Here is a 57,671-nt window from a genome sequence, read left to right as displayed (position 1 = left end):
GAACTAATTTTATACGTTAACATAATGTCCTGAAGCTTTCGATTCAAATGCTTTTCAAAAATTAAAATGCAGCCTTTTTAAATATGTTACTATTTAAAAAGGCTGCATTTTTTATAGACAATTTATATTAAATATTTTCTATTTTAACCACTTCATAGCCCGCATCCTCAATTGCAGCCTTTATAGCCTCATCTGATGCCTCACCTTCAGCTGTTGCTGTTTTTGTAGCTAACTCAACCTTCACATCTGTAAGTCCTATTTCCTTTAATGCATTTGTTGCGTGCATAACGCAATGTCCACAACTCATTCCTTCGATTAATATTTTTTTTGCCATTTTAAATCTCCTCCAATTAAATATTTTTATTTTTGAAACATGGAAGCTTTAACTAAAGTTTTTCCTCCATATTATCATACTTTTTAAATTAAATAGTTATTATTTTCATTTAGTGATTATCTTAGGAAGGGTATCTTATTCCAGTGAAAATTGATACACCTAGAATTCTAGCTTTAAGAACCTTTGATTTCCCTCCTTTAAAGCTTACTTAATTAAGTGGTTTGAAACCTTTAAGTCTTAATGCATTTAAAAGAACTGAAACTGAGCTAAAGCTCATTGCAGCACCTGCTATCATTGGGTCAAGAAGCTTGCCTCCAAAGATATACCATATTCCCATAGCTATTGGAATACCAAGAGTATTATAACCAAAAGCCCAGAACAAATTCTCCTTAATATTTTTTATTGTCTTTTTACTTAGATCAATTGCTGTTGGAACATCCATAAGGTCACTTCTCATTAAAACTATATCAGCTGATTCTATAGCTACATCTGTACCAGAACCTATAGCAATTCCAACATCTGCTTGTGCAAGGGCTGGTGCATCATTAATACCATCTCCAACCATTGCAACTTTCTTGCCCATTCCTTGAAGTTTTTTTACTTCACTTGCCTTATCTTGGGGTAATACTTCTGCAAGTATCACATCTATTCCAACCTGCTTAGCTATTGCTTCTGCAGTTCTCTTATTGTCTCCTGTAATCATGGCTACTTCTATACCCATTTTATGAAGTTTTTCTATAGCCTTTTTACTGCTTGCCTTTACAGTATCAGCAACTGCAACTATTCCATTAATCTTACCATTTACTGAAGCATACATTGGTGTCTTTCCTTCATTTGCTAGTCTATTTGAGGTTTCTTCTAGATTATCTAAGGATATATTACTCTCCTCCATAAGTTTTCTATTTCCGAGTAATATTTGCTTTCCATCAATTACAACCTGTATTCCCTGTCCAGGGATTGCCTTAAATCCTTCTACTTTTTTTATTTCTAAATTCTTTTCTTCTGCCGCTTTAACTATAGCTTCCCCAAGAGGGTGTTCAGATCCTTTTTCTGAACTTGCAGCAAGTTGTAAAAGATAGTTCTCATCTATACCTTGTACTGTAACAATATCAGTTACCTTTGGTTTACCTTCAGTAATTGTACCAGTTTTATCAAATACTATAGTTTTAATTTTATGTGCTGTTTCAAGAGCCTCACCACTTTTTATTAAAACTCCATATTCCGCACCCTTGCCAGTACCCACCATTATAGCAGTAGGGGTTGCAAGTCCTAGAGAACATGGACACGCAATTACAAGAACTGATATAAATATTGTTAGTGCAAAAGTTCCTGTTTGCCCTGAAAAATACCAAGCAAGGGCCGAAATAATTGCAAGTACAATTACTACTGGTACGAAATACCCAGAAATAACATCCGCCATTTTTGCAATAGGTGCCTTTGACCCTTGAGCTTCCTCAACCAACTTTACTATTTGAGCTAAAGCCGTATCTTTGCCAACTTTTGTAGCTTTATACTTAATGAAACCAGCCTTATTTATACTTGCACCTATAACCTTGGACCCAACATTCTTTTCTACAGGTATACTTTCTCCTGTAAGCATAGATTCATCAATAGATGTACTTCCTTCAACAACTTCTCCATCAACAGGTAGCTTTTCTCCTGGCTTTACAATAATTACATCGCCAACTTCCACGTCATCTATAGGAACTATTTCCTCTATATGATTTTTTATTATAGTAGCAGTTTTAGGTGCCAATCCCATGAGCTTTTTTATAGCCTCAGAAGTCTTTCCTTTTGTAACTGATTCAAGATATTTTCCAAGAGTAATTAATGTTAGTATAACCCCTGCCGATTCAAAGTATAGATTGTGAGTGTAGTGATGATTTCCAATTAAAATCTTATATACTCCAAATACGCTATACAAATAGGATGCTGAGGTTCCTATGGCAATTAATGAATCCATATTAGGGCTACCCTTGACTAAGGTTTTAAACCCTACTTTAAAAAACTTATTTCCAACCATAACAACTGGTGTAGCAAGAATAATCTGTAAAATAGCAAAGTTTACAGCATTAGTTTTAGGATCTATTATTTCTGGTAGCTTCAACCCAATCATAGGTCCCATTGCTACAATTAATAAGGGGATAGTAAACACTGCTGAAATCACAAATCTTTTCCATAGCGCTCTCATCTCTTCTTCTTTTTTTACTTTGTCTGTATCCACGGTAACTTCTTCATCTATAATTTTATAGCCCGCTCTTTCTACACTTTTCTTTATATCTGATATTCTAACCTTTGAAGAATCAAAAGCTACATTCAATTTTTCAGTTGCAAAGTTAACACTAGCCTCATTAACTCCATCAATCTTTTCTACTGCTCGCTCCACTGCCTTTGCACAAGATGCACAAGTCATACCCTCTATTTTAAAGTATTTACTGCTTTCTTCATTAACTGCGTTATAACCAGCTTTTTCAATAGCATTTTCTAACTCTATCAAAGATATCTTTGATCCATCAAACTTTACAGTAAGCTTTTCTGTTGCGAAATTTACTGATGCTTCACTTACACCATCTAACTTCTTAGCTGCTCTTTCAACAGCTTTAGCGCAAGAAGCGCAAGTCATACCTTCAATCTTTATAGTTTTTTCAATCATTTTGCCCCTCCCTCTTAATTCAAAATCTCTTAGTTATTAAATAGCTAACTTCTTATCTATTTGTTAGCTTAGCAATAATACTCATTATTTCTTCTACTTTCTCACTGCCATCGTTATTTATAATGGCATCTTTTACACAGTGATTTATATGTTGCTCTAGAATTAACAAGTTTGCTTTCTTTAAAAGTCCTTGAGCAGCAATTATTTGATTTGATATATCAACGCAATATCTTTCATCTTCTAACATCTTTATAATTCCTTCAATTTGTCCTCTAGATGTTTTCAATGCTTGAAGTGCTTTCTTTTTTTCGTTGTTCATTTTATCACCTTCATTCATTATCACTACCCCCTTGGGGGGTGTCTATAAATTAATAATACTCTCCATGTTCTAATAAGTCAATATATGAAAATTCTTATAGAAAGAAGTTTTCCCCTAATTATCTTTGTTTTTTCCATTATATCTACGAATTCCACTCATTTACACCCCCTAGGGGTGTATTTCAGCAACCGTATAACTTATTCATTCAACTAAAAAGGGCAAGGAAGTAGTACTTTCTCGCCTCTTTCAATGTTTTTAATTATCACTTATAAGTTAGCTAAACTACATTATTTTATTCTAAACTTCTTAAGATATTCCCCTGCTGATCTATTCATTTCTAAGGAAAAATCAGACATATATTTACGATTACAAAGAGCTTTGATCCCCTCGCTAACATTTTTATTTGCTACCCCTGCCTTTTCATTTCTTCCTTCATGCATCTGTATGTGTTCTTCTCTTGATAGTCTACGATACTTATTTTCATAGACTATATACTGTTTTTCAAAACGCACAGGTTTTTTTCTGTTTTTTTGTCCTTCAGTTGGATATCCATAAACCAACATAGCCGCAGGTAAAACGTACTCTGGAAGGTTTAGCAACTCTCTAATAGTTTCACAATTCTCGATAATATCTCCAATATAGCATGAACCAATTCCTAAAGATTCAGCAGCGACCACAGTATTTTGAGCCGCAATTATAGCATCAGCACATGCAAGAAGGATATCTCCCTCCCCCGGTGTTCTTGGATTACAATTTTCTAATTCAAAAGCATCGTACCATCTTTGGTAGTCTGCAAGAAATATAAGCACTAACGGAGAGTCAGCAATAAAAGGTTGATTGTCGCATTCTATGGATAATTTTTTCTTTAATGTTTCATCGGTAATGTCTAGTATACTATAGAGCATCATTGCACCAGCCGTTGGAGCTTCAAAGGCAGCATTTAGAATTTCTTTTTTTAACATAGCTTCAATAGGCCTATCTTCAAATACTCTCATAGATTTTCTGCTTTTTATTTGTTGTAAAACTTCATTCATAACATAATCCCCCATATAATAATTTAATTTCTGGTAGTTAGCCCCTGTTTAAAAAACATATTCATACCATCTTTAATTATAATTATATACCATAATATCCAAATAAAAAATTAAAATTGCATTAGTGTTATAACTTATTAGATCCTAAATATATCTTTATTAGTGTAACCCACCAATAATAACACAAATAAAAAGTCTAACATATAAAATTAACTTTAAATGTTAGACTTCTGAATTATTTTACTTTAATTTAACTATAAATTTTTTCACACATACGCCTACTTCACAATTCAAAATTGTCATAGAAAAAACTCTTGTAAGATTATATAGTTTACTATCTTAACTAGTTCACTTCAAAGCCTCTAATTATCTTGACGCTTTCCTATAAAGGTCACTGCTAACATTCCAGCACCAGTATGAGTTCCAATAATCGGTCCAATATTACTTATTAAAACTTCCTTCGCTAAGCCTTCGTTTAAAATCAAACCCTTTAAACAAATAGCATCTTCCTCACAATCAGCATGTCCCACTATAATATTTTGGCAATTTGTATCTATACCATCATCCTTTAATTTTTGTATTAAGTATTGATAACTTTTCTTTTTACCCCTAACCTTGGCTATAGTAACCAATTTTCCTTCTCTATTTACACTTAATATAGGTTTTAAGTTTAAAATACTTCCAACAGAAGCTTGTACAGCATTAATTCTTCCTCCACGTTTTAAGTGCTCTAGGTCATCAACCGCAAACCAATGACACACTTGGAAACGCATATCTTCTACCCACTGAATCAATTCTTCTAGAGTAGATTCCTGCTGTTTTTTTAATGCAGCTAGATAAACTAGAAGACCCTCCCCTATGGAAGCACTTAAAGAATCTACGCTTAGGATTTTCCTATCCGGGAACTCCTCTTCTAATTCATTTATCACTAATCTAGAGGCATTATAGGTTCCACTCAACCCAGATGAAAATGAAATATATAGAATATCTTTTCCCTGATTTAAAATACCACTAAAAACAGATCTATAGGTATTATAGTTAATCTGTGAAGTGGTAGACATCTTACCAACTCTTAAGTAATTATAAAAATCATGAAAACTCATATTTCTTTCATCAGGATGATGACTATAGCTCTTATCATCTATAATAAACTCCATAGGTAAAACAATGACACCTAAGCTTTTTATAATATCTACTGGTAAATCACATGTTGCATCTGTAACAATTATATAATCCTGCACTATAATTCCCTCCTAAATATAAGGAAATTATATCATCTATTTGCTTTAATCGTATATACACAAATTATTGATTTTGTGAAAATCTCTCTAATGCGCCTCTCATTGTTCCTTGAATAGTAAGACTTGTCATATTTGTTATTTCTGTAGGTCTTGGTGTGAAATCTGCTTGAATCCAATGTGTCATCACACCTAACAAAGACACCGTATAATAATGTGCTATAAAATCCTTTTCTTTCTCCTTAACTTCTAAATCTATTGCCATTCCATAAACTATGTTTTTAACTACACGAAAAACACTTTTATACATAAAATCTTCAAGATATTGTCGCCCTAAAGACTTGAACACGCACAAAGTCATCTTTTTATTTGATTCAATATAGTGAAATAAATATAATAACTCATTAGTCCATGTTTCATATGTACTATTTATTTCTAACTGCTTCATGGTTTCTTCATGATAAAACCAATCCAACAATTCAAAAATATCCTTAAAATGATAATAAAATGTGCGTCTATTCATTTGACATAAATCTGCAATTTCTTGAATTTTAATCTTCTCAAAGGGCTTTTCGCTCATAAGTTGTTTTAACGCTTCTGCCAACTTCTTTTTTGTACTATTGTTCTCCTTATTCATTCACTCACCTTTTGGATATAATCTTTATCCCCTTACTTTCTAAATAAATTAATATTCTAATTATTATTCAACATAATGAAATTCATATAACTTATATATTATCATTAGACTTTAAAAATTTGAATACTATTTAATTGCCCTTATTAAATAATTAAATACCTTTTCGTCATATCCTTAAGGCAAGAAAATTTTGTAAAACATAAATAAAAAAATATAATCATATTCCACTAAGTTACATCTAAAATAAAAAAATTGAGGATACCTATGTAATAGGTATCCTCAATTTTATCTTCAAGCATTATGTTCTATTTTATTAATTCTACTACTGCTCCATTTTTAAGTCCTGCAGCATTACCTTCTTCTATGTCCACGTGCATTTCAAGAGCATAATCCTTATTAACTCTTACTAATACATTCTCAAATATTAATCCTCTTTTACCTTCAACTCTAACACTAACCTCTTCTTTATCTACAACTCCGAAGTTTTCAGCGTCAGAAGTATGCATGTGTATATGTCTTGCAGCTGCAATAATACCTTTTTCTATTACAACTTCACCCTTTGGTCCAACAATTTTTGCTCCTGGACTATCTATTAGATCACCGGAATCTCTAACTGGTGGAATTACTCCTAATACAAAACCATCTGCTAAAGAAACCTCAACTTGTGTCTCTTTTCTAACTGGTCCTAGTATTCTTACGCCTTTTAAAGTTCCTTTTACACCCACAACATCTACTTTTTCTTCTGCAGCATATTGACCTGGTTGAGATAAGTCTTTGAATTTCTTTAATTCATAACCCTCTCCAAATAAAATATCTAAATGCTCTTGACTTAAGTGAATGTGTTTGTTTGATAACCCTACTGGTACCATTTTCTTTTCCATTATAGATTTCCTCCCTTGGTTTAATTTCACATATATTATAATCCCTTTATCAAAGTAAATCAAATCCCTAAGTTTATTATTATAAATATTTTATATATTATGTGCAAAAAAACAATGAATTCTAATCAAAAATAGATATCTGAAAACTCTACTGCAGTAACATCTGTCACCCGATTATCTAATAATTCACTTCTTTCTATTTCCTCTTTCTCTTCTAATTTTTTTTCATGGGGAATTGTTATAGTAAAGGTAGTACCTTTCCCTATACTGCTCTTAACCTTTATAGTTCCATCTAGTGCTATTACAAAGTTTTTCACTAGAGATAACCCTATCCCAATACCTTCTGCCTTACGTGATAGTGAGCTATCAACTTGACCGAATCTCTCAAAAATTAGATCTATTTTATCTTTTGGTATACCAATTCCAGTGTCCTTAACTTCAATTTTTATATTTTTTTTAACAAATTTAAGACAAACATCTATAGTTTTTCCTTTTGGAGTAAACTTAATGGCATTTGAAAGTAAATTTAATAATATTCTCTCATATTTTTCAGCATCTAATGCTGTTACCTTGCTTGCCAAGGAATAATTAAAGAATAATTTAATTTCCTTTTGTTTAGCATACAACTGTACAGACTCCACTATAGATCCAGTAAGAGCAACTATATCTAAATTTCTTTTATAAACCTTTATAGTTCCAGCGTTAACACGAGTAATATCTAAAAGGTTGTTTACTAGTCTTAGCTGCCTTAAATTATTCTGTTTTATAATATCTACGTATCTAGTCGCCTTCTCTGAAAGCTCATTTGAGCAAATATAAGTCATAGCTTGTATTGCTGCACTTATCACATTTAAAGGTGTCCTAAATTCGTGAGAAATTATTGAAAGAAACTCATCTTTCATTTCTAAAGCCTTTTCTAAAGCTCTCTTTTGCTCTTCTATAACCCTTGACTGTTCTTCTATCTTCTTCCTATGCAAAACTTGCTCAGTTATATCTGTAGTCATTTCAATACAGTATTTTAGCTTACCGTCTTCATGTATTGGTGTTAGGGTGCTTTTCCAATAGGTTACACCCCTATTAAATCTATCATACATATATTCATCAATATTATAAGTTTCCCCAGTATCAATAATTTTTTGCCATATCTTTTCTGATGCACTTCCTGTAAACCCAGTAACAAACTCACTAACAGGTTTTCCAAGGCAGTTTTCTCTTTTATTATAAGGTTCATCAAAAAAGTTTAAAAACTTCTCATTAGCCTTAAGCAAAATTACATCTGGTAAAGTAAAAATACCAATACCAAAATGATTATCCTCAGCCAATTTATCAGCAAAGATAAACTTATCATCTAGACTAGAATTACATTTTTCTCTTATAATATAAGTCTTTTTATCCCTAACTTCTAATAGTTGTATCTTAATAAACTTAACTTCAGAAGATTTATTGAAAAAAAAATAATTCACATTTTTCTCTAATTGTTCTAAATTACTCTTTGGACCAACTCTTAATTTTCTAATTAGTTCTTCAAAACTATTTCCTAAAAACTCTTTAATTGAATATTGTGTAGCTTCTATAAAACTTTCACTTATCTCCACAACTTTTCCGTTATACACTTCAATATACCATTGTGATTTTAGATCACCTAAAAAGGCTACTTCATTCATAAGGATATCCCCCACCCGCAGTATAATTCGAATTTACATTTTACCCCATACCATTTTATCACATTTTTCTACATTTTTCCTATACAGTAACTATAATAATTTAACATAACCACTGAAAATACATAAAAACTGTTCACATAATTAAAATAGTTTATTTATTAAACATAATATGAAAGCAAGTTATTTATAATAAAAGCTAATTAAACTACACTTTTTTAACTTTAATTTAAATAAATAACCTTAAGCCCTAATTATATTTGGTAAATAGAACTTTAAACACTCTCTATTGATTTATGATAGTTCTATAAAATATATGTAAGTTTAATTAACTTTTTACTATTTCTAAAAGTTACGTGATTAAAACTTATTATTTCAGTTATTATTTATATTAGAACTGTTATATAATTTTATATATAAAATATCTTCCGGGTGGTGTCGATAAATGAATGTAGAAACATTAAAAAAATATTGTGATTCAAAAAAATCCTCAACCAATGATTTTCCTTTTGATAATGAAACTCTTGTTTATAGAATTGGTTCTAAAATCTTTGCCTTAATTAGATTAAACAGTAACCCCTTACAAGTAAACTTAAAGTGTGACCCCTATATGGCTCAATGTTTAAGGTTTGATTATCCTTCAATTACTCCTGGCTATCATATGAATAAAAAGTATTGGAATACACTAAACATTGATGGCTCTTTATCAGATGAATTCATTGAACACCTTATAGATATCTCCTATGATGTTGTATTTAATAGCTTAGCAAAAAGGCTACAAAAGGAAATACTTGAGACATAAAATTTAGATTTCTCTTATCCCTGAAGAAACTGCACTCTTGTTTAATTTATTCTAAAAACTTTATTTAAAATTATTTTACTCCTCCTAAATATACTCTAAAATTACTAATATCCAGGTATGTTAGTCTACTAAGCAAAAAAAATCAAGTAGGCACAAATTTAATATTTATGCCTTCTTGATCCTATGATTCTTGTATTTCATTAAGTCTTTGCTCTCTTCTAAGTTTAAGACTATCTCCAAGTATAACCAAACTAGTACGCAAAAACACTACAATAAACTATAGCTTTTCAGTTTCCTTTAAGAGCCACTTTTTGCATGTTTCATCCAAATATGGAGAAAGGGTTTTAAATACTTTTTCATGATAATTATTTAACCATTCTTTCTCAAACTCGGTAAGCATTTCAGGAAGTATTGCACTTCTATCGATTGGTACATAACATAACTCTTCAAAGCGCATGAATTGGCCAAACTCCGTTTTTTCATCCTCTACAACTACCACAGTATTCTCTGTTCTGACACCGTGTCTTCCTTCCTTATAAACCCCTGGTTCTATGGTTATCATCATCCCTTTTTCCAACTTAATGTTGTTGGGAACCTGGCTAAAACGTTGAGGTTGTTCATGGACATTAGAAAAAAATCCTATGCCATGACCTGTGCCACATTTATAATCAATACCATATTCCCACAGTGGTCTTCTAGCTAGTATATCTAAATTTGATCCTGTAGCACCATATAGGAACTTTATTGTGGAAAGGGCTATAACTGATTTCAGTACTAATGTAAAGTCTCTTCTTTCTTCATCAGTTAGCTTTCCTAAGGATACGGTTCTCGTAATATCAGTAGTTCCATTAAAGTATTGTCCACCAGAATCTAAGAGGAAGAACCCTTCTTCTTTTAAATATCTAGGTATTTCTTCATTGTAAGGATTATAGTGCATCATTGCTGCATTTTCTTTATAGGCTGCTATACTATCAAAGCTTGGTCCCATAGATAGTGGCTGATTTCTTCTAAACTCTTCAGCTTTTTTTACTACATCAATTTCGGTTATATTTTCGACATTATCTCTAATCCACCTGAAAAGTTGAACTAATGCAACTCCATCCTTTATATATGCATCTTTAATATTTTGCACTTCCACATCATTCTTTATAGCTTTCATCATAGTTGTTAAGTTAGGGTGATGAATCTTTTTAACGTTTTTGTTTATACTCTCAACCAAGCTATAATTAACCATATCATAATCTAGTATAACTACTGAAGTATCCTCTAATTCCTTGAGAGAACTATAAATCTCATCATAATCTTTAACAAAAACATTACTCTGCATTAATTCTCTTTCCACACTGCTGTTTACTTTGTTTTTATTGATAAATAGAAAAGTTTCTCTTTCCCCAACAAGACAGTATGCTGTTGCAAAAGGATTGTTTGGCACATCATTCCCTCTAATATTTAAAAGCCAACAAATGTCATCTAATGAAGAAACCAAATAATAATTTGCTCCACTTTTACTCATTTTTTCTCTTACTTGAGAAACCTTTTCATTTCTACTTTTACCGCAATATTTTGTGTGGTGAAGGAATATTTCATCAGCTGGGATCTCTGGTCTATCTGTCCATATTGGACTTATTAAATCTAAATCACTATTTATTCTTATTCCTTTACTCCATAAATCCTTCTCCATCTTCTCAGCAAAAGATGTTGAAAATACCATTCCATCAAATCCTACAATATTATTTTCTTTTAGCTCACTTTGTAACCACTGTGTATAGCTAGGAACTCCAATTTCTGCTGCTCTAAACAACTCTATGCCAGTACCTTTAAGTTGCTTTTCTGCTTGAATATAATATCTTCCATCTGTCCATAATCCTGCTTTTTCTTTTGTAAATACTGCAGTCCCAGCTGACCCAGTAAACCCACTTATCCATGCTCTGCATTTAAAATGTTCACCAACGTATTCACTTAAATGAGGGTCTTGACTTGGTACAATATAAGCATCCACATTATTCTGCACCATTAATTCTCTTAGCTTTGATATCCTTTCCTTAATCTCCATATCCCATGTCCTCCTTAAAACTAATTGATTTTATTTTAGTTGTGTAGTTATACTTTCTAAGCTAAAACAGTAACTTCTATTACCTTACGTTTTGCTTTTCATAACTATATTGTATTTTTTCTTCTTCATGAATATCATATCACAAATTACCTTATAATTCATATGCGAAAAATATTTTTCACCAAAACCACATTTGATTTATAATGATTGTTACTACATAGAATGAAATAAAGAAACTACACAAACAATAAGTCTGCTTTTTCATTCTCTCTCATATAAGCTGCTTTTAATTTATTGATTATTGTAGAAATACTGTTGCAACTTATATATTTTAAAATTATTTATTTTCCTCTAAGGTGTATTTATTTTCATTAGATAGTTTCTTTAAACTTTTAGAAATGTAAGCTTAAACTGTAATAAATATAATTTCCGAATCATATCATTACATAAACAAATCCTTTTTACCAAATGTAATGATAGTTTAAATTATTTTCACTTTTAGGGGTGTATGAGATATGGTGGATAAATTAGCTACACAACTGACCTCCTTTATTTGTACCGAAACCTACAATAATGCAAAAGACCGTGGAAGAATACAATATGGCCTAAGTATACTTCTAGGCGAGGGATTTAAAATTATTTTTTTAGTGCTATTTTTTAATATAATCCATAGGGAAAAGTTATTCTTTTTTTCCTTGCTAGTATTAATGTCTACAAGAGTATTTGCTGGAGGAATCCATCTAAAAGGTGCCTTAAATTGTTTACTTTTAACTACTGCAATGTTTATTTTCACCAGCATGATAGCTCCTTTAATACCACAACTCCCAAGGACATACTACCTTTTTGCTGGTATAGCTAGCTTTTTAATAGTTTCATTGAAAGCTCCAATGTGTAGTGTACGAAGACCAATAAAAGATAAGAAAAAAAAGCTGCAATATAAGATTATAGCAGCTTCATCTATAGCTATATGGACCATTATCCTATTGTCTTTAAAAAACACTGCTTATGTTAACTGCGGCTTCAGTACTATATTGCTGCAAAGCGTTCAACTTGTACTGATAAAAAAGCCGAAGCTATAACCAAATAATTAATTTATTCTATAAGGAGGGTATTATGAAAAATTTATTTAACAGTTTTAAAGGGAAAAATATGTTGTGTACACTTTGTCTTACAGTAACTGCCTTGGTGTTTCCTTGGTATGGATCTTTTCTTTTCCTTGGAGAGCCTGAAATTCCAGAATGTTTAAAGGATGAATTTTAGGTAGCCTCTGATAACTTTATGCTGAAAATTGTATAGTTATTTTCAAAGGATAGTTGAACTCTACCACCATAGGACTCAACTATTCTTTTCACATTATAAAGACCATATCCTCGATTTTCTCCTATTTTTGTAGTATATCCTGCATCAAAAATTTTTGAAATATCATTAAACTCTATCCTTTCCCCAGTATTACCCATTTCTATAATGCAGTTTTCCTCAAGATATCCAATATTTAAAAATATTTTTCTTTTATCACTTTTCGAATTTGTAACAGCATCAAAAGCATTATCTAAAAGATTATTAAGAATCTCTGAAAGCTCATAATCTCTATAAGGAAACTTTAAATTCTTTTGAATACTATATCTAAACTCAATATTATTCTTCGAAGCTTCATTTATTTTATTATAGATTACAGCTGTTACTACTGTATTATCTATCTGCAACACCTTTTCAATATTTTCTAAGGAAATATTGAGACAATCTATATACTGGGTAATAGTACTCTTTAAATTCTTTTCATCTGAAACTAAAACAAGGCTATAAACTGTATTTAAATGATTCTTAAAATCATGTTGTCTTACTCTTACATCTTCTAAAAGCTTAGCTATTACAGGAGAATATTTTTCATAATCTTCTAATGACTTTTTTAATTCATTATTTTTCATTTGATATTCAAGAAAGAATAAATTTGCCAGAATAAATACTATAGGAATTACAAGGTATATTGAAATATCATCTAAAAACTCATACCTTTTAAAATTCCATATCCACTTTGCAGTAATTATATACATAAGTAGATTTATAGAGAAAAAGTATATTTTAAAACTTCCCTGTCTAAATAATATAATTAGCTTTCCGTAAGTCATATACCTGGAAATAAAAAAGCTTAAAATCATACATATTATGTTTGCTACAAGTAAATATATAAAATCATCCTTCACCATAAATGCTGGAATACATATCCTAAGAAGTATTATTACAGTAAGTTGCATTATTCCAAAAATCGCTAAAACCAATCCAAACTCAAGCAATAAGTACTTCATTATTTTTTTAAACACCAAATTAATCGCTAGAAATAAGAATAAGTAATTAACTAAAAATTGCATAGGAGGATAAATATAATTTGTAATTAAAACTACTAATGAAGTGCAAAAAACAATGGCGATACTCTTTAACACCGTCTTTTCATAGTCTCTATTAAACATATTCCAAAGTAACATAAAACTACCTACTTCTAAAAGTACTACAATGAATATCTTATAATTGCTCATTTATCTCCCCACCTACAGGATCACTAAATCTATCCAATATATTTTTTTTAAAGCTGTACCCCAATAATGCAGTCTTATCAGTGTTATTAAAGTAAATTATATAAGAAGTTTTATCATTAGTCTTTTCAATTTTGCTGATATATCTTATATTAACTAAATAAGATCTGTGACTCTGAAGTATATCCTCACAGTCTATCATAGCGTTTAATTTTTTAAGAGATAAATAATCTATGGTAAATGAACCATTAATAGTGTGAATTATGGAAGTTCTAATAAAAACCTCCACAAAAATAACTTCATTAACAAATATTTTCACTTGTATGTTTTTTATAGGTACAATAATAAATTTTTTCTTAATTTCTGTAACAGCAATTTGCTGCCTATTGTCTGACAACAGTCGCTTTGTTAAGTTTTGAATATTTTCCTTATTGTAAGGCTTTAAAATATAATCATAGCAGTGAACTTTCTTAAAGGCCGAAAGCATATATTCTTTATAAATTGTTACAAAAACTATCCAAGTTAGCCCATAGCTATCCATTCTTCTTATTTCATAGGCAAAATTAAGACCAGATTCATTTTTTAAGTTAATATCTATAAAAAAAAGATTAATCTTTACTTGCTTGGATATTTTAATTGCCTCAGCAATATCATTGGCTTCATATACTTGGTAACTTCTATCACATTGTTTTATAATACCTGATAGGGTTTTCAACTGAATACAATCGTCTTCTAAAATTAATATATTGTACATAAAGTTATCATGCCCCTTTACCAAAATTTGTATTTAATTACTTATTCTATATTTATTTCAAAACACCTCCTTTAAATTAAATAATTTGATTAATCAAATTAAATAATTGCATAAAATTAATGACATATTTTAGGTGTTTTATGCTCCATTAAATATATTTTCAAAATTATATGCTACAATTAAACTATAGACCTATATAATTTTTAAGTTTTTATAAAAGTGGGCAGATTGCACCTATAAATATAAAAAGGAGTGTGGTCTTGTGAATTTGAATTTTATTATTGTTATTCTATGTATTACAATGTTAGGAATTGTTGCTATGCTACTGGGCTTTTGCTATAAGCAGGAACTAATGAAAGGCTTGTTTCAATCAAAAACAACTTTAAAAGGTGATGAGGTTTCTTCTGAAATTACATTAAACCTTGATAAAAAAAAATACAATAGATAACTCTGCCAAGTTATCCATTGCATTAAAACACAATATTTCTAATATCATAAGCAAATTACTCAATCTGCAATCTGCCCACTTCTTTATTATAACACAAAATATGGAAATGAATCAATAGATTTTTAATTATTTTTACAATATATAACAAGTAACCAAATTTAAAGAACTACCTAAGAAATTACTTAAGTAGTTCTTTTTAATATTCACTTCCTTAGTAAAAGGTTATTTTATTCATCTTCAAAACTTATACAGGAAACCTATATTGGTTTCCTGTATAAGTTTAATCCTTAATTTGACTCCCTATAGAGAAATCTTAGTGCTATTCCCATGCCTTCCAAAGCTCTGGCTCATAGCCCACAGTAGCTTGTTTTCCATTTCTCACTACTGGGGTGTTTAAAAGAAGTGGATTATTAAGTAATATTTCTCCTTTGATCTCTAAACTTCTAATATAGCTTAAGTTTAATTTTTCATATAACTTTGATTTGCTATTAATTAATTTTTCTAGTCCAACTGAAGTTATAACGCTTTGCAGTTCTCCCTTACTTAATCCCTTTATATTCAAATCAATCAATTGATATTTTATTTTTCTTTCTTTAAAATATCGCTCTGCTTTTTTTGTGTCAAAACACTTTTTTGTTCCGAAAATTTGAATATTCACTAATTGCACCTCCTTTCACCTGAAATGTTTATTTTTTATTATATTTTTATATTATACCTGAGTATTCATAATTGAAAAAGTCTATACAACCCTTCTACATATCTTTCTTTAATTGAATCTCCATTTAAACCTCATTTTATATAACTAAAACCTATGGGAAGTTATAAACTAATTATCCTATTAATTAAATATTTTTAGGATTACTTTATACAAATTGACAATGATAATTAAATAATTTTAACAATAAAAAAGGGCCTAAGCCCTTTTTATCACTGTGATTTAAAATTGTTCATTAACTTTTTTTCTTTTATATTTTGTTTTTATTAATTAAGTACCGCAAAAGGTTCTATAAGGGCGCTTTGAAATCTCAGGCAATGTGCAATACTCTATTTGTTTTGTTGAATGATCATAAGGCTTAGAAATAACCTTTAGGAGTCTTTCCATCACAGTATAATCTCCCTTTATCACTGCTGCCTCCAGAGCTTCTTCTACCCTATGATTACGGGGAATCACTGCTGGATTGCTATTTCTCATTAACTCATAGAAAGATTCTTCTGAGTGTTCTTGTCTTGTAAGTCTTGCCTTCCACAATTCATGCCACTTAGAAAACTCCGAAGTACCAAACAATGTAACATCTTGAAAATTGCCTAATGTTAATCCCCTGAAAGTATTTGTATAATCTGCACCATACTTTTTCATTATGTTTAGTAGGTCCTCAATTAAAGCTTTATCTTGCAATTCCTCATTAAAGATTCCCAGTTTTGCTCTCATTCCAGTAATCCAGTGTGAATGGTATAATTCAGCAAATTCTGAAACTGCATCTTGAGCTATTTTCAGTGCTTCTTCTTGATTATGATGTAATAGTGGTAATAAGGTTTCAGCAAACCTAGCAAGATTCCATCCCGCCATTGCTGGTTGATTTCCATATGCATAACGTCCTTGAGCATCGATGGAACTAAAAACAGTTGCTGGATCATAGGTATCCATAAAAGCACAAGGTCCATAGTCAATAGTCTCACCACTTATTGCCATATTGTCAGTATTCATTACCCCATGAATAAATCCTACTAGTTGCCATTTTGCAATAAGCTTAGCTTGCCCTTTGACAACCTTCTTCAATAAAGAAACATATGGATTTTCACTAGATTTAGCCTCAGGAAAATGTCTATCCAAAGTGTAATCAGCAAGCGCTTTAAGTTCTTCAACAGTACACCACCTTGAAGCATACTGGAAAGTACCAACTCTAAGATGACTAGCAGCTACCCTTGTCATTATTGCACCAGGTAGCTCTGTTTCACGTATTATAGTTTCTCCTGTTGTCACCACTGCCAAACTACGAGTAGTTGGAATTCCAAGAGCATCCATAGCTTCACTGATTATATACTCTCTTAGCATAGGCCCAAGAGCAGCCTTACCATCACCACCCCTGGAGTAAGGAGTTCTACCTGATCCCTTCAACTGAATATCAAACCTTTGATTTTCGGGTGTAATTTGCTCTCCAAGTAGCATTGCTCTTCCATCACCCAACATAGTAAAATACCCAAATTGATGACCAGCATAAGCTTGTGCTAGTGGTAGCGCCCCTTCTGGCATCTGGTTTCCAGAAAGCATAGCTATACCGTCACTACTTCGCAGCATATCTACACTTAATCCTAAAGATGCCGCTAAGGAGTCATTAATTATTACCATTTTTGGTGATGGAACGGGGTTTGGATCAACAATAGTAAAAAATTTCTCAGGTAATCGAGCATAACTATTATCTAGGTTCCACCCTATTTCTTTTATACCTTTTCCTTCTACCATAATATCTCCCTTCTTGACCTTATATTTTTTATTTACTCACTTTTTTCTCTTACATGTAAATTAAAGTTCTGCCTTAATAAATAATTTTTATTAATACATATTATCTATTTGTTTAATTACAGTTATTTAACTATTTAAAACCTAAACTTATCCAGTTAATTGTAATACTTTTTTCTAACGAAATATATCTATTTTAGTGTCTGCTGAGATATTTTTATTATACCTTTCTAAAAAGTTATTGTTACTTTAATATTTCATTTTAATTGGCGTAAACCTCTACTTCTTGAAAATAGATTATAATATTTAACCATTATTTTATAATTACTTAACCCAATCAAAACTTGTATCAGTAAATCAAAGTGATTTATGAATATAATGTAAACTTTCATTTTTTTATATTTTCTACTTGATATTAATAATCATTACTGTATAATAATAAATATAGACCCCTTGATGATAAAGTCTTTAACAACATTACCCCCTTTTGATTTTTAGAGTAGATACTTTTTAGTTTCTACTCTTTTTTCATTGAAAAATCCTCCCCGACAATGTCAAGGAGGACTAAGTATCTAAGTTATTCATCATATAGGGAATCAGAGTTAAAACTTAACTTATACATTATTCATCCCCTGGTTTCCTTAAGAGTCTCAGGATATGAATAAGTAAAAATTCCATCAAGGAACCTTATAACAGTAAAGTTTATTTTCTATAAGTATCTATAATTCTGCCATCTTTAAGTTCTATTATAGGCTTGTTTGGATAATTAATAAAGTTTGTAAATCCTAATATTTCTCCCCTTGTATTAATTGATATTCTTATAGGTTTTCCTATTTTATACAAATTTGATCTATACATAAATACCTTTAAAATATTATTATCAAAAAAACCTTCCTTATTATCTAAAAGCATACTAATAGTTTCATAGGATATTTTCCCACTATTAGCAAAGTATCCCCCAACAGAGTCATCATACTCAACAGCAATTTTAAGTATTTTACCAAATAAACTTATCTGGTCACCCTGCTTTCCATTGGGAACTCCTCCACCACAATAATGTTCATGGTGATCATAAATACCATAAAAAATTGATTTTTGTTTACAATAATCTGATTCTCCTAAAATATCTAAAGAAGCCTTGATATGTTCAATTTGCAGTTGTGCTTCTTCACCATTATTTATATAATTTTGAAATACTTTATTATCATACTTTAAAAATCCTATATTGCAAAACAAAGCAGCAATGCCTAGTTGAACAAGTTCCTCTTCTGTTAGTTCTAAGGTGGCCCCTATTAGAAAAGAAATACCTAAGGTATTTATACTGTGCATCAAAAGTAAATCATCATACTCTTTAATTCTATTTATAAATGAAAGTAAAACCTTATCACTGTGTATCTTTTCTAATAATTTTTCCTTAGCACTTTCTACCCTAATCTTAAGTGTATTTCCCTCTAAGTAAGATTCCATGTTATTCCACAAAGGCATAGATATTAATAATGTAGTTAAAATTGACTCTTTATTATCAAATTTAATATCTTTACTCATATATTCTTCTAGACTTATAGATGAATAAAAAGATTTATTTGACTCAATAACAATTTCCTTCAATTTATTCAGAAAGTCTTTACTTATGAATGTTTTACTATTAATAAAATCAGTAAATTTTTCTCTTGTATCTGTTGTTAATACCCTTAAGTTATTATTCATATGTAATCTCATCTTACTAATCAATAAAGGTGTTAACATAGTATATCTATTTACTAAAAGCAATCCATCTTCTCTGTAAATAGGATGTAAAACAATATCTCCACTAACTAATTCATTAACGTGCTTAATCTCATAATTAGCTATATTTTCTTGCATCTCTTTATATTCCTCCATAACTACACCCCACTTTTTCATTATAAATTTCCTTTAGATAGCTTGTCATAACTAACTTATCCCATATTATGTTTGACCTTAATATGATGGACCTATTACTAACACTGTTAGTTTTAAGCTTCTTACATAAATTATCGTTAATGTAGCTTACTACTTAAATTTCTTTTATGTTTTAAAACACAGCATATTTTGAAGCATACGCTATTTCTACTTAGACCTCTTCAAAAATAAGTAAACCAGTATGCTTGTCTATTTTGTATTCTACTGCGCTAACTGGCCCCTTAGATATCTCTGGTATCTAAGGAACCTGTTCCTTTGTCAGCACAAGCTTGCTTGTGAACTCAAAATATTATTCACATCTTTGACTTATTATTTATTTTCAGATGCCTTATATAGGTATTTTATTAGGCTTAGTTGTATTTAAATAATAAACCTTTTATCTTCATCCAAATCCATGTTTTATTTCCTTTTACTAACTAAGATAATCTCAGATGCCCATGGTGATTTAATCTTTTTTCTATAGTAAAACAGAAAATTCTTGTTTTTTGCTTAAATACAGTAACTCTTTCAAATAAAACTTAATATTATAAATTGTAAATATTATGAAAGGATACTTAAAATGTATAATAACCCAATAGAAAAACAACATTATCAATATTACCGTTCTGATAATATGAATAACAATAACACTATTAATGGCATGAATAATAATAACAATAATAACAACGGTACTTCCATCGAAGGTACTATGTCCTATGTAAAAATCTTACACGCTTCACCTGATGCTCCTGCAGTTGATATCTATGTCGATGATAACCTAGTAGCTGAAAATCTTACTTTTACAGAGGCAACTGGTTATTTGCCTCTTCAAGCTGGAACTTATAATGTGAAGATCTATGGTACTGGCACTACTGCTTCTCCAGTTATAGACACTGATGTTGAAGTCCCCAGTGGAACAAGACTTACTATTGCAGCAATTGGCAGCATGGATGATCTCAGATTACTACCTATACCAGAAGATATAACTCCTTCAACAGGTCAAGGTGCCTTTGTAAGAGTAGTTCACTTATCTCCAGACGCACCCGCTGTAGATGTAACACTCCAAAATGGTGCTGTGCTCTTCCAAGACGTAGAATTTGGTGAAGTTACGAATTACGCTAATATCCCAAGAGGAGTTTATACATTACAAATAAGACCTACAGGAAGTACCTCTGTGGTAATGACTATCTCCAATGTTGAAATTATGCCTAACTTTTACTATACAGTTTATGTCCTTGGCAATTTAGAAGGTGATCCTTCTTTACAAGTTTATGCAACAGTAAACAGAACTCCTGGAATTCTAACTACTAACTTTGATGAAGAGTATTATCCACTAGAATATGAAATCACCACTCCTACCACTACTGCAATGTATAGATCTCCTAAGAATATAGATGAAGTTATGGATGATTTTCGCGACAAACATGAAGCGATTTATTCCGACCTTGAAAAATTTGGTCTTCATAGAAGAGTAGCTGAATATCTAGTTCGAGTAATTCTTGATTATGTGCAAAAAAATCATAATAGGTACAAAGGTACTCTTAGAAAACGTGCTAATATGGCTGGAAGAGATCTTAGTCTTCTTTATCCTTGGATATTTGAAATTATGTCTTCCTTACAAATTCCAAACAAAAAAATTGTTGATACAACTATTGTAATAGTATCCTTTGGTTTTAATAATGAATAAATAAAAAAAGGAGTTACGCCTAACGCACAAGTACGCATTGGGAGTAATTCCTTTTTTGTTGTTATGGTATTTTATAAACACTGAGATAAACTAATTTAAACCACAAAGTCTTTTCCCTTACTCAGTAATATACTTTGAAATATCTAAACCATATTCCTCTGATAAATTAAGAAGTTTATCCTCATCCGCATTTTCAATTATTATAACTAGAAGTGTAATTCCTGATGCTTTTGCCTTATTTAACAAGTCTTTTCTTAGTTTCTTATAATCCACCCTTCTCATTATACCCCTCCTATTAACTATTTTCACAAAATCCTAACATACTTATCCCTAGGTTGAACATAAGTTATCTCATAAAATAATATTGTGGAAAAATATTATTAACTATTTAAAAAGATATTTCTATCTCCTTCGTAAGCAAATAGGTGTTATATAAGTATGAGGCTAAAAGTGAAATTATACTAATTAACTTACAATGCAATTTAAAGTAATTTCGGCAAAATTCTTATTGCTGATTATGAGCTATATTTTAGTCCTTCTTATGGTATGCTTACTGATAGATTATGAGTCACTTCTTAAATTTATATAGATAGAAAATAATTAATATGAGTTTTTAGATTTTAGTTAGGGTCTCATAAAGAAACTAAAAGCTTCTTTAGTAAAACCATTTGCTTCACCTACATTCTTGATATTACTAATATGATAAATTTTGTTATCATAGTCCTTTGCTTGGTTGTCAACTATATAAGCGAAGTCATAATTTCCTTTTTCCACCCATCCCATAAAAATATAAGTATGAGTTGGAATACCCTCTTTATTTCCATCGGCATCTGTAGTAAAACCAATATCACCTGGTTGTAAATTCTTATAATCAGTATCTTTCTTCCAGCCCATTTGATTTAGCTTTTTTAAAATTTGGGATGTATTAGCTGTATCCTTGGATATTTGGACATCATTTCTTCTTAAAACCTCTGATAAAAAATATACACAGGTATTTGCTGACTTACCTCCATTTAGGTCAATAGCTGCCTCATATACCTCTATTCGATTTTGCTTATCCATCATATAGGAATAAATTTTCCCCCTTAGATCCCCTTGTTGTGACTTATTATTTAACATTGTCTCATAGATAGTTACAATGGCAACTAACATAATCAACACAGTAATTATTGCAAGATTTACCTTCTTCATTAAAACCCACCCTTGTTAAATTATTTTATATATATAATTATAAAAGAGTGGTTTTAAGAATTAGTTATCATATTTCTTAAATATTTCTTAAGAAATCAAAATAAGATTTTTAAAAACCTAATTTCATATTCCTGCTATTTTTGAAAACACATAATATATTCAGGTCTCTTAGTTTCTTCATTTATGGTTTCACTTTCAACTATGAATCCAGCCTTTTTATAAAACTCTACAGATTTATAGTTTTCCTTATAAACTGCCAAATTAATCTTTGAATAAATGGATTTTACATAATCAATTAACTTAGTTCCTATCCCTTTACCTTGACAATTTACATGAACAAACACCGCTCCAATAAAATCTCCGCCTATGACACTTATGAAACCCTGTATTTGTCCCTGCTCTAAATAAACATAGGTTTCAGCCATGGGAATGTATTTTTCTTTTACAACATTATAACTATTTAACCAATAATCCTCTGAAATAAAATTATGAGCCTTAATGGTAGCCTCTTTCCAAATATCCATTATCTTATTGATTTCATCGTCATTTATAGCTAATTTTTTAATCATAATAATATTCCTCTCAACTAACTTTTTATATCAACTGCTCCAAACAGCTTATTACCAATACAAAACCTTTAAATTATTGTACTAAGCATTTCTACTTCTTTAAGATTAACCTCATCTATACTTTACGTTTTACTCCATTGAATATTCAATGAAATATAAATCTCCCTTAGTAGACAAATAAACTTAATTTTTAAGATTTTCTATTGTTTCTCATTTCCTTTTGAATAAGCTTAAGAGCTTTCTTAGAACCTCTTTCTATATCCCTTTCAAGCTTTCTTTCTTTATAACTTACAAACAAGGTATTCAGATCGTATCCCTCTGGATATAGTTCTTCGGCCTTTAAGTCTAGCTTAAGTCTCTTTATATTAACTTCAACAAAGCTATCTTTGTATAACACCTTAATATTATTAAATCTATCCACTGATTCATAAACAATGCCATAATCGCTATGATCTATAAGAAAAACTTTATCTCCAGTTTTAAACTCATAGCCTTCCTTGTTACTTATTACTTCCTCTTCCTTTTTCTTTTTAACTTTGCTGTCCTTTATTAAATCTAAGTTGTAACTTTTATTTTCAATATATTGCCTTGCTCTTTCAAGAATAGACTCTTTTATACCCATTTTCTTAGATATCCAAAGAGCATTACTTTCTCCTGATTTTCCTATAATTAATTTATATAAGGGTTCTAAGGTATCACTTTTAAACTGCATAGCAGCATTTTCAAAATCATTATGACTCTCAGAGAAATTTTTAATCTCACCATAATGGGTAGTTGCCATGATTATACACCCTTTATGATAAAATTCTTCCAAAATAGCAATAGCTAGACCTGCCCCTTCATTTGGTTCAGTTCCACTTCCTATTTCATCACAAAGGATTAAAGTAGACCTATTACTGCAATTAATAATATCTGCCAAGTTCTTAATATGAGAAGAAAAGGTACTAAGGGAGTTCTCTATACTTTGATCATCTCCAATATCCACAAAAACCTTCTCAAAAACAGACATCTCTGTTCCATCTTTAGCTGAAATATGAAACCCTGACTGCACAGCTAAAGTTAAAAGTCCAACGGTTTTTAAGGCAACAGTTTTTCCCCCAGCATTAGGTCCTGTTATTATTAAAGCCCTGTAATCTACTCCAATTCTAAAATCTAAAGGCACTATATCTCCTTTTAATAGAGGATGCTTTCCTTTAACAAGATCTATATATCCGTAGTCATTAAGCTTAGGCTTTATTCCCTGAATCTCTCTACTATATTTAGCTTTAGCAAAAATCATATCATATTCTGCCATTACCTCAATATTAATTTTTATTGCCCTTATATTATCAAAAATCAAGCCTGTTAAATAAGATAATATCTTATACTCTTCTAGCGCTTCCTCGGATTTTAGTTCTACTAATTCCAAAGTATTTTTTGATATAATACTTGGCTCAATAAACACTGTAGACCCCTTAGAGGAGGTTTCTACAATTGTTCCTGTTACATAATTTTTATAAGCGGACTTTATAGGAATTGTATATCTGTCTTTTCTCTTGCTAATGAAAAAATCTTGTATATAAGTTTTATTGTTGCTACTTTTCAAAAAGTTCTCTAGCTTTTCTTGTATCTTCCCTTCAGTTACTTCTATATGCCTACGAATTTTTTTCAGTTCTTTACTGGCATTAGAATCTACTACACTACCTCTTATTGCAAACTCAATTTCTTCTTCTACAGACTTAAATTCCGTAATAGAATCTCCATATGCACTTAAGGTAGGAGCATAAAATTCTTTTCCCTTCATAAATTCCTTAATTTTTCTACAGCCTCTTAGGAAATTACAAAGAGTGGTCAATGCTTCAGGCTCTAAAATTGCTCCTTTTTCCATACTATCTATAATATTTGTTATATTAAATACTCCCTCTAATGGAATATGACTAACAGTATCTAGAATCACCCGCCCTTCAGTTGTTTCATTAAGTCTTTGATCCACAACCTTCAAACTTGTGCTTGGTTCAAGCTTATCTATTAAGTCTTTTCCTAACCCACTTACACAATAGGACTTTACTACTTCCTTCAATTCCATATATTGTAACTTATTAAATGTATTTGTATTCATTTTCTTATCTCCTCATGTAAAATTTTCTTTTCTTTTTACTTCATGAAGATACTATCCCTATAGATAGATTTCATCTATTAATATTCCCAAAAAACAAAAAAGCTGTGGATACCACCACAGCTAAAAATACGTAACTTCATAAAAGGTAGAATAAACTACCCTTTCTTAATATACAGCACTTCGTGGATTGTATCTTCATAGATTTTACTAAATAACCCCATGACAAACAAAGGTATAAAATACCCCTTTTTGAAAGACTTATTTAGTTATAAAATTTTATCTATTTAGATACTAACACGCTCATAAAGCACCTCATTTATTTTTAATGAAACCTATCATTATCATCTTATTACATAGGACTATAAATTGTCAACTACTCTATAGAATTTAACAGCTAGGAGTGTATCTGGAAATTAATGCAACTTTCTTCTTATCAAATTCTTCTTGAGTTATTGCTCTCATGTCTAAAAGCTGCTTAAACTTTAATATTTCATCAGCCACACTGAATGTAATTTTACTCAAAGTAAATTTTGGTAAATATTATAATCCATTGAAGTTAATTTTATGTAATGCTACTATAATTACAGGTGTAGATGCTACCCATAATCTTGTTTATGCTTTATCTTTAATTTTATTATTTTGTTAAAATTCTATGTATATAGAAAGGATATTTTTATGACGCTAAAGGAAAAGGTTAAAAATCTTCCCAGTTGCCCTGGAGTATATCTAATGAAGGATTCCTTGGGCACTATAATTTATGTGGGAAAATCTAAAAATTTAAAAAACAGAGTTAGATCATACTTTTACAAATCAAAGCATTCCTCTTCAAAACTAGAAAAACTTGTGCAAAATCTAAAAGACCTTGATTATATAGTTACAGATACAGAATTTGAAGCCTTTATGTTGGAATGCCAATTAATCAAAAAGTTGAAACCTGCCTATAATAAGCTGATGAAAAATCCTTTAGCTTATACATATATAAAAATAACTATGGACGAGAGTTATCCAAAGATAGAAGTAACGAATAATAATGATGAAAATCCTAGAAATCTTTACTTTGGACCCTATGCAACAAAAGGTATTATAGAAAACGCTTTAGAATGTATAAAGGAGTTTTATAAAATAAATTGTAGTAATCCTACTAAAAAAAATTCTACCTGCCTTAATCACTCCCTAGGACTTTGCCTTGGTATGTGTACGGGTAGTAGAGCTAAAGCTCAGTATAACAACATAATTAAAAAAATCATTGGATTCCTAAATGGCCTTGATAATACTTTGATCTTAGAACTTGATGAAGCAATGAATAAAGCATCAGAGGAGTTCAACTTCGAAGCTGCTGCAAAATACAGGGATTGTATAGAAGCAATAAAATCTCTCATGAACAAAGAAAAGGTTATAGATTTTACAAAGGCAAATAATAATATCCTGATGCTTGAGTCACTTAAAGAAAACTGTATTAAGGCTTTCTATATTAAAGGAAATAAAGTTATCTTCAGTAAGAAATATACTTTTTATAGCCTTAGCAAAGAATTAATTCAAGTATTAAAAAATGATATTCTTATTAACTTTAATACTGATGTTCTTAGTTCTTCTATTAAAGTAACTAGAGATGATATTGATGAGGCTCAAATTATTTATAGCTATTTAAGGACTAGCAATTGCAAGTATATAATAATTCCTGATGAACATCTTAAATCCATCAATAGTACAAAAATAGATGAAGCTATTGAATTACATCTACAAAAATCCATGTCATAAATATGTAAATAAATATTGTTCTATTGTTATAAATATATATTTATAACAATAGAACAATATATAGTATTTATGCGGGTTTCAGCCCTTAACCTTACTATTATTCTTCTAAAAACTTATTGAATCTACTTCTAACTTTAGCTTCACCCATTATTTGCATCACTGTGTAAAGATCTGGAGCATTAACTCTGTGGGTTAATGCTGTTCTTATAGTTGCTGCCACCTCTGCTATCATACCCTTAAAGTTTTCAGGATTAGCTTTAAATTCTTTTCTATTGGCAGTATAACCAAGGGTTCTACCTATGGCCTTCAACTCCTCAAACCATTCCTCTTTATTTGAATTGAAATTATAAATCTTTGAATAAGTCGCTACAATTCTCTTGGCTTCTTCAAAACTCATCTTGGTTGGAATTTCTATAGCTTCTTTCTCTTCTCTATTAAACAATTCATCAAAGAAATAAAATATCTTTTCTCTAACCTCAGACCACTTCGCATAGTCCTTCCTTGGATTTAATCCCTCTTTGTCAATGTTAAATATAGCTTTACTTAGAGCCTCATTGGAAGTAACAAGACTATACATCTCATTATCATAGTCTTTAGCCCAACATATATATTTATTATATACAACCTCTGCCTTCATTCTAGCTATAACCTCTTTAGAAACATCATTAAGCTTAATTAAATCAAATAAGGCTCCACTTTTACTCATCTTCTCCAGTTCCACCTTAAACCTAGAGCTATCCTCATGAGGATTATCAACTCTCCATTGTTCAAAATCAGAATTAATTATGTTTAACAAGTATTCAGTAACTGACTCCACTGGATATCCCATTTCGTGATAATATGAAACAGCAGCCTCTAAATCCTTCCTCTTAGACAACTTCCTTTTAGAATCTCCGTCTATTTTCATAATAGTTGGAGTGTGGGCATACTTTGGAATCTGAAACCCTAAAACCTTAAAAAGTTGAACATGAATTGGGGCTGAGGATAGCCATTCTTCTCCTCTAATAACATGAGTAGTGCCCATTAAGTGATCATCCACAGCATGTGCTAAATGATAAGTTGGTAGTCCATCTCCTTTTATTAGAACTATATCTTGAATATTTTCTGGAAAGGTAACAATCCCTTTTATCAAATCATGAATTTCTACTTTTCCTTCTGGATGTCCTGGTGATTTTAATCTAATTATGTACTCCTCACCACTTTCAATTCTTTTAATTGCTTCTTCAGTTGATATGTTTCTACACTTTGCATACTGTCCATAGTATCCTGGAGTTATCTTTTCTTTAATCTGTCTTTCCCTAAGTTCTCCTAGCTCTTCAGCAGTACAAAAGCAAGGATATGCTAAACCCTTGTTGATTAAATCATATACAAAAGTCTTATATATTTCTTCTCTCTCACTTTGTCTATAAGGTCCATAAGCACCTTTTGATTCATGCCTTGACACCATTCCCTCATGAAAGTTTAGTCCAAACTTATGCATGGTTTCTATAGTATCCTCAACAGCCCCTTCTATTTCTCTTTTCTGGTCTGTATCCTCAACTCTAATGTAAAAAACCCCATCACTTTGACTCGCTAATCTTTCATCAATTATTGCAGAAAACACACTGCCAATGTGCTGAAACCCTGTTGGACTTGGTGCATATCGAGTAACCCTAGCCCCTTCTGGCAAATTCCTCTTAGGGTACTTCTCAAAATAATACTCTGGATTCTTATCCATGTTTGGGTATATTAGCTTTGCTAATTTATCATAACTCATAACTTTCCTTCCCTTCTTTTTTATGATTTAAAACTAAAGTTCTAGCTTACACTATTTTTTCTCTTCATTATCTTAAGGTAATTAATAGAATAGCTAAAAAAACTGTTCCAAAATTACCTGCAAAGAAAATAGCCCTTCATCCAAATATCTTAGGACGAAAGGCTATTTTCCGCGTTACCACCTAAATTGGTTAAGTTTCCTTAACCCAACTTAATTATCTTTAAGGGAATTACCCCATAAATATACTACATCAAATTTGACTTTCTATTTATTGCTCCAAAGCTTCCTTCCACAGAGTTAAATTCTAAGTTCTCACCCTCCTTAGATCTCTATACCGTATCTTTTACTTGTTATTTATTTTCAGATACCTAAATTAACTTTCCATGTACTCTTCTTCTTCAACGCATATACAGTATTGTCTCAGTTTTAGAAATATGTGTAATATTATATATCTAATATCTATTATTGTAAAGGTGTTTTTATCAATATTCCTCATTAAGAGGCTCTGTTGCTTGAGAGTCTTTAATTACCACTACATACTGATAATAGTCTGTTGTAACTCCATCTGTGGGATTACCATCAGGAGTTAACTATATTAACTCCTCTTCTTTATAAATTTATACTATTCTTACTTATCTCTGGTATAAATTACATACTGGTAATTATCTGTTGTGTTTCCATTCATACCGCCAATTATATTTTTGGTAACTATGGTATCTTGAGACTTTCTATAAGGCGACCCTTTGCTATTTAGTTTAAATATTGAGAAATTACCATTTGCTAAATTATCAGCTTCGCTCATTAAGTCTGCACTATCAGAATAAATTATAGGTATGGATAATACTTTTAAATTACCTTTGTTTTCCATTATTTTTGCAAATGTAAAGAATGTTTTACCACTATCTAAGAAATCTTGTCTATAGATATGAAGTCTTCCAAACTGGCCATAGTATTTTCCCTTGGGATTTTCTTTATATATTCTCATAAAATTATCATAAATTAACTCATCTCTATTAACATCTTGAGTTTTTGCGTACTCAGCAGTATTAACCATGCTACTTATATTATTTTTAAACTCATTAAAATTTTCTCCAAAGAAAACTTTATAGAACTTATCATTATTGTTAAGATCTTCTTGCAAAGCTAACATGATATTAGGTACTTCATCCTCACTTGAAACTTCACCACTAAATAATGATTTAAGCTTTCTTAAATTCTCTTCTATTTCAGCTGGTGGTTCCTTAGTTGGAATTAAACTATTTAATACCTTTAAAGTGTAATCTGGTAAAAAATCCATATCAATACCAAAGGCTTGTATCTTTTTTTCCTCTGGTAAGGTCTTGTTATACTCATAAATTCCTTGCCAGAATTTATAATAATTCTCACCAGCATAGTCTGAATTCTTCTTCCTGACTACATTCACAGCTTCATTTAGAAGTTTTTCATCACCAGTTTCAAGGTATTTATTAAATTTAAAAACCACACTATATTGCAATTCACAAATTAAGTAGTTTACCCCTGAGGTTTTATTCAAATACTTTAACATCTCAAGACTTATTTTTTCATTTCCTAACTCGCCATGATATTCTCCTGTAAAAAATACATCATATTTTTTGCTGTCATCTATTAAGCTAAGTGTTGATGCTATTCCTTCTTCATTAAATTCTGCAGTTTTATAATTATCACTTAAATAATCTCCTGCAGTTTTGGTATTATTAGGATAAAGAAATATAAAATAACTCCCCCCCAAAATAAGCACTATACTTATGACAACAATTAACCACTTGTTTCTAGTATTAGTCTTATTAATAAGACTTACTTTTTGTTCCCCCATAAAAATCACTAATCCCTTCTTTAAATGTGAAATTATTCCACCATATTATTAATATTATATGGTAGTTTTTGAATAATATCAATCAATTTTGAGAATATTTAGTTTCTTGCGTTGAATTCATAATTAGTACATAATGATGAAACTATAATGTTTCAATTTAAATACTTTCACTCTTACCAGCTAATCTTTTTATTTTCTTTAATTGATATAAAAAGAGTGGCTAAATATTCTCTATTCTGCCACTCTTTTTACATTTATATGATTATACCCGTCTTAGCACGCTATGATTTCCTTTATCATAAATTCTTTGCCGCCTAACAGTTCAAAGCTACTACTTTGACACTTTGGGCATTCACTGTTGTTTTCAATAAGATTAAAAACTTTACTACACTCCTTGCAAATCCCATTGCCTGGTAGTATTTCAATTTTAAGTTTAGTATCTTGTAATAAGGTGCCATCAACCGCTGCAGGATAACAGGCTTCAACATATCTAGGAATCATGGATGATAATTCCCCAATTTGAAGAACTATAGTATCTATTTTACTTAACTCATTATTTCTTGCAAAATTTTCAACGGTTTTGATAACCTCAATAACCACTCCCAATTCATGCATGAAAACCATCCTCTCTTACTAAGTATTCTAATCCTTATTAAACATAGATTTTAAGAGTTTTACTGGTTTTTTTACTGCAATTCTAACCTTACGTTTTAAGGCATGCTTTACTACATTAGCCTTCATATCACTAAACTCAGGATTTTCTTTGTCATATCTTCTCACTAGTCTAATTGCATCATACTTACATCTGGTAGTACAAGCACCACAACCTACACAAAGGAATTCATCTACAATTGTTGCTCCACAACCAAGACAGCGTTCTGTTTCCTTCTTTACTTGCTCCTCTGTAAAGGTCTCTCTCAAATCATTGAAGGTTTCTTTAGATTTATCACCCTCAACATGGCTTACTTTTTCTCTTGAAATTCTATCATATCCTCCAAGATCAAGATTTTCTTTATCAAAGGCTCTATAATCTCTTTTGATACGTCCAATGGTTAAGCTTTGTCCTGGATGAACATAACGATGTATTGAAATCGCACCCTCTTTACCTAAAGCAATGGCGTCAATTGCAAATTTAGGTCCTGTCAATACATCTCCACCAGCAAACACATCTGGTTCTTCTGTTTGAAGAGTTAGAAGGTCTGCTTTAATTGTTTTATTTGGATTTAACTGTACTTTTGAGTTCTCAAGTAATCTGCCCCATTCAATACCTTGACCAACTGAAATAAGCACATGCTTTGCCTTAACTACCTTAGTGATTTTTTCATCATACTTAGGATTAAATCTTCTGTTTTCATCAAACACAGAAATACATTTTTGGAATTCTACTCCAACCACATGTCCATTTTCTATAATAATTCCTTTTGGTCCCCAAGAATTATTTATTATAATATCCTCAGCTAAAGCTTCATGAACTTCTTCTCCAAGAGCTGGCATTTCTTCTCTATTTTCTAAACAGTACATTTCCACCTTAGAAGATCCAATTCTAACTGCTGTTCTAGCAACGTCAATGGCAACATTGCCTCCTCCAATTACTATAGTTTCTCCTTCTACGTTTACTTCTTCTCCTAAATTTACCTTGCGTAAAAACTCTACACCGGTTATTACACCTTCTGCCTCTTCACCTTCAATACCAAGGTTTCTCCCCCCTTGAGCACCTATTGCTATATAAAAAGCCTCATAACCTTCTCTTCTCAAGTCACCTAGGCTTATATCTTTTCCAACTTCAATGCCTGTTTTAAATTCAACACCTAATTCTCTCAGAATCTGAATTTCCGCATTAACTACATCTTTTTCTAATCTAAAAGAAGGAATTCCTAGGGTAAGCATTCCACCAAGTGCCTTTTGTTTTTCAAAAACAGTTACCTTATAGCCGTCAATTGCAAGATAGAAAGCACATGAAAGTCCGGAAGGTCCAGCACCAACCACTGCAATTTTATTTCCATACTGATGTTTAAGTTTAGGTATATATCTTGTTTCTTTATTCAAATCCTGCTGTGCAATGAATTTCTTAATCTCATCGATAGCAATTGGATCATCAATATCTCCTCTAGTGCAAGCTGATTCGCATTTTCTTGGGCAAATACGTCCACAAACTGCTGGGAATGGATTTTCATGCTTAATTAATTCAAGAGCTTCAGTATACCTTCCTTGAGCTGCTAACTTAATGTACCCTTGGATACCAATGTGTGCAGGACACTCCGCTTTACATGGACTTGAACCAGTATCTACAACCACTTTTCTATTAGTACGATAATTTGGATTCCATTTGTCTTCACCCCACTCTGTATCATAAGGAAGTTCTCTTTTCCTTTCTATAATAGGTGTTTTAGTGCAAACCTTTTGTCCAAGCTTTAAGGCACCAGTTGGGCAATTTTCAACACATTCTCCGCAAGCAACACATTTCTCTTTATCTACTTGCGAAATATAATTTGAACGTACCATATCAGGATTAACAAACATGTTAGCAATTCTTAAAGCAAAACATGAACATCCACAGCAGTTACAAATAGCGTGAGTTTTTCCCGGACCATCTGTATTTGGAATACTATGCATTAGCCCATTTTCTTCTGCCTTTTTAATGATTTCAAAAGCCTCTTCACGAGTAATCTCTCTTCCTCTTCCCGTACGGATATAGTATTCAGCCGCATGACCTAACTGAATACACATGTCTTCCTTTAAATGCCCACAGCCTTCACCCATAACTTCTCTTGAGGTACGACAAGAACAATCAGAAACTGAGAAAATAGTATTTTCATTCAGGTATTTAGAAACTTCCTCATAGGAGGCTCTTCTAGTTTCTCCTGAAATAGATTGTTCTATAGGAATAACCCTCATAGGCCCTCCACCTACTGGAACATTCCCACTTGCCTTGGGACCTCTTAACTTTCCATAATCATCAAAAGCTTTACCTATTTGAGGATATTTCTTAACATTTTCTTTATTATTAACCATCATTTCCATATGACCTGGCACCCAAATCTCATGCCAATATTTATCAACACCATCTATTTTATTAACAAAAGCTGCTCCTGCCATAGCTAGTTCCCACAGTAACTTTTCAGTTTTATCTACTGGTTTACCACAAAGATCTGAAATCTCCTTTGCACTTAGTGGTTTACGTAACTCAAGATAAAGTGCTACATCTGCCATCTCTTCTGTTACAACGGGTTCTAAAATTTTATACTCTGGATCCTCTGGTTTTATTTCCGATTTTGACCCCATTTTTGTCCTGCTAATTTTATTAGCAAATTCTAATACTTTTTGATTTACCATTTATGATTTCCCCCCAAATAATATCTATTATAGCCTTAGTTTTCATTCCATTTCTTAACTTCCGTTCTTATCCATTCTATCCATTCTTCAAGGCCTTCACCTTTTTTCGCTGTAATTGGAATAACCTTAATATTAGGATTTAGTTTTTTCACTCTTTCCTTTACAGCTTCTAAATCAAAGTCAAAAACACTTAAGGTATCCATTTTATTAATTAATAAAACATCAACAATGGAAAACATTAAAGGATATTTTAGAGGTTTATCATCACCCTCTGGAACACTTAGGATCATGGCATTTTTTGATGCACCAGTGTCAAATTCTGCTGGACACACTAAATTACCTACATTTTCCAAAATTACAAAATCAACCTCATCTGTTCCTAGACCTTCTAATCCTTGTTTAGTCATATCTGCGTCTAGGTGACACATTCCCCCTGTATGTAATTGAATTACCTTAGCTCCAGTCTTAGATACTGTCTTAGCATCTACTTCAGAATCAATGTCCGCTTCTAAAACCCCAATATTCATTTCTCCCTTCAGTGCTTCAATTGTTCTTAAAACTGTTGTAGTTTTTCCTGATCCTGGTGAGGACATTAAGTTTAATAAAAAGGTTTTCTCCTTCTTAAGCTCTCCCCTAAGTAAGTCAGCTTGTTTATTATTATCTTCAAAAACACTTTGCTTAATTTCCAAAACCTTGTAATTGTCCATGTTATTTATACCCCATTCCATTTTAAATTCTTAATTCTATGTTTAGTTTCAAGTCTCCTTACACCTTAAAGCTTCTTAAGAAAACATTTCTGGCTTCCTTAAGAAACTTGAAGCTAATAAACCTTCCTCTTAGATTCATGATGCCAATAAAAAAGCACAATTGCTTTAGCGGATTGTTATTTTTTTATCATTCCTCATTATATATTTAGGGAACCAAAGTCAAGGTTTACTTATATATGAGTCAACTTTAGTTCCCTTAAAGGTTGTTATAATTATAGTGAATTATTTACTTGCATCTCTATTGAGTTGCTCTTTTCTGCAAGTGCTTTTACTTCTTTATATTTGTTTAAATCCGTATACAATTCCCCCATATATGGATTTCTCTTTGTCTTAACTGCTTTGTAAATCATATAAGCAACCACGGCTATATTAGATATTAAAGATAAAAGACTAAAAATAAAAAGTGCTGTAGTATTATAAGTTGATGCTACTACAAAAGCTCCTTTGTCAATAAAGGCTGGGAATGTCTGCGCAAACATACACCAAATCGCTAAAGTTTGCGCACGATGCTGTAGCCATGCTCCTTTTCCCACAGTAAAAGCACAAAGAGTTGGTGCTAAAAGTAGTGCAAAGCCACAGTACCAAGCATGTCCAGGAAGACAATTATAAGTATAAGCAAAATTCCAAAGGTCATAAGCTATAATCCAGAACCAGAGCATATCAGGCCAAATCATGTCTCTGCTGCCATCTTTAGCTGTTTTCTTACGTATACATATTCCAAGCCATCCAGTAATAGCAATTATATTTAAAATTCCAGCAATACCATTCATGAAGTTCCATGAGCCACCAAGTACATACATAGCATCGTCAGCTAATATTCCTCCACCAGCATATTGCAAGCCAACCTGAAAATCACGAGCAACAGCTTCTAATATGTTAATAGCAAGAATTAATGGTGGAAAGCATAATGCCCACTTCATTTCAGACACTCTCCACTCCTTACCAGTTAATTTATTTCTTCCCTTAACATGTCTAATACACCAAAATCCTATACATCCAGCTGTAGAAGAATAAACTTTTGCTAAATGAAACCAATCAGTATAAGTAGTGTCTTTTAATGCTGTAAACCATATCACTGAAAGTATTATTGGTAAAATAACAAAACAGAAAAACCCCACTTTCTTAGACCTTCTAGTTACTTCATTTAACCCAAAGAGTAATGCAAAAACCAGTATCCAGACACCCCAAACGCTTAATACTGTTGCTCCCTCTGCATAATTAAAAACAAACATATTTTTACCTCCCTAAATGAAATCTAAATTTGTTTTTAATTTAATTATACAGTTATTGTAAAAACCCCTTCAATAGACACATAACCTAAAGTGTCTGATTTGAAGGGGTTTAAATCAACCTTTGAATTCATATTTTATAAAAGCATCTACAGAACGTGAAATGCTTCCAGTTATCATTAAAAGAAGCTTGTCTAAAATAACTTTTGGCTCTTCTTTCATACCATCACATACCCAATCCATCATAAGTCCATTAAATACATGTCTATAGAAATTAACAATGAAATCTCTATCTTTCTCTTGTAATTTTACGCCCATATTACTCTCACATTCTTTGACTACGTAATGAAGTAATTCATTTGAGAAGTCTATAAAATAAACCTTTACTTCTGACCAGTAGGAAGACTTACATATATGAAAAATCATTGTTGAGTTTTTCTTCAAATAATTCATTGTTGCCAGAAAGCCACCCTCCCAAGTTTCAAAGGTTCTATTTTGCGCAATCTCTGCATATAACTCTTCCACTATTGTGAAATTAAGTATGTCTATAATATCCTTAAAATAATAATAAAAAGTCTGCCTATTTACTCCACAATGAATACAAACATCTTTTACGGTAACCTTATCTATGGATTTCTTGTTTAATAAGTCCTTGAATGAATTAATCATTGCAGGTTTAGCACACTGCTTCATGAACATCTCCCCCAAAATGTAATTACTCTACAATTTCTTGTGTTTTGCTTTATTCCAAATTTTACATTTATACGGCTATTATACCATTTATAAAATATATTATCATTCTATATTCTTGCAGATTTTAGCAATACTTAGTATTATAAAAAATGAGCTGTAAACTCTAATTCAAAGTTATAGCTCATTTCTGCCCTTTATATATTTAAATTACAATTACCCTTAATAATACTCCAAAATTTACATTTATATATTCTTCTTAAGGTAATATCTCATATGGCTAGCTGGACAGTTCTCCAATACCCCAAAAATTTCATACCCATGTTTAAGATAAAAATCCTTTGCTTGAAAATCAAAAGTATCTAAGTGAATTAATGAACAGCCCTTTTCCTTTGCGATTTTTTCCACATCCCTTAAAAGTATTGAGCCGTACCCCTTTTCCCTAAAACCTTCCTTTACCCATAGTACGTCTATGTACATACAATTCCAACAGTATAATAGAGCATTTACTCCAGCTACAATCTCTTCATTATCTTCTTTAATAATTCTGCTTATTGGTATAAAGGTTGGTTCTTGAGTAAAGGGTACTTTTGAATTATTATATTCAACTATTCCATCGTCAACTATCCTGAGACTTTCCCTAGTTCCTTCTTCTATTACGTAAGTTTTCATATTTAAAATCTCCCCCATTTTACATGTACTCACTAAAAAAAGTTTATACTATTAATATTATTTACTTCATTATAGATATAGCTTGAAATTTACATATAAAGCTTAAGGCCCTGTATAGAAAATACAGAGCCTAAACTAGTAATTACTATTTATTTCTATATGCAATCATCTCAATTTCAACTCTAGCCCCTAAAGGAAGTTCCCTAACCCCTATAGTTGTGCGAGCTGGTGGCGGTGAATTAAATTGCTTTGAGTAAACTTCATTCATCTCTTCAAAGTCTTTCATATCAATTAAATACACATTTAACTTCATAACATCATCAGACGTCAATCCTGCAGATTCTAAGATTGAAAATAAGTTTTTAAAACACTGCTGAGTTTGTACCCTAATATCTCCATCTACTAAAATTCCTGTAGCTGGGTCAATTGGTGTTTGCCCAGAAAAATAAACTAAGTTCCCCATTTCTACAGCTCTTGAATATGGCCCAATTGGCGCTGGACCTTCTGAATTAAAAGCTTTTCTCCCCATAACATAGCCTCCTAAAATTCATTTAAATTTGTTAATCCTATTTTAAATCATTCTCTAATTATTTGGCATATATTTGTATTATAACCCAAATAATTACATTTTTCCAGAAAAATAAGCATCTTTTAGAAAATATATTATTATCTTCTAAAAGATGCTTATTATTATTTATAAATCTAAATATGTTAGCACATGTAACTTTAAGTATTTGAATCTATATAATACTTGTTATTATCTTATTAATCTCCTACACCAAAATCCGTATTGTTATACAAAACTTCTATATTAGGATAATTATTTAAATAACTATATTTCTCTTTAAACCAAGTGATTAATTTCTCATCCCTCTGAAGTTTAGAGGTGTTCGGAGTAAATATATTAATAGTTCCATGAGAAAAATGCTTTAAAGTTATTTCTATGTCTTTTTCTATCATATCTTTTGTTTGTCCTTTTATTCCTACCATTAAGCAAGGAGAATCAAAGAACTCTTTTACTTCTTCTGGAGAATTAAATTTAGCATTTTTATTTAGAACTTCATTTCTAAAATGGTAATCAAAGGTCTCTACTCCTATTTTAAAGGTTATAGGTATTTTAAAGAAATCCCTCATTTCCTGTAATCTATTTCGGTAGCACCAATGGCTTTCAAGAAATAATTTCTCAATGCTCTTTTCCTGAATAACTTCTTTAATTTTAAGTAAGGTTTCTTCAGGAATCTCAAAGCAGCTACCTGAATTTATTACCTCTAAGGTTTTATACTTTCCAGAAACATTTTTTAAAACCTGAAAATTAAGTTCATTTATCTCCTGTCTTGATTTAGAGTTATCAGAAATGTAATCACAAAAGGAACACTTCCCCCAACCACAAGGAAACGCTTTTAAAAGTACTATTTCTCTTTTATTTTTATTCTCAATCACACTATATCTATCCATTTTTAGCTCCTTACTAATCTTTGTTTCAAGCCTCCTGGAATTCCTACCAACACTGTGGTTGCTAAGGAAACTGCTACAAACTTGTCTGCATAATCAGTTATGAATTGCACTATAAATACACTTACAACCTTATTAACTCCAAAGCCAGATAACAATTGAACAATATAGGTAGAACCTGAAGAAGTAATTCCTCCAAATAAGTAAGCGGCTATGACAGCTCCTATAAAGGAAGAAAATATTGATACAGTTAACACTCCTAAAGGCATCTTAAACTTATTCATAAAACCCTTTTTATACATAATACCACCAATAAGACCAGTAAATATTTGCACCGGTGCAAAGTATAATGAATATATATCAAAGGTTATTCCACTGACAATACTACCCAAAAGTCCAGTAACAACTCCATATATTGGCCCTAATATAAAGGAAACCATAATTGTTCCGATGGAGTCTAAGTATATGGGTAATTTAAGATTTAGAGCTATAAACGCTCCTACAATATTTAAGGCTATACCAAAGCCTACTATAGTTAACTTTAATGTTGAATTTCTGTTCATTTATATAACCCCCTTAACATTAGCTATTACTTCTGCACTCTCTGGAAACAACCTTTGAAGAAACATATACATAAATTTAGAAGCATCCACTTCCTGTAAAACTACTGAATTATGCTGTTTTTTCCAAAAGTCCTCCACATCCACTATAGTCTGTCCCATTGCAATTCCATCCTTAACCACTTCTGTGTATGAACTGAAACCACTACATAAGGACCTGTCTATAAAATAAGCTACAGCTAAAGGGTCATTAATTACACAACCAATTATACCTTCCTGCTTCCAGTGAAAGTCCACATAAAACTTTGTTATATCAATTATATATTTTGCCACTTCCCCACCTAATCTATTAATTAAATCAAGAATGTTAGGTGTTAAAACTATTCTTCTTGTCACATCTAAGCCTATCATGTGAACTTTCTTTTTTAGATTCTTATAAACATAATCAGCACCATGAGGATCTACCCAATAATTAAACTCTGCTACAGGCGAACAATTACCATGGCTTCTAAAGCTCCCTCCCATGGATACAAGTTCATCTAAGTTATTAAAAACTTCTTTATCTCTCAATAATGCCTTTGCAAGGTTAGTTAGTGGTCCTAAGGCTATAATTGATAGTTTATCTTCAGTTCTAAGACTTTCAATAATAAAATCAACAGCCTCATTTCTTACTATGCCACCTTCCACCTTGGGAAAGAAACACTGTCCTACACCATCTTCTCCATGGGTATCCTGAGCAGTTACTAGTTCCCTTACCAGTGGATTTTCTTCTCCAAAATATACAGGTATGTGAAGAGACTTAGTTATTTCTAATACCTTTAAAGTGTTTTCCACCCCTTGCTTTGTTGGAACATTACCGCATACCACAGTGATCCCTTTAACCTCTAACTCAGGGGATTTAAGAGCTAAAAGCAGTGCCAAAGAATCATCAATTCCCGGGTCACAATCAATAATTACCTTTCTCTTTCCTTCCATTTTCCTTCTCCTTTTCTCATTTAAATTTTAGGCATTTTCAGATGCCTTACCTGAGAACGGAACATACAACTTTTTTAGCTTTAAATTACTATAGCATCTTTATAAAAGAAACCTTTAATTTCATTTCATCCTTATATTGATGTGTTACTTTTTAACATATAACCACTACTTATAATTCCAAAATCTTCATATTTATTATAGTTTTATAAAGAAGGTCTATAATTTTTCAAAAAACAAAAAAAGCTATACCTAAGGATACAGCTATACCGTATTAAATCCTTAGTTTTTTATACTGGGAGTTCTCGAACCAGTCCCACTAAAATTAGCGGATTTATGGATTTATATTTAATTTCCATTAGGTATTATATCATAGATTTAACCGCAATTATATAGGGTTTTTTATACATAATTGGAACTGTACTTAAAGAAACTCTTACAAACTAAAATAATCTATAAACAAATCCTTTTATAGATTTGCTTATAGATTATTATTTTACTTCTAGCTAAGTTTTGAAATAACTTTTTCAATAAAAACTTCTTGCTAACTTGAAATCTTGATCTCTAATCTTAGTAGCTTTAATGCTTTGTGTAGTTTGTTTTTCACTTGTGATGTGCTAATATCAAGTAATTCCCCAACTTCCTCTATGGTATATCCTTGAAAATACTTAAGTATAATTATTGACCTAAGTTCAGGAGAAAGCATGTCTACCGCCTCATAAAGGTCTTCATAGTTTCTATCCCTATGGATACCTCCTGTAATTTCAACATCATCAATATAAATTACCTTAGAATTTCTTTTTATATAATCAATAGAACAATTTACAATAATCCTTTTCAACCATCTATCCAATAATGAGTCATCCTTCACTGTATTTAGTTTTTTATATGCTTTCAAAGTACTTTCTTGTAAAATATCCATTGCGTCATTACTATTTTTAACATGCATATATGCTAATTTATATAAACTATTTTTTTCCTTTATAATTAATTCTTCAAAAATTTCTTCTAACTTTTTTTGTTCCTTGTTTTTAAAAAACAAATAAAATCTCCCCCCTTTCAAAATTGCAGAAGTAACTTAACGTGTACTTATTCCACTAACTTCATCTTAAACCCTTCTGTTATACAACCTTCTACCTTTTCTACCTTAAGAATAACTTTGTCACCTTTCAATTTTACAAACTCTAATTCCTGATTTTTGCTAACTTCATTTATATGCATCTCTTTAATCTCAATCTTCTCTCCTTTTTCATTTTGAAACTGAAGACTGAATTCCACTTTCTTTTCCGAATTATTTAATATTATTTTGTTCCCCTTAATGTTCACAAGCTCAATACCTAAGCTATTTTTTTCTACTTTTCTATTCTTTAAGTCTATTGTTATATATCTATCTTTCTTATCCACATATTCAATTCCGTCACATTTGAAAGTTAATCCATTAGTATTGTTTATACCACCTACAAAATCCATAACAAGTTTATTTTCAACTGATAAATTTTCATAACCAATTGGGTATGAATACTCCTTACCACTTTCATCAATAAGTTTTGGATTGACAACCTTTATCATATCGAAATCCTCACTTATAAGACTTGAGAATACTCTGCTTCTTGTTTCCGATAGTTGAAGTTTTTCTATTCTTTTTGTTCCAATTTTAGTTTTAACTTCCTTGCCCTTTAACACTAAAGTATTTAAATCATTATTGAATATTTTCTCATCTAGTATTATTGGAATAGTTAATGTTGCTACTTTACTCTTTTCAAACCTTTCTTTTATATCTTGTTGTGCTTTCTCATCTAACTCATAAAAACTTGCCGATGTTATATCAAATGCAGGGTCATGTTTATAAACTTGGAACTCAATATTAAACTCTTTAACTAACTTATCAGTTGAAACTTCTATTAATTTTTCATCCTCCCTTAGTATCTGACAATCCCAAGGTAGCTCAGTATCTTTACCACTGGCTTTAAACTTTATTTCTCCAATCATCAGGTTATCTCCTTTAAGGTCGTAATCTATCCATAACTTTAAGTTATCGCCAGCAATAGAATTAACAATTACTTTTGCTCCATTATCTTCTGCTGTAACATTAATCTTCTGAATTTCACCCTTGCTTACAACATTTTTAAGGCCTTTATCTAAGGTTACAAACTTCACTAGTTTATTTATTACAGGAACTCCTTCTAATGCATAGGCAATATTAGGAGATAGATTAATAATCATAATAAAAGCAATTATAGCTACTGCTATTCCACCAACACCTTTATTAAGCTGCATAATCTTTTTGACTTTATGATTTCTTCTTAAAGTGTTTCTTAAGTTTTTTTCAAGTTCTTCTGGAACTTTGATATCTTCATATTTGTTTATGCCATTTTTTAAAAACTCATTATCCACAAAATAACCTCCAAAAATATTATTTTAAATTTGCTTCTTACTAGTATAGACTTTTCATATTAGGTTTTTGTTTAAGTAGTTACAAAAATTTGTATATTAACTTGGTTATTTATGTATATTACAAATAGTTTTATACTGTTCTATTCAAATTTAGTATAAGTATTAACATAGCTCTGTAACATATGTTAGCATTTATATGAAAATAGCCTGAAGTGTAAGGTGGTGATAAATTGTATAATTTTAATGAGATTATCAACAGAAAGAATACTTATTCTTTAAAATATGATGGTATCCAGGATAGATTTGGATTTTCCTATGATGACTTGCTTCCTCTTTGGGTTGCAGATATGGACTTCAAAACGCCACAACCTATAAGAGATGCTTTAAAGGAAAAACTAGATCAGGGAATTTTAGGTTACAGTGGTGGCTATGAAGATGTCTATGAATCTGTTATTAACTGGTACAAAAAAAGACATGATTTTAACTTAGATAGATCTTGGTTAAATTTTAGTGGTACTTTAGTTAATGTTCTTAACAGATTAGTGAAAACATTTACAAATGAGGGTGATAGTATTATTGTCCAACCTCCAGTTTTTCCTGCTTTTTTTGATGCTATTACAAACCACAATAGGGTAGTAGTTGAAAATCCTCTTGTTTTTAAAAACGGAAGATATGAAATGGACTTGGAGGATCTTAAAAGAAAGATTAATCCACAGGTTAAAATGATTATACTATGTAGTCCTCATAATCCTGTTGGAAGGGTTTGGTCAAAAGATGAATTAAAAGCTGTTACTGACATCTTATTAGAAAACAATATTCTTATTGTATCAGATGAAGCTCATAGTGAATTAGTTCTTAATGGGTACAAGCATCATTTCATTAGTACCATAAGTCCCAAAGTAGCTGATAATAGCATCCTATGCGTTACTACTCATAAAACCTTTAATATGGCAGGACTTGAAATATCTAATTTGATAATTCCTAATAAGGAATTAAAAAAAGCCTATGAAGGGTCATTACTTAAAGATGGTATAAACAAACCCAACCTATTGGGCTTAACTGCAGTAAAGGCAGGATTTGATCATTGTGAACAGTGGCTTGATGAACTTTTATTGTATATTGAAAATAATTTAGACTTTGTTCATGAGTACTTAAAAAAGTATTTACCTAATATTAAGCTTATTAAATCTGAAGGAACCTTTCTAGCTTGGCTTGACTTAACCGCCTTAGGACTGCCTCCAAAGACAATGGAAAAGCTACTGCTAGAGAAAGGGAAACTTTTAGTTAATCAAGGATATACCTTTGGTACTGGGGGAGAGGGTTTTATTAGAATTAATGTTGCCTGTCCCAGAAGTACTTTAGAAGAGGCAATGAAAAGATTATATTTCGCATTTAAGGAGGAACTATAAATGAGATTAAATAGTAAAAGATTAATAACCCTTGTTAGTGCTCTTATGATTGGAGCATCATTGTTTAGTGGATGTAGCGCTAAGGAAACTGCTGATACCAATGCAAAGGTAACAGAAAAATCTTTAAAAGTTGGAGTATCTGTGGAATACTATCCCTGGTGTTTTAAACAGGATGACAAGCTCCAAGGCTTTGAAGTTGATGTATGGAATGAGATAGGAAAAAGAGCTGGTTACAAAGTAGAGTTTCAAGCTTCTAAATTCAGTGGCCTATTTGGAATGTTAGACGCCGGTCAAATTGATACGGTGGCTCACCAAATCTCAACTAATGAAGAAAGGCGAAAAAAGTATGATTTTACTGAAACTTATGCATATAGCAATTATCAATTCGTTTTGCCTAAGGATAGTAATTTAACTAAAATCGAAGATCTTAAAGGAAAAAAAGTGGGTTGCGTTTTAGGTGGAAATGGTGAAAAAACTATTAGACAATTAAACGAAGAGAAAAGTTTAGGTTTAGATATAGTAACCTATGACGGAACACCTATGGAAAAAGACATAGAAATTGGAAGATTAGATGCTGGTTGGCTTAGTGAGGTAAAAGCTAAAACAACTATAGAAAAAGGCAATTTACAGCTTAAACTTGCAAACACCACAACTGGTGTTTACGAAATAAATCAGTATCCATTTAGAAAAGAAGAACAAAGCAAACCAAAAATTGAAGATGTAAATAGAGCAATAAAATCAATGCATGAAGATGGTACTTTTACAAAACTATCACAACAATGGTTTGGATTAGATACCACTAAAGAAAAAAAGTAATTGGTACTTGAAATGGCAACTTTTGATTATAGCTTCTTATTAAAACTACTTCAAATTATGCTTAAGTACGTAAAGATTACCATTGCTCTTTCCCTTATTTCATTGCTTTTTGGATTACTTTTAGCCTTTGTAATTACACTGATTATAAATGCTAAAGTTCCAGTTCTTAGCTCCATGGCTAAAGTTTATGTATCCTTTTTTAGAGGTACTCCTCTAGTTGCACAGTTATTTTTCCTATACTTTGGATTAATACAAGTTATTCCAGCTCTTAAGGGCTTGAATGGTTTTACTGCGGTGATTATTGGATTAAGCTTGAACTCAGCCGCCTACTGCTCCGAAACTTTAAGAGGTGCAATATCTTCTGTAGATAAAGGCCAAATGGAGGCAGCTCTTTCCTTTGGAATGACATATTTTCAAGCTATGAAAAGAATTGTTTTACCTCAAGCAGCAAGAGTTGCGATTCCTGCACTAACAAGCAACTTTGCAGATATTGTTAAAGGTTCTGCTTTGGCTTTTACCTTAGGAGTTACAGAAATAATGGCAGCGGCTCAATCAGAAGCAGCTTCTAATTATAAGTTTTTAGAAGCCTATACCTGTGTCATTTTAGTTTATTGGGCATTGATTTCAACTATAGGATTTATTCAAAAAAAATTAGAAGTCATTCTAAATAGAGCTTATTAAGGTGATATATATGTTAAAAATAGATAACTTAAAAAAAAGTTTCGGTACTAATAAGATTCTAGATGGTATAAACTTAACTGTAGTAAAGGGTGAAGTTATTGCCATAATAGGTTCCTCGGGAACTGGGAAATCCACATTGTTAAGATGTATTAATTTCTTAGAACATGGAGATGAAGGTATTATTACCCTAGGAAATACCATAATAGATGTTAAAACTAAAAATAAAAATAATATCCTCACTATTAGAAAGAAAACTGCTATGGTTTTTCAAAACTATAACTTATTTAAAAATAAGACAGCTTTGAATAATATTATTGAACCATTGAGAACAGTAAAAAAAATATCTAAAAATGAAGCTGAATCAATAGCACTTAAATATCTAAAGCAAGTTGGATTAGAAGAAAAAAAAGATGTTTTTCCTTCTAAGTTATCTGGTGGTCAACAACAAAGAATAGCCATTGCTCGAGCATTAGCTATGGAACCAGAAATAATTCTAATGGATGAGCCCACGTCAGCTTTAGACCCAGAGCTAGTTGGTGAAGTTCTTGAAGTTATTAGGTCTCTCGCAAAAGAACATATGACCATGCTTATTGTAACCCATGAAATGAACTTTGCAAAAGAAGTCGCGGATCGTATAATTTTAATGGAACATGGGAAAATTGTGGAGGATGGTAAACCCTCAGAGCTATTTGATCCTTCAAAAAATACAAGAACTATCAAATTTGCAAGCAGAGTTAAGAGTTTATAATATAACTAGCTTAGAGTAAAACCGTGAAAATACTAGTTTAAATAAAAAAATCTCTCAAAATTACCCATTGAGAGACTTTTTTATTTTTACATTGTATTAATAATGCAAAATATCTATATCATTGTATTGTAAAACAAAATCTACTACTTAATTATTCTAATATTTATCTATATATTAGTTAATTAATTAGAGGCTAATTTTCAACTCTTAAAGTAATAAATTTACTACTTACTCATTCCAACTATTGCACCTGAAATAAATGGGATTAGCCAAATTAACCAAACAATTATACTAAATTTATGGAAGCTCATTTTAGCCTTATCGTCATTTTTCTTTAAAACAACTGTGGCCCATCCGGCATGGAATAACATTAAAACTATGGCAAAGAAACCCGTAATACTATGAAAGTTTATACCAAACCCTACCCCAGCAATTTTACTCATAATGGTTGTACCTAATGTATCAAAAACTAGTCCACACCAAAATACAACTAAATGCCACTTTTTTAAGCTACCTTGTTTTTTTTCACTCCATACTCCAATAGTATAAAATAGAAATGCTAAATTAATAGATATTACTGCGTAAATTAACATAAATATTCCTCCTTTTTTAATGTTGTTTACTTAATATGAAAATAAAATTTATCCTTCAAATAACCAAAGATACTTCATTTCCCATCAGTGAACAATGTTCATTTATATTTATATTAAAAATCATACCTATAGATATGATTTTTATTAGCATAATAGTAAATTTATAGTTTTTACCTACTTTAGGGTTCCATGATGAATTTTTAACTTATTCATATTCATAATCTCCTAAGAGAACAATGGCAGGATTACTGTATAAGTTAAGTTTTAACTCTAGTTCCCTGTAACTTGATTCTACAAATTTATTTAAGCAAGACTTTTAAAATATTTTCAAAATTTTTATATTTGTATGTAGGTGTTTGAATTATTGATATAAAGTTCATTAAAATAAACTTAGCTAGATCATAAGTACTTAAATTTATTAATATACTTTTCCCTTTAACTTCTTCAAGTAAGATTTTTTCTATATCAAGAATTAATCTATGAATAAAAATGTTTTGTCTTTGCAATCCACCTTCTACATAATCCTTGTTATCATACAAATCTGGCTTTAGCCAAACTTGCTTGAAACTAGTAATAAACTCTTTAAGTATTTCATGAATTTTAAATAGTTTAATGTAGAAATCTTCTTGAGACTCCATAATTATGTTAAGTCTTTCAAAACATTGATTCCAATGTTGTTCCATCATTTCAATAATAAGGTCTTTTTTTGTAGGATAATAATTGTAAAAAGTACCTATTGCTATATCACAAGACTTAGCTAAAGCTCTCATACTTAGCTTAGAGTATCCTTCTGTAAATAAAATTTCTTTAGCTTTTTTCATAATAAGTTCTTTTGGATTTTCAATTGTCCTAGCCAACTTTTACACCTCTATTCTTCTTCTGAACACTGTTCATTATATTGGCTTTTATTCATGTTGTCAAGTGTTATTCTTTTAATAATAACTATTTTATTTTTATAGTTTTAAAATTACGCTATTAATATTTTAAAGCTTATAAGATAATTAGGCTATATTAAAATTAATGCTACAATATAAAAAAAAAGATGCAGCTTATTGAATAACCTACATCTTTCTACTAAGGATATACTCATATTAATAAAGTAGTTCCAAAAGATACTTTCTATATTAAGTACTTTTCCCTTTAAGTTTCTTATATAAATAGGTTACATATCCTATTTATATAAACACAAATATGCAGTTTCTTCACTAACCTTTACCTGAAACTTCTCATTTGCTTCTACTATAAAAGTTTCATTTTCCTTGAACTCTTCCCAGCAATGGCAATTTGGTAGCTTTACTAACATCTTTCCACTAGTTATTGTCATAAACTCCTTACTAGAGGTTCCAAATTCATATTCTCCTACAGCCATCACTCCAATTGTAGCTGCTCCATTATCCTTTGTAAAACTTATAGATTTTACTTTTCCATCAAAATATTCATTTGTTTTAAACATTTTTTTCCTCCCATATATTCCTACTTTAAATTAGAAATTTCTATAGACTTTTTAGTGCAATTTCTCATTGCTGATATTACTGCTGTTCTTAACCCCTTCTCTTCAAGAGTTGCTACTGCTTCTATAGTTGTGCCACCTGGAGAACAAACCATATCCTTAAGAGCTCCTGGATGGATTCCTGTTTCTAACACCATTTTTGAAGCTCCAAGGACAGCTTGTGCTGCAAATTTATATGCCTGATTTCTTGGCATGCCGTCAAGTACAGCAGCATCTGCCATAGCTTCTATAAACATGTATACATAAGCTGGTGAAGAACCACTTACTGCTGTTACTACATCCATAAGCTTTTCACTTACTATTTCTGCCTTACCAAAACTTTCAAAAATGTTTACTATTTCCACTAGTTCTTCCTTTGTTATTACTTCATTTCCACATATTGCTGACATTCCTTCTCCAACAAGTGCAGGTGTGTTTGGCATTACTCTAACCACCTTTACTTTTCTTCCAAACATGTCTTCAGTACCCTTTATATCCTTACCAGCAGCAATAGTTACTATTATTGCATTTTCTTTAATATGATCTTTTATCTCATTAATTACTATTGGATATAAATTTGGTTTTACTGATAAAATCAAAATATCTGCATTTTTAGCTACTTCCCTATTTGCAGTAGTTATGTTTATTCCATATTTTAACTTTGTTTCCTTAAGACTCTTCTCATTTAGATCTGCAACAGTAATTTTATCTGAAGTCACTATATTAGCTTTTATAATTCCTCCTATCATTGCAGTACCCATGTTTCCACAGCCAATAAATCCTATTGTTTTGTTCATTACATACCTCCATAATGTTACTAACAAGCATTACTTCCTTCAAAAGCTTGTTCAGTTCTATCTATAATTTCATTTTGTAATACTCTATCCAAGTTATTAAAGTAATCACTATATCCAGCAACACGAACAATAAGATCTTTATATTCCTCTGGATTTTTTTGTGCTTCTATAAGCAATTCCTTGCTAACAACATTGAACTGAATATGATGACCATCTAGTTTGAAATAAGTCCTTACTAAATTAGCCATATTATTTAACCCTTCTTCACCTTCAACTACTGATGGAGTAAACTTTTGATTTAATAAGGTTCCGCCAGTTTTTAAATGGTCCATTTTTGCTGCAGATTTAACTACTGCTGTAGGCCCATTTGTATCTGCACCCTTTTCTGGTGAAATACCTTCTGAAAGAGGCACATGAGCCTTTCTTCCATTTGGAGTTGCACCAATTACTGAACCAAAATAAACATGACAGGTTGTGGGTAGCATATTTATTTTAAACTCTCCACCCTTACCATTCTTTCTTCCATCAACCTCTTCGTAAAAGGCTTGGAATATTTCTTGCATTATACTATCTGAATAATCATCGTCATTACCATACTTTGGTGTTCTACTTTTTACTAATTTTAAAATGTCCTCATGACCTTCAAAATTACTTCTTAATGCCTCCATGATTTCACCCATAGTTATATTTTTTTTATCAAAAACTTGATATTTCAAAGCAGTAAAAGCATCAGTAATAGTTCCAATTCCAACACCTTGAACATAGCTTATGTTATACCTAGCTCCCCCAGCATTGTAATCTTTTCCTTTGGAAATACAATCATTTGTCACAACAGAAAGAAATGGTACTGGCATTCTAGTAGCATATATTTTCTCGATTATTCTATTTCCTTTGATTTTTATATCTATAAAGTGGTTCAGTTGTTTTTTATAGGCCTTAAATAGTTCTTCATAAGTTTCAAAGTTAGTAACCTGACCAGTTTCAATACCTATTTTCTTGCCCGTAAGTGGATCTACACCGTTGTTTAAGGTGATTTCTAACACCTTTGGTAAATTAAAATATCCTGTAAGAATATAGGCTTCTTTTCCAAAAGCCCCAGTTTCAACACATCCACTATTACCTCCACAGCGAGCATCTTCTAAAGATTTTCCTGCATTAATCATCTCTTGAATTACAGCATCTGTATTAAACATGGATGGTTGTCCCCATCCTTTTCTTGAAATTTCACAGGCTCTTTTAACAAACTTCTGTGGACTCTTCTTGCTTATTTGAACATTTGAGCTAGGTTGTAATAATCTCATCTCATCTATTACGTCGAGTATTATATAACTTACCTCATTAACTCCATCAGAACCATCTAATCGCAATCCTCCAACGTTGATATTTGAGAAATCTGTATAGGTGGCACTTTCCTTTAGTGTTATTCCAACCTTTGGTGGCGCTGGCTGATTGTTAAACTTAACCCAGAAACACTGCAGTAGTTCTTCAGCCTCTTCAGCTGTTAAAGTTCCGGCTTCAACTTCTTTTTCATAGAATGGATATAGGTGTTGGTCCAATCTTCCAGGACAGTATGCATCCCATGGGTTTAATTCTGAAATAACGCATAAATGTACGAACCAATACATTTGAAGAGCTTCTCTGAAGTTTCTGGGTGCCTTTGCAGGTACATGACTGCATACTTCGGCAATATAAAGAAGTTCTCCTTTCTTAGTTAAATCTTCTTCTTTTTCAGCAAGTTCTTTTGCGTACTGAGAATAACGAGCACCTAATATCATTATTGCATCACAAGCAATACTCATTGCTTCAAGTTGATCTTTCTTAGCTAAAGCTTCATCATCTTTAAAAAAATCTAGATTTCTAATAGCACCCTGGATATCTTTCTTAAAATCTAAGAAACCTTTTTTATAAATTTTATCATCACAAACTGTATGTCCTGGACCTCTTTGTTCCATAAATTCTGTAAACATTCCTGCTGCATAGCATTCTTTCCATTCCTCATCCATACTTTCTAGAATTTTATTTCTAATTGATCTTTGTTCCCAGTAAGGAATTATAACTTCTTTTTGCATTTTTATATCTTCTTTTGTTGATTTAAAAGAAATATTTTCACGTTTATTCATAATTTCCATATCTTCAATTGTATGACAACATAATTCCGGATAAGTAGGAGTTGCTGCAGGCTCTTCACCTCTCTCACCAACTATTAATTCACCATCATTAATACAAAGTTTCTTTTTTGTCATTAATTCCTTTAAAACTAAAGCTCTTAATACTGGTGTAGAAACCTTCCCCTCATATTTTTTATAAACTTCATCCACAATTTGAGCTCTCTCCATTGAAATACGAGGAATTGCATTTAAGCTTTGCTCTCTTAACTTTTTTACTCTCTCATTAATCATACTTAACTACCCCCCTATTTTTACTTTCATTCCTGCTTTTCTAAACTTCTCTGCTATTTCAGTCATTCTATCCTCTGATGGTTTTTCTATGCCCAATAACTTATATTCCATGTTTAATCTTTTATATTTGTCCATACCCATCTTATGATATGGTAATAAATTAACCTGTATTATATTTAAGTTTGACAGGTAACAAATAGCTTCAGTTATATGGGCATCATCATCATTAATACCAGCAATTATAGGCATTCTAATAAAAATATTGCAGCTCCTGGCTGAAAGCCTTTTTAAATTTTCTAATATAAGTTTATTTTCTACTCCTACATATTTTTTATGTTTTTCATTATTCATGATTTTAAGATCATATAAAAATAAATCTACTTTGCCTAATATCTTTTCAAAGCTTTCCCAAGCAGCATATCCACAAGTATCTACAACTGTATGAATTCCTCTAATTTTACACCCTTCTAATACCTTTTTTAGAAAATCTACATGAATTAGTGGTTCCCCCCCTGAAAAGGTTACTCCACCATTAGATTCCTCATAAAAAGCCTCATCTTTTATAATTTCCTTCATCAACTCTTTTACTGTAAAATTCCTTCCTACGTATTCCCTTGCATTATTAGGACAAAAATCAGCGCACTTTTCACAAAGATTACACTTGCCTTTATTCATTGTTAAATAATTATCCTTAAATTCCAAGGCTTTTCCTTCACACCTCTTTATGCATTTACCACACTTTGTGCATCTTTCTTCAAAATAAAAAATTTCAGGATTTAGGTTTTGACTTTCAGGATTATGGCACCACCAACATTCTAAAGGGCAACCCTTTAAGAATACCGTAGTACGTATCCCTGGCCCATCATGAACTGAAAACTTTTGAATATTTACCGTAGTCGCAGAAATCAAGTAAGTCCCCCCCTTATTATTGTTATTTTTTTAACAATTACATATATGTTTGATTTTTATTTTCAGTAAAAACCCCAAAATAAAAATCTATTAACTACAAAGTGTTCCTAAATAATTTAAAAGAAGTTTATAATTTCATAGGGAACCAAATTTAACAGCATAATTTTTATATTATGTTCACTTGATTCCCCTAAAAGCTCTTTTCACTGACTAAACTTAATTACAGCTAAATAGTGTACTAACCCTATATTTATCAAGTATTATTAAGTTAAAGAGTTTATCTATTTAACACATCTATTTTTGCAAGAAATTCGGCGTGTGTACAGTAATCATTTTTACTGTCATACTAGTTCTATTGTACCAATTATGTATTATACTTGAATCATAATGCGCACTATCTCCTGGATATAATTCATAGGTTTCGTTGTTAAAAACTAATGTGAGTATCCCTTCCATAACATATACAAATTCTTGACCTTCATGTTGATATTGAGTAACTGGTTCATCACTATTTCTTGGAAGAATCTCAATATATCTAGGTAAAAACACCTTATCCTCGCTGGAGTTTGTTAGATTATAATATATAAATTGATTGCTATTTATTTGGATTAACTCCTTTTCATAACTTCGAAGCACAATTTTTTTATTTTCTTTTGGACTTACTAAGAAATAAGACAGGTCTACCCCTAATGATTTAGCCAAGTTATAAAGGGTATCCACTGCTATAGTTGTTAATCCTCTTTCTAACTGAGATAAAAAACCTATGGACAGGTTAGTTTTTTCGCTTAATTCTTTTAGAGTTAAGTTCTGACTATTTCTCAATTCTTTAATTTTGCGTCCTATATCTTCTATCATGTTATATTCCCTCTTTTCTCTTTTATAGTTAATTATATCATAACTATAAAAATTTCCGTAAGAAGGCATTTATATTCACTTTTCACATTCTTGAAATAAATTTTCACATTTACCTTAATACTACAGTATATTATTGGATCCTCAGTTTATAAATTTATATAAACTGCCCACTTATTTTCATGTTTCAGACTGCTTTATCATTAAATAATTGTTTTTACTATACTTATATATTAGTATAGTATTTCCAATTTGTCTATATCTTTTTTATTTATAATGAAATTATATTTCATATATATGAAATATAACTCTAATAACACTTAGATTTTGTAACAGCAATCCTTTCAACAGTTATGAAAACAAAAAAGATGTAGGGTACATTTTTCAATACCTACATCTTTTTTATTAATTATTAAATATTATTTTTTTTAGGAAAACTTATATTTAGCGGTTAATTATTCGTTATAATACAAGCTATCTGAAGCGTATTCTGGGTCTGAAGTCACATCTATCCCAAGTTTTCTAAAGGTTTGCTCATCAGTTGTACTTAGTATAGTTGTTGAGTGAGCCTGACAACTTTTAAGCACCGATAATTTTTCTATAGCTAATTGAGCCATAGGATTAGTTGCAGCACTGATACTTAGTGCAATTAAGATTTCTTCACAATCTAAGGCAGTAACCTTGCTACCAAAGTTTTTTGATTTAAGATTAATTATTGGCTCAAGAATTACTGGTGAAATTAAATGAATCTCGTCTGGTATATTAGCAACATGCTTAATAGCATTCAGCACTACTGCAGCAGTAGCATCCATAGTCTCTGAGTTCTTTCCAGTTATTATTGTACCATCTTCAAGTTCAAGAGCTACAGCAAGACAAGGTTCATTTTTACAAGTAATTTCCTTAAGCTTTGCAGCCTTTTCTCTTGCTGGTACAACTACTTTTCTGTCTTCTCCCTTAAGATTAAGTTCTTCCATAATAAGTTTTGCTCTATGGTAAGTATCTAAATCTACATATCCCTTTTTATACTCACAACCAGTTTTAAAATATCTTCTAATTATTTCCTGTTTCGAAGCTTCTTTTATTACTTCATCATCAATAATCCCAAAACCAACACGGTTAACTCCCATGTCTGTTGGCGATTTATAAACAGATTCTTCTTTTGTAATTTTTTCTATAATTCTTCTTAATACTGGGAAAGTTTCCACATCACGATTATAATTTACTGCCACTTCATTATAAGCATCAAAGTGGAATGGATCGATCATATTGGCATCCTTTAAATCAACTGTGGCTGATTCATAAGCAATATTTAGTGGATGTTTTAAAGGCACGTTCCACACTGGGAAGGTTTCAAATTTCGAATACCCTGCAACTTTGCCACGTCTATGCTCATGATATAACTGACTTAGGCAAGTGGCAAGTTTTCCACTTCCAGGGCCAGGAGCAGTTACTACAACTATTGGTTTTGTAGTTTCTATGTATGGATTTTTACCATAGCCTTCATCACTAACAATTATATCTACATCTGTAGGGTATCCCTTTGTAGCGCTATGAGTATAAACCTTGATTCCTCTACGTTCTAGTTTATTCATAAATTGTGTAGCTGCAGGTTGGTTATCATACCTAGTTACTACTACACTATTTACATCTAGCTCGTAGGATCTAAGATCGTCAATCAATCTTAACACATCCATGTCATAAGTTATGCCGAAGTCTCCACGAATTTTATTTCTTTCGATATCACCAGCATAAACACAGATAATAACTTCAACTTTTTCTTTTAACTTGTGTAGCAATTTAATTTTTGCATTCTCATCAAAGCCTGGAAGTACTCTTTTAGCATGTAAATCGAATAAAAGTTTTCCTCCGAACTCTAAATAAAGTTTGTCATAATCATTAACTCTTTCAAGAATAAACTTTGATTGTTCTTCTAAATATTTTTTGGAATCAAATCCTTTTTTCATAATCTACCTCACTCATATAAAATGTCCTTTGATTATTTTATCATAAATCTACATAAAATTAAGAGTTTATAATAATATTTTTTGTAAAATATTATTTTGGTTAAGAAATCGCTAAAAACATTGAATTTTTCTTGTTACTAAAATTGAATTTTCCCACTTTTATGAAAATGTCTTTTCTAAGCTTTAGTAAGTATTTGTACATAGGTGTAAGTATCTCTTCTCTATATTATAAAATTGTAATGCTACTCATTGAAAGAAATTTGCTTTCTAAGTTTACCTTCACCAATGCTTTTAAGTGACCTTTTGAATTTAGTTCCTATAGATATTATCTTGTATTAAAAAAAAATTTTAATACTCTAATTTAGTTTTAAAAAGCTTGTAATTCAGTACTACCTTTTTAATTTATAAATACAGCTACAACCTCTAGTTATATCGTAACAATATAATTTTTCTATATACCTACATATTTCAATTGCAGTTGATGAAAAGAGGCTAACCAAATTTTTCATAAATTAATCAAATTACTCACATACTACTACTATATTTTCATAAAGGAGTTGTGTATATGAGTTTAGTTCAGGTTGGAGCTGTAGCTCCAGAATTTTCAGTTAAAGACAATAATGATACGCCCTTACATTTATCAGATTTCAAAGGAAAAAGAGTCCTACTTTCTTGGCATCCAGTTGCTTGGACACCAGTTTGTACAGACCAAATGCGAGCCTTAGAAAATAATTGGGAAAAGTTTCAGGAATTAAATACAATTCCTCTTGGTTTCAGTGTTGACCCTACCCCTTGTAAAAAGGTATGGGCTGTTGCACTTGGACTTAAAAATCTAAGAATTCCTTCTGATTTTTGGCCCCACGGAAAAGTAGCAAGAGATTACGGTATTTTCATGGAAGATGAAGGTATGTCTGAAAGAGTTAATATTATAATAGATGAGAATGGTGTAGTTCAATGGGTTAAAGTATACCCCCTAAATGAACTTCCCAATATTAATGAGGTTATTGAAGTATTATCTAATATGTAGCAAAAAAAACTGCTAATTTTCTAATATAGTTATTAGGTTTAGCAGTTTTAAATTTGTATTTTTCCATCTAATGAAGCACATTATACTTTAGTTAACTAGCATCATGTATAGAAATTCAACTAATAAATCCACATATAAAACCTTTATGATTTTAAACAATAAATTTTAAAGTGGATAATTTTACCCTTATTATGAAAACCTTGGACAGGGGTTGTTTTAGTTTTTATCCCATGTTAAGATATGTTCATCAGCAAGGCACCTAAGAAATAAAAGCTACTGATTGCACGATGGAGTTACACATACCCCCAAGAAAGCAAGGAGCAAAATAAAAAATAAGGAGTTGTTGATATATGATAACAAATAAATTATTAGCTTTAGTTTTATCTCTATTTACTGCAGGAGGTTCTGCTTCAGGAGTAGCTGCTGGAACAGCTACAAATAAAGTTGAAATGCCAAAGTTTCCTACGCAGCAAATAGTTCAAAGCCAGATTTCAAATTCACAAAATAGTGGACAAACTATAAATCTACCTTTAAACTTAAGAAATTCTTGTGATGGTATTGCACCAGTACAAGTTCAATTACCTAGTGATAATTGTGTAGTTGCTGATGAAGACAATTCAGTGGTAGAAACACCAGTAACAAATGAAGATAATAACGTAGAAGTTCCAGTAGTAGAAAATCCTAAAACTGAAACTCCAGTTGTAGAAGAACCAAAGACTCAGGTTCCAGTAATTGAAGAGCCAAAAGTAGAGGCTCCAAAGGTTGAAGTACCTTCAAAAGAAGTTCCAAAAACAGAAGCTCCAAGAGTTGAAGAACCAGCTACAACGCCAAGTACAACAGTACCAAGTGGTGTACCTGCTAATCCAAATAATAAGAGCTTTAAATATCTAGATGCAGTGGAAAAGGAAATCCTAACTTATGTTAATCAAGAAAGAACTAAGGCTGGACTTAAGCCATTAGCTTGGGAAGAAAACATGAGGCCAATTGCTAGATATAAATCTAATAACATGCTTCAATATAACTACTTTGAGCACAATACACCATCTCTAAACAACGCTAGCCCAATGGACTTAGCAACTAAATACTTCAAGTATAACACTAATGGATATGGTGAAAATATATTCTATAGCCAAGGTTACCCAGAAGCTACAACTACAGCTAAATACTTAGTTGATCAGTGGATGAACTCTCCAGGACACAGAGCAAACATTTTAAGTGCTAACTGGACTAAAATGGGGGCAGGAGTAGTATTCAGCAGCCAAGGAAACTATGTTTACGCAACTCAACATTTCTCAACTAACTAAT

At 31.1% G+C, this 57,671-nt stretch carries 54 protein-coding genes and 1 riboswitch (1 of these 55 running past the window's edge); of the genes, 13 read left to right on the top strand and 41 right to left on the bottom strand.

Translation table 11 applies throughout. The features are described 5' to 3' along the window. Window positions 1-20, top strand: partial view of a flavodoxin family protein gene (locus C661_RS0118915; protein WP_017416909.1) — the 3' end only. Its footprint begins 607 nt before the window's first position; only the last 20 of its 627 coding nucleotides appear in the window; the start codon falls outside the window, past its left edge; it ends in the stop codon at window positions 18-20. Between the two features lie 107 nt (window positions 21-127). On the opposite strand, the gene C661_RS0118910 is transcribed toward C661_RS0118915, so the two are convergent. The 8 genes from C661_RS0118910 to C661_RS22970 form a co-directional block, all read right to left on the bottom strand. Next, window positions 128-334 carry a heavy-metal-associated domain-containing protein gene (locus C661_RS0118910; RefSeq protein ID WP_017416908.1) on the bottom strand — a complete coding sequence of 69 codons (207 nt, stop codon included), beginning with the start codon at window positions 332-334 and terminating at the stop codon, window positions 128-130. Between the two features lie 208 nt (window positions 335-542). Further along, on the bottom strand, window positions 543-2,987 hold the full coding sequence (locus tag C661_RS0118905; RefSeq protein ID WP_017416907.1) for a heavy metal translocating P-type ATPase: 2,445 nt from the start codon (window positions 2,985-2,987) through the stop codon (window positions 543-545). 52 nt (window positions 2,988-3,039) lie between these two features. Further along, window positions 3,040-3,306, bottom strand: a complete 267-nt coding sequence (locus C661_RS0118900; protein ID WP_026051124.1) for a metal-sensing transcriptional repressor — start codon at window positions 3,304-3,306, stop codon at window positions 3,040-3,042. Window positions 3,307-3,593: 287 nt separating this feature from the next. Beyond that, window positions 3,594-4,340: a nitroreductase family protein gene (locus C661_RS0118895; protein ID WP_017416905.1), complete on the bottom strand. Its 747-nt coding sequence runs from the start codon at window positions 4,338-4,340 to the stop codon at window positions 3,594-3,596. 362 nt (window positions 4,341-4,702) lie between these two features. After that, on the bottom strand, window positions 4,703-5,581 hold the full coding sequence (locus C661_RS0118890; protein WP_017416904.1) for a DegV family protein: 879 nt from the start codon (window positions 5,579-5,581) through the stop codon (window positions 4,703-4,705). 64 nt (window positions 5,582-5,645) lie between these two features. Then, window positions 5,646-6,215: a TetR/AcrR family transcriptional regulator C-terminal domain-containing protein gene (locus tag C661_RS0118885; protein ID WP_017416903.1), complete on the bottom strand. Its 570-nt coding sequence runs from the start codon at window positions 6,213-6,215 to the stop codon at window positions 5,646-5,648. 305 nt (window positions 6,216-6,520) lie between these two features. Further along, a complete protein-coding gene (gene pduL, locus C661_RS0118880) occupies window positions 6,521-7,096 on the bottom strand; it encodes a phosphate propanoyltransferase (RefSeq protein WP_017416902.1) in 576 nt (191 codons plus the stop codon). Between the two features lie 125 nt (window positions 7,097-7,221). After that, window positions 7,222-8,760, bottom strand: a complete 1,539-nt coding sequence (locus C661_RS22970) for a PAS domain-containing sensor histidine kinase (RefSeq protein ID WP_017416901.1) — start codon at window positions 8,758-8,760, stop codon at window positions 7,222-7,224. 442 nt (window positions 8,761-9,202) lie between these two features. On the opposite strand from C661_RS22970, the gene C661_RS0118870 reads away from it, so the two are divergent. Further along, entirely contained in the window at window positions 9,203-9,559 is a 357-nt protein-coding gene (locus C661_RS0118870; protein ID WP_017416900.1) for an MmcQ/YjbR family DNA-binding protein, read from the top strand. A gap of 277 nt (window positions 9,560-9,836) precedes the next feature. On the opposite strand, the gene C661_RS0118865 is transcribed toward C661_RS0118870, so the two are convergent. Next, a complete protein-coding gene (locus tag C661_RS0118865; protein WP_017416899.1) occupies window positions 9,837-11,612 on the bottom strand; it encodes an aminopeptidase P family protein in 1,776 nt (591 codons plus the stop codon). A 515-nt stretch (window positions 11,613-12,127) separates the two neighbouring features. Between C661_RS0118865 and C661_RS0118860 the strand changes: the two genes are divergently transcribed. Beyond that, window positions 12,128-12,691 (top strand): accessory gene regulator B family protein, encoded by a 564-nt coding sequence (locus C661_RS0118860; RefSeq protein ID WP_017416898.1) that lies wholly within the window; start codon window positions 12,128-12,130, stop codon window positions 12,689-12,691. Between the two features lie 34 nt (window positions 12,692-12,725). Continuing rightward, window positions 12,726-12,872, top strand: coding sequence for a hypothetical protein (locus C661_RS23400; RefSeq protein ID WP_017416897.1), 147 nt, complete (start codon window positions 12,726-12,728; stop codon window positions 12,870-12,872). On the opposite strand, the gene C661_RS0118850 is transcribed toward C661_RS23400, so the two are convergent. Together C661_RS0118850 and C661_RS0118845 are read right to left on the bottom strand one after the other, a co-directional pair. Continuing rightward, window positions 12,869-14,143, bottom strand: coding sequence for a sensor histidine kinase (locus C661_RS0118850; protein ID WP_017416896.1), 1,275 nt, complete (start codon window positions 14,141-14,143; stop codon window positions 12,869-12,871). The genes C661_RS23400 and C661_RS0118850 overlap by 4 nt on opposite strands. Next, a complete protein-coding gene (locus C661_RS0118845; RefSeq protein ID WP_017416895.1) occupies window positions 14,130-14,894 on the bottom strand; it encodes a LytR/AlgR family response regulator transcription factor in 765 nt (254 codons plus the stop codon). The genes C661_RS0118850 and C661_RS0118845 overlap by 14 nt, the downstream gene beginning before the upstream one ends. A gap of 262 nt (window positions 14,895-15,156) precedes the next feature. Here C661_RS0118845 and C661_RS0118840 point away from each other — a divergent pair, with 262 nt between their 5' ends. Beyond that, window positions 15,157-15,342: a hypothetical protein gene (locus tag C661_RS0118840; RefSeq protein ID WP_017416894.1), complete on the top strand. Its 186-nt coding sequence runs from the start codon at window positions 15,157-15,159 to the stop codon at window positions 15,340-15,342. Between the two features lie 319 nt (window positions 15,343-15,661). On the opposite strand, the gene C661_RS0118835 is transcribed toward C661_RS0118840, so the two are convergent. The 3 genes from C661_RS0118835 to C661_RS0118825 all read right to left on the bottom strand — a co-directional run bounded on the left by C661_RS0118835 (window position 15,662) and on the right by C661_RS0118825 (window position 19,681). After that, window positions 15,662-16,000 (bottom strand): arsenate reductase family protein, encoded by a 339-nt coding sequence (locus C661_RS0118835; RefSeq protein WP_017416893.1) that lies wholly within the window; start codon window positions 15,998-16,000, stop codon window positions 15,662-15,664. Between the two features lie 327 nt (window positions 16,001-16,327). After that, window positions 16,328-17,803 (bottom strand): protein adenylyltransferase SelO, encoded by a 1,476-nt coding sequence (locus tag C661_RS0118830; protein WP_017416892.1) that lies wholly within the window; start codon window positions 17,801-17,803, stop codon window positions 16,328-16,330. A 699-nt stretch (window positions 17,804-18,502) separates the two neighbouring features. Beyond that, on the bottom strand, window positions 18,503-19,681 hold the full coding sequence (locus C661_RS0118825) for an HD-GYP domain-containing protein (protein WP_157785711.1): 1,179 nt from the start codon (window positions 19,679-19,681) through the stop codon (window positions 18,503-18,505). 619 nt (window positions 19,682-20,300) lie between these two features. On the opposite strand from C661_RS0118825, the gene C661_RS22965 reads away from it, so the two are divergent. Continuing rightward, window positions 20,301-21,407: a DUF4397 domain-containing protein gene (locus C661_RS22965; protein ID WP_017416890.1), complete on the top strand. Its 1,107-nt coding sequence runs from the start codon at window positions 20,301-20,303 to the stop codon at window positions 21,405-21,407. Window positions 21,408-21,524: 117 nt separating this feature from the next. Here C661_RS22965 and C661_RS23790 read toward each other — a convergent pair whose 3' ends face one another. The 5 genes from C661_RS23790 to C661_RS24070 form a co-directional block, all read right to left on the bottom strand. Further along, window positions 21,525-21,689, bottom strand: coding sequence for a hypothetical protein (locus C661_RS23790; protein ID WP_017416889.1), 165 nt, complete (start codon window positions 21,687-21,689; stop codon window positions 21,525-21,527). Window positions 21,690-22,031: 342 nt separating this feature from the next. Further along, window positions 22,032-22,598, bottom strand: coding sequence for a hypothetical protein (locus C661_RS0118810; RefSeq protein ID WP_017416888.1), 567 nt, complete (start codon window positions 22,596-22,598; stop codon window positions 22,032-22,034). A gap of 134 nt (window positions 22,599-22,732) precedes the next feature. Beyond that, the gene (locus C661_RS0118805; protein ID WP_017416887.1) at window positions 22,733-23,167 is read right to left on the bottom strand and encodes an N-acetyltransferase; all 435 of its coding nucleotides are present in this window, start codon (window positions 23,165-23,167) and stop codon (window positions 22,733-22,735) included. A 190-nt stretch (window positions 23,168-23,357) separates the two neighbouring features. Continuing rightward, window positions 23,358-25,265, bottom strand: a complete 1,908-nt coding sequence (locus tag C661_RS0118800) for an endonuclease MutS2 (protein WP_017416886.1) — start codon at window positions 25,263-25,265, stop codon at window positions 23,358-23,360. 387 nt (window positions 25,266-25,652) lie between these two features. After that, window positions 25,653-25,787, bottom strand: a complete 135-nt coding sequence (locus tag C661_RS24070; protein ID WP_100218838.1) for an SHOCT domain-containing protein — start codon at window positions 25,785-25,787, stop codon at window positions 25,653-25,655. 153 nt (window positions 25,788-25,940) lie between these two features. Here C661_RS24070 and C661_RS0118795 point away from each other — a divergent pair, with 153 nt between their 5' ends. Continuing rightward, on the top strand, window positions 25,941-27,023 hold the full coding sequence (locus C661_RS0118795) for a GIY-YIG nuclease family protein (RefSeq protein ID WP_041877766.1): 1,083 nt from the start codon (window positions 25,941-25,943) through the stop codon (window positions 27,021-27,023). Between the two features lie 97 nt (window positions 27,024-27,120). Here the strand turns inward: C661_RS0118795 and gltX are convergent, their stop codons facing one another. The 14 genes from gltX to C661_RS0118725 all read right to left on the bottom strand — a co-directional run bounded on the left by gltX (window position 27,121) and on the right by C661_RS0118725 (window position 42,682). Beyond that, a complete protein-coding gene (gene gltX / locus C661_RS0118790) occupies window positions 27,121-28,779 on the bottom strand; it encodes a glutamate--tRNA ligase (RefSeq protein WP_017416884.1) in 1,659 nt (552 codons plus the stop codon). A 628-nt stretch (window positions 28,780-29,407) separates the two neighbouring features. Next, on the bottom strand, window positions 29,408-30,613 hold the full coding sequence (locus tag C661_RS0118785; protein WP_157785710.1) for a TraB/GumN family protein: 1,206 nt from the start codon (window positions 30,611-30,613) through the stop codon (window positions 29,408-29,410). Window positions 30,614-30,886: 273 nt separating this feature from the next. Then, window positions 30,887-31,228, bottom strand: a complete 342-nt coding sequence (locus tag C661_RS0118780) for a hydrogenase maturation nickel metallochaperone HypA/HybF (RefSeq protein WP_017416882.1) — start codon at window positions 31,226-31,228, stop codon at window positions 30,887-30,889. Window positions 31,229-31,255: 27 nt separating this feature from the next. Next, window positions 31,256-33,946, bottom strand: a complete 2,691-nt coding sequence (locus C661_RS0118775) for an FAD-dependent oxidoreductase (RefSeq protein WP_017416881.1) — start codon at window positions 33,944-33,946, stop codon at window positions 31,256-31,258. Between the two features lie 35 nt (window positions 33,947-33,981). Further along, window positions 33,982-34,653: a hydrogenase nickel incorporation protein HypB gene (hypB, locus tag C661_RS0118770; RefSeq protein ID WP_026051122.1), complete on the bottom strand. Its 672-nt coding sequence runs from the start codon at window positions 34,651-34,653 to the stop codon at window positions 33,982-33,984. A gap of 272 nt (window positions 34,654-34,925) precedes the next feature. Next, the gene (locus C661_RS0118765; RefSeq protein ID WP_017416879.1) at window positions 34,926-35,945 is read right to left on the bottom strand and encodes a DUF5692 family protein; all 1,020 of its coding nucleotides are present in this window, start codon (window positions 35,943-35,945) and stop codon (window positions 34,926-34,928) included. Between the two features lie 114 nt (window positions 35,946-36,059). Next, on the bottom strand, window positions 36,060-36,635 hold the full coding sequence (locus C661_RS0118760) for a TetR/AcrR family transcriptional regulator (protein ID WP_017416878.1): 576 nt from the start codon (window positions 36,633-36,635) through the stop codon (window positions 36,060-36,062). Between the two features lie 243 nt (window positions 36,636-36,878). Further along, entirely contained in the window at window positions 36,879-37,304 is a 426-nt protein-coding gene (locus tag C661_RS0118755) for a GNAT family N-acetyltransferase (RefSeq protein WP_017416877.1), read from the bottom strand. A 145-nt stretch (window positions 37,305-37,449) separates the two neighbouring features. Next, on the bottom strand, window positions 37,450-37,833 hold the full coding sequence (locus C661_RS0118750) for a RidA family protein (protein ID WP_017416876.1): 384 nt from the start codon (window positions 37,831-37,833) through the stop codon (window positions 37,450-37,452). Window positions 37,834-38,069: 236 nt separating this feature from the next. Further along, a complete protein-coding gene (locus tag C661_RS0118745; RefSeq protein ID WP_017416875.1) occupies window positions 38,070-38,759 on the bottom strand; it encodes a radical SAM protein in 690 nt (229 codons plus the stop codon). A 2-nt stretch (window positions 38,760-38,761) separates the two neighbouring features. Then, on the bottom strand, window positions 38,762-39,319 hold the full coding sequence (locus tag C661_RS0118740) for an ECF transporter S component (RefSeq protein WP_017416874.1): 558 nt from the start codon (window positions 39,317-39,319) through the stop codon (window positions 38,762-38,764). After that, window positions 39,320-40,291: a nucleoside hydrolase gene (locus tag C661_RS0118735; protein WP_017416873.1), complete on the bottom strand. Its 972-nt coding sequence runs from the start codon at window positions 40,289-40,291 to the stop codon at window positions 39,320-39,322. 273 nt (window positions 40,292-40,564) lie between these two features. Beyond that, a riboswitch (PreQ1 riboswitch) is annotated at window positions 40,565-40,608 on the bottom strand. A 224-nt stretch (window positions 40,609-40,832) separates the two neighbouring features. Continuing rightward, window positions 40,833-41,330, bottom strand: a complete 498-nt coding sequence (locus C661_RS0118730) for an RNA polymerase sigma factor (RefSeq protein ID WP_017416872.1) — start codon at window positions 41,328-41,330, stop codon at window positions 40,833-40,835. A 47-nt stretch (window positions 41,331-41,377) separates the two neighbouring features. Continuing rightward, window positions 41,378-42,682, bottom strand: a complete 1,305-nt coding sequence (locus C661_RS0118725) for a DUF4179 domain-containing protein (protein ID WP_017416871.1) — start codon at window positions 42,680-42,682, stop codon at window positions 41,378-41,380. Between the two features lie 230 nt (window positions 42,683-42,912). Between C661_RS0118725 and C661_RS0118720 the strand changes: the two genes are divergently transcribed. Genes C661_RS0118720 through C661_RS0118705 form a run of 4 tightly spaced genes read left to right on the top strand, consistent with a single transcriptional unit; the run spans window position 42,913 to window position 46,336 of the window. Continuing rightward, window positions 42,913-44,091, top strand: a complete 1,179-nt coding sequence (locus C661_RS0118720) for a MalY/PatB family protein (protein WP_017416870.1) — start codon at window positions 42,913-42,915, stop codon at window positions 44,089-44,091. Then, window positions 44,092-44,907, top strand: a complete 816-nt coding sequence (locus tag C661_RS0118715; RefSeq protein WP_017416869.1) for a transporter substrate-binding domain-containing protein — start codon at window positions 44,092-44,094, stop codon at window positions 44,905-44,907. A gap of 12 nt (window positions 44,908-44,919) precedes the next feature. Then, window positions 44,920-45,588, top strand: coding sequence for an amino acid ABC transporter permease (locus C661_RS0118710; protein WP_026051120.1), 669 nt, complete (start codon window positions 44,920-44,922; stop codon window positions 45,586-45,588). A gap of 10 nt (window positions 45,589-45,598) precedes the next feature. After that, window positions 45,599-46,336: an amino acid ABC transporter ATP-binding protein gene (locus C661_RS0118705; RefSeq protein WP_017416867.1), complete on the top strand. Its 738-nt coding sequence runs from the start codon at window positions 45,599-45,601 to the stop codon at window positions 46,334-46,336. 224 nt (window positions 46,337-46,560) lie between these two features. Here the strand turns inward: C661_RS0118705 and C661_RS0118700 are convergent, their stop codons facing one another. The 8 genes from C661_RS0118700 to C661_RS0118665 all read right to left on the bottom strand — a co-directional run bounded on the left by C661_RS0118700 (window position 46,561) and on the right by C661_RS0118665 (window position 55,339). Beyond that, window positions 46,561-46,929: an HsmA family protein gene (locus tag C661_RS0118700; RefSeq protein ID WP_017416866.1), complete on the bottom strand. Its 369-nt coding sequence runs from the start codon at window positions 46,927-46,929 to the stop codon at window positions 46,561-46,563. 299 nt (window positions 46,930-47,228) lie between these two features. Beyond that, window positions 47,229-47,786 carry a TetR/AcrR family transcriptional regulator gene (locus tag C661_RS0118695; protein WP_017416865.1) on the bottom strand — a complete coding sequence of 186 codons (558 nt, stop codon included), beginning with the start codon at window positions 47,784-47,786 and terminating at the stop codon, window positions 47,229-47,231. A 314-nt stretch (window positions 47,787-48,100) separates the two neighbouring features. Next, window positions 48,101-48,382, bottom strand: coding sequence for a pyrimidine/purine nucleoside phosphorylase (gene ppnP, locus C661_RS0118690; RefSeq protein ID WP_017416864.1), 282 nt, complete (start codon window positions 48,380-48,382; stop codon window positions 48,101-48,103). A 20-nt stretch (window positions 48,383-48,402) separates the two neighbouring features. After that, entirely contained in the window at window positions 48,403-49,215 is an 813-nt protein-coding gene (proC, locus tag C661_RS0118685) for a pyrroline-5-carboxylate reductase (RefSeq protein ID WP_017416863.1), read from the bottom strand. A 20-nt stretch (window positions 49,216-49,235) separates the two neighbouring features. Beyond that, a complete protein-coding gene (hypD, locus tag C661_RS0118680) occupies window positions 49,236-51,614 on the bottom strand; it encodes a trans-4-hydroxy-L-proline dehydratase (RefSeq protein WP_017416862.1) in 2,379 nt (792 codons plus the stop codon). Between the two features lie 6 nt (window positions 51,615-51,620). Beyond that, a complete protein-coding gene (locus tag C661_RS0118675; protein WP_017416861.1) occupies window positions 51,621-52,523 on the bottom strand; it encodes a trans-4-hydroxy-L-proline dehydratase activase in 903 nt (300 codons plus the stop codon). Window positions 52,524-52,817: 294 nt separating this feature from the next. Continuing rightward, the gene (locus C661_RS0118670) at window positions 52,818-53,378 is read right to left on the bottom strand and encodes a helix-turn-helix domain-containing protein (RefSeq protein ID WP_026051119.1); all 561 of its coding nucleotides are present in this window, start codon (window positions 53,376-53,378) and stop codon (window positions 52,818-52,820) included. Window positions 53,379-53,830: 452 nt separating this feature from the next. After that, window positions 53,831-55,339: a DUF1846 domain-containing protein gene (locus C661_RS0118665; RefSeq protein ID WP_017416859.1), complete on the bottom strand. Its 1,509-nt coding sequence runs from the start codon at window positions 55,337-55,339 to the stop codon at window positions 53,831-53,833. Window positions 55,340-55,904: 565 nt separating this feature from the next. Between C661_RS0118665 and C661_RS0118660 the strand changes: the two genes are divergently transcribed. Further along, a complete protein-coding gene (locus C661_RS0118660) occupies window positions 55,905-56,366 on the top strand; it encodes a redoxin domain-containing protein (protein WP_017416858.1) in 462 nt (153 codons plus the stop codon). Between the two features lie 350 nt (window positions 56,367-56,716). Next, window positions 56,717-57,670, top strand: a complete 954-nt coding sequence (locus tag C661_RS22960; RefSeq protein ID WP_017416857.1) for a CAP domain-containing protein — start codon at window positions 56,717-56,719, stop codon at window positions 57,668-57,670. The last annotated feature ends 1 nt before the right edge of the window (window position 57,671 follow it).

The sequence above is a fragment of the Clostridium tunisiense TJ genome, assembly GCF_000300195.1.
Classification (GTDB): Bacteria; Bacillota; Clostridia; order Clostridiales; family Clostridiaceae; genus Clostridium_J; species Clostridium_J tunisiense.
The sequence above is the reverse complement of the archived record's forward strand: the minus strand, read 5'-3'. Positions and strand labels throughout refer to the sequence as shown.

Excerpts from the sequence above, each read along its gene's own strand:
- C661_RS0118780 (WP_017416882.1), bottom strand. The coding sequence starts at position 31,228 with ATGCATGAATTGGGAGTGGTTATTGAGGTTATCAAAACCGTTGAAAAT.
- C661_RS0118910 (WP_017416908.1), bottom strand. The coding sequence starts at position 334 with ATGGCAAAAAAAATATTAATCGAAGGAATGAGTTGTGGACATTGCGTT.
- C661_RS0118865 (WP_017416899.1), bottom strand. The coding sequence starts at position 11,612 with ATGGAGATTAAGGAAAGGATATCAAAGCTAAGAGAATTAATGGTGCAG.
- C661_RS22960 (WP_017416857.1), top strand. The coding sequence starts at position 56,717 with ATGATAACAAATAAATTATTAGCTTTAGTTTTATCTCTATTTACTGCA.
- pduL (WP_017416902.1), bottom strand. The coding sequence starts at position 7,096 with ATGGAAAAGAAAATGGTACCAGTAGGGTTATCAAACAAACACATTCAC.
- C661_RS0118845 (WP_017416895.1), bottom strand. The coding sequence starts at position 14,894 with ATGTACAATATATTAATTTTAGAAGACGATTGTATTCAGTTGAAAACC.
- C661_RS0118715 (WP_017416869.1), top strand. The coding sequence starts at position 44,092 with ATGAGATTAAATAGTAAAAGATTAATAACCCTTGTTAGTGCTCTTATG.
- C661_RS0118775 (WP_017416881.1), bottom strand. The coding sequence starts at position 33,946 with ATGGTAAATCAAAAAGTATTAGAATTTGCTAATAAAATTAGCAGGACA.
- C661_RS0118765 (WP_017416879.1), bottom strand. The coding sequence starts at position 35,945 with ATGTTTGTTTTTAATTATGCAGAGGGAGCAACAGTATTAAGCGTTTGG.
- C661_RS0118760 (WP_017416878.1), bottom strand. The coding sequence starts at position 36,635 with ATGAAGCAGTGTGCTAAACCTGCAATGATTAATTCATTCAAGGACTTA.
- C661_RS0118805 (WP_017416887.1), bottom strand. The coding sequence starts at position 23,167 with ATGATTAAAAAATTAGCTATAAATGACGATGAAATCAATAAGATAATG.
- C661_RS22970 (WP_017416901.1), bottom strand. The coding sequence starts at position 8,760 with ATGAATGAAGTAGCCTTTTTAGGTGATCTAAAATCACAATGGTATATT.
- C661_RS0118735 (WP_017416873.1), bottom strand. The coding sequence starts at position 40,291 with ATGGAAGGAAAGAGAAAGGTAATTATTGATTGTGACCCGGGAATTGAT.
- C661_RS0118740 (WP_017416874.1), bottom strand. The coding sequence starts at position 39,319 with ATGAACAGAAATTCAACATTAAAGTTAACTATAGTAGGCTTTGGTATA.
- C661_RS0118785 (WP_157785710.1), bottom strand. The coding sequence starts at position 30,613 with ATGGGGGAACAAAAAGTAAGTCTTATTAATAAGACTAATACTAGAAAC.
- C661_RS0118810 (WP_017416888.1), bottom strand. The coding sequence starts at position 22,598 with ATGAAGAAGGTAAATCTTGCAATAATTACTGTGTTGATTATGTTAGTT.
- C661_RS0118885 (WP_017416903.1), bottom strand. The coding sequence starts at position 6,215 with ATGAATAAGGAGAACAATAGTACAAAAAAGAAGTTGGCAGAAGCGTTA.
- C661_RS0118860 (WP_017416898.1), top strand. The coding sequence starts at position 12,128 with ATGGTGGATAAATTAGCTACACAACTGACCTCCTTTATTTGTACCGAA.
- C661_RS0118795 (WP_041877766.1), top strand. The coding sequence starts at position 25,941 with ATGACGCTAAAGGAAAAGGTTAAAAATCTTCCCAGTTGCCCTGGAGTA.
- C661_RS0118825 (WP_157785711.1), bottom strand. The coding sequence starts at position 19,681 with ATGGAGGAATATAAAGAGATGCAAGAAAATATAGCTAATTATGAGATT.
- C661_RS0118800 (WP_017416886.1), bottom strand. The coding sequence starts at position 25,265 with ATGAATACAAATACATTTAATAAGTTACAATATATGGAATTGAAGGAA.
- C661_RS0118665 (WP_017416859.1), bottom strand. The coding sequence starts at position 55,339 with ATGAAAAAAGGATTTGATTCCAAAAAATATTTAGAAGAACAATCAAAG.
- C661_RS0118705 (WP_017416867.1), top strand. The coding sequence starts at position 45,599 with ATGTTAAAAATAGATAACTTAAAAAAAAGTTTCGGTACTAATAAGATT.
- C661_RS0118905 (WP_017416907.1), bottom strand. The coding sequence starts at position 2,987 with ATGATTGAAAAAACTATAAAGATTGAAGGTATGACTTGCGCTTCTTGC.
- C661_RS22965 (WP_017416890.1), top strand. The coding sequence starts at position 20,301 with ATGTATAATAACCCAATAGAAAAACAACATTATCAATATTACCGTTCT.
- proC (WP_017416863.1), bottom strand. The coding sequence starts at position 49,215 with ATGAACAAAACAATAGGATTTATTGGCTGTGGAAACATGGGTACTGCA.
- C661_RS0118750 (WP_017416876.1), bottom strand. The coding sequence starts at position 37,833 with ATGGGGAGAAAAGCTTTTAATTCAGAAGGTCCAGCGCCAATTGGGCCA.
- C661_RS0118745 (WP_017416875.1), bottom strand. The coding sequence starts at position 38,759 with ATGGATAGATATAGTGTGATTGAGAATAAAAATAAAAGAGAAATAGTA.
- C661_RS0118895 (WP_017416905.1), bottom strand. The coding sequence starts at position 4,340 with ATGAATGAAGTTTTACAACAAATAAAAAGCAGAAAATCTATGAGAGTA.
- ppnP (WP_017416864.1), bottom strand. The coding sequence starts at position 48,382 with ATGTTTAAAACAAATGAATATTTTGATGGAAAAGTAAAATCTATAAGT.
- C661_RS0118830 (WP_017416892.1), bottom strand. The coding sequence starts at position 17,803 with ATGGTAGAAGGAAAAGGTATAAAAGAAATAGGGTGGAACCTAGATAAT.
- C661_RS0118660 (WP_017416858.1), top strand. The coding sequence starts at position 55,905 with ATGAGTTTAGTTCAGGTTGGAGCTGTAGCTCCAGAATTTTCAGTTAAA.
- C661_RS0118755 (WP_017416877.1), bottom strand. The coding sequence starts at position 37,304 with ATGAAAACTTACGTAATAGAAGAAGGAACTAGGGAAAGTCTCAGGATA.
- C661_RS0118870 (WP_017416900.1), top strand. The coding sequence starts at position 9,203 with ATGAATGTAGAAACATTAAAAAAATATTGTGATTCAAAAAAATCCTCA.
- hypD (WP_017416862.1), bottom strand. The coding sequence starts at position 51,614 with ATGATTAATGAGAGAGTAAAAAAGTTAAGAGAGCAAAGCTTAAATGCA.
- hypB (WP_026051122.1), bottom strand. The coding sequence starts at position 34,653 with ATGGACAATTACAAGGTTTTGGAAATTAAGCAAAGTGTTTTTGAAGAT.
- C661_RS0118850 (WP_017416896.1), bottom strand. The coding sequence starts at position 14,143 with ATGAGCAATTATAAGATATTCATTGTAGTACTTTTAGAAGTAGGTAGT.
- C661_RS0118670 (WP_026051119.1), bottom strand. The coding sequence starts at position 53,378 with ATGATAGAAGATATAGGACGCAAAATTAAAGAATTGAGAAATAGTCAG.
- C661_RS0118710 (WP_026051120.1), top strand. The coding sequence starts at position 44,920 with ATGGCAACTTTTGATTATAGCTTCTTATTAAAACTACTTCAAATTATG.
- C661_RS23400 (WP_017416897.1), top strand. The coding sequence starts at position 12,726 with ATGAAAAATTTATTTAACAGTTTTAAAGGGAAAAATATGTTGTGTACA.
- C661_RS0118700 (WP_017416866.1), bottom strand. The coding sequence starts at position 46,929 with ATGTTAATTTACGCAGTAATATCTATTAATTTAGCATTTCTATTTTAT.
- C661_RS0118900 (WP_026051124.1), bottom strand. The coding sequence starts at position 3,306 with ATGAACAACGAAAAAAAGAAAGCACTTCAAGCATTGAAAACATCTAGA.
- gltX (WP_017416884.1), bottom strand. The coding sequence starts at position 28,779 with ATGAGTTATGATAAATTAGCAAAGCTAATATACCCAAACATGGATAAG.
- C661_RS23790 (WP_017416889.1), bottom strand. The coding sequence starts at position 21,689 with ATGAGAAGGGTGGATTATAAGAAACTAAGAAAAGACTTGTTAAATAAG.